Genomic DNA, 57,671 nt, shown 5'->3' on the forward strand with positions numbered 1-57,671 from the left:
TCTTCGTTACCTACTCGGTGGCGGCCGGCGCCACCGTCGGCGCAACCCTCGGGGCGCAGCTCTCCTTTACCGGGCTCGGCGTTAAGGCCCCGGATATCGTAAGCACGCAGAACCTGCCGGCAACGACCGGCTTGCATATAATTGAGAATTCTGTAGATACAATATCGGTCTCCCATACGCCACCGGCAGATTTCACCATGCTACAGGGCACATCCGGCATACTTGATGTAATTACCTTAACCGCTCCAACCAATGGCGACGGTGCTGAATTGGGCGGCATTAAGGTCGACCTTGTGGGCACAGCCGTACCGTCTGATGTTGCGTTCTTGCGCCTCTATGATGATGTGGATGGATCCGGTACCTTAAATGCTGGCGATACCTTGCTTGATACAAAAGTACCCTCGACGGGTACGGTTGGATTTACCCTACCGCCGGGCTTCAAGATCAATCCCGGACCCAGCGGAGCACGGCACCTGCTTATCGAGGCTGAAGCAAGCCCTTTAGCAAAGGTCAGGGCAACAATAAAAGCAAATCTAGTTAATAGTTCATATGTCGTTCTTGCTGCGCCCGACACGGTCGATCCGAGCACCTTCCCGCTCACATCCGCGACAACTACAATAGGCGATGCACCGGACAAGGTAACTGTAAGCCAGACAGCCGTAGATGGCGGTAATGTGGTAATCGGAACTGCCAATCACGTTATGCAGGTAATCGATCTTACTATCAATGCCGATTCGGCGGTTATAAACTCCCTTACCGTTGAGCGAACCGGAACGGCAACTGACAGTGATATCGCGTTAAACAGTGTAAAGCTTTGGTATGACGCCGATAACAGTAATTCCTTGACGCCGGCCGACTGGCAGCTCTCCTCGTCGAAGACATTCATGAATGGTAAAGTGACGTTCGACAATATTAAACTAGCTGCGATTACACCTACATCGCCGGTGAAGTTACTCGTAACATACTCGGTAACACAAGATGCGGTTATGGATATCGGTAAAACTATCGGTGCATCAATTGAAACTAGCGCAAGTGTAGGCATCGTCCCTCCAGACTATGCAGAACTCAGCACGACGCCGCTCGTAAGCGCGCTACATACAATTGCTCCGATGCCGCCAACGGCGCCGACCGGTTTGAAAGTTACCGCGGGTGCGAATAACCGGTTCACGCTTCAATGGAATAATAACCCGGCCAGCGAGCAAGTAACGATATATAAAATATACCGGGCAAATCCTGGTTCGGAGACGTTTGTGCCGCTCCCGGCGACAGCGGCAACAAGTACCTTTGTGGATACCGTCCCTTCACCCGGTGATTATTCATATAAGGTATCGGCGGTCAACTCAACCGGAGAGAGCGTTCTCAGTGCGGCCGCCATAGCAGAGTCGGTTGATCTGAGCGTCACAATTAGTTCAGCGAGCGCAACTACGACAATCGAGAGTGCAAATGAAACGGTTAAGCTGCTTGTGCCCCCGAGCCCAGGATATCTAAACAAGAAATTCACAATAAAAAGCGCAGTGCGGCCGCCCGGCGTGCGAATGGTCAGCAGGTTCTATTATGAACTCTCAACAGATGCGACACAGCCGCTCAATCCGGCATTGACGCTGATTTTAAGATGTAACGGGCCGATTGACCCGGCTGAGAAGAAAGTCAGCATATACCACTACACGAGCGATCATAAGTGGGAACGAGTCGCCGGCAGTAATGGCCAATACATCTATGACGGCTATAGCGGTAACAATAGTATTGGATACACAGGGATTACGACCTTCTCAGGGTACGCGGCTGCTGAAAATAGCTTTGGTGGATACGGTTACCCGTTGCGATTTACCGACGCCGCAACAAAGGGCCCGCACGGTGGCTATACAAGCACAACCAACAAGTGCAAAGAATGCCATGCGGTTCACCTTGCAACCGGCGCATATGATTTAACGCGGGCCAACACTCGAAACGAGACCTGCGAGTTCTGCCACGGTATTGGCGGGGCGGCAGCCACCCAGATTGTCCTCGACGAAGGCGGTCACGGCTTGAGTCAAGCTCAAAAAGGTCAAGATATGGTAACCGCTCCCGATGACACCGAGATGGCTTACACGAAACGTCCATCTGATTGGGGTTGTCTCGAGTGCCATTCGGTACATGATAATAAGACGGTAAAACTTGCCGGTTTCACAAGCAATAAGCTGCTCAAGGCAAATCCGAATCCGCAGAAGAACGGCTATTACCTGTACTATACGCCAACAACCGGTGAGACATCGCAGACGATAAGCCAGTGGTGCTCGACGTGCCACAACGCCAACTTCGGTATCGGTACAGACGGCTTGAAAAAGACGGTTCAAAATGGTGGAGCACCTGCGAATGTTTACGGGCACCCATCATCATCAGAAGGCGCCACAACGACACCCGACGGCTTCGCGGTCGTTAACCTGAATGACGGCATCAACAACGGTCCGGCCTGTCAGCAATGCCACGTAGCCGACGGCAGAACCGGCGTGAGCGAATTCCCGCACTCCTCTGGTTCAGAGCCATCGATGCTTAAAACAGGAACCGGCTCAGGTATAGATAATGTCTGTAGCGGCTGCCACAATACCGCATCACTACCGTAAAAACTTAGCTTATTTATGCGTGGGCTTGTGGGGCTTAAGGGCACCACCACGTGAATCGGTGTGACATTGCGTGCAGAAGTTCGGGTTATGGCAATTTGAACACGTACCACCTTGGCTACTGGCTGACATCCCGTGTTGCGCAACCCAATCGGAGGTATGCGGAAACCCACCGGCGTGACACGTGCGACAGTCGTTGCTCGTATGGCATTCCCAACAGAGCGTTTTGTCGATAAACCCTTCTAACGCGTGCCCGCCATTACGCCAGGCAGGTAAATGCGGCAGTTGTAAGTTATGGCAATTCAAGCAGACCGTTATACCATGACATGATTTGCACAAGATTTCCCCCGGTCCCTCGGCTCTTGGGTAATTCTGCAAATGCGCACGTGTTTGCCCGACCAACACGAACGCATGGCATGCATCGCATTCGGCTGATGCCTGTTTCTGATTATGGCAATCTATACATGTACTCATCCCAAAAGAATCGAGTCGCTTTACGGTACTATGCAAAACCGGTTTCTGGTAATGACAATCAACGCATCGGTATCCGGCGTCTAGCGGCTCTTTGTGTTGCATTACGATCGCGCCGGATTGTCTCTTGCCGTGCAACACGCTTTTATGACACCGTAGGCACACTTCGTTGGTAACCTGTGCAGAGGTCACGTTCCCTAAGATTTTCGACTTGGAAGATACCATCTCGACCAAACGCAGTTTATCGATAAATACGCCGGTTAGGCCAGGCTCCTGGTGGCACGCTTCGCAGGGAACTTTACTATGTATCGACCGCTTGGAATCGTCAAATGCAGCCTTCATTTCGTGGCAACTCGCGCAAAACGAAGCCTTTGATGCGAACTCTACGGCAGTCCCAAGCGAAACAATCGCTAGTGTGCCGGTTATTAAAATGGCAAAATAGGTCCGCCTTAGCTTACGCCTAAGCTGTTTTTCCTCAATCTGATTCCCCGCTTTTTTAACCGGCCGGACAAAGAGAATTGCGATCAGTACGAGTATAATAAATACCAGCAAAATACCTATGCCGACCAGGATAGGGATCTCCCGCATATGTAGCTCGGGCTGCTGTATGACTTTCATGATGTGTTGGAAGAAGGCACGGGCGCTTAGCATATTACGGGTTTGCCCCCCCTTGCATTAGCGACCTATTGTGTGCGTGGTCATCATGGCATTTTTTACAGTCTCTGACCGGATGACACGTCTTGCAGATTTCCTGTCCGGTTACTTCAACCGACATATTATGAAGCGCTAGCCAGCCGGTCGGGTGCGGCATCTGAATATTATGACAGTTCTTGCAGAACATTCCATTTACATGGCATATATTACAATCATCAGGGCTCTTCTTGGCCTCCTGGCCATGGATATACGGCCATCCTTCCGGGTGCGGCACGGTTGTTGCATGGCAGCGAGTACAATCTTTGTCGCTGTGACAGTTTTTGCACATATAAAGGTTTCGCGAGCCGTGTGTCTTAGGCCAACTGCTATCGTGAACAATGCTGCTGCGCTCAGCCGGTTTCATACCGAGCCACACGTTGCTTAAGTGGCATGTCTGGCAGCGAGATGACGCAATCTCATCGTTATGACAGCTGCTGCATTTCTCCATCATAGAGATACCTATTCGCTCCCCCGTTGTATGCGAGATGTTATCATGGCACTCAAGGCAAGATATCCCCGCTTGCATAACCTCGGCATGACTCATCATTGTTTGGAATTTGGTTTGAACACCATGTTTGATATCGCTATGGCAACCTAAGCATGCCTCATTATCAACTGCGGATGATATCGGCAACTGGTACTTGCCCGTGAGACTGTTTGCCGTCATACGTGTCTCTTCAAGGTTTAAGATGGGTATGGCAAGCACTGCGGTTTTCTTGTGACAGCTGAGACACGTCACGTCAAAATGAGTGGAGGAAGCCCAGCCGTCGACCGCTTGGCGCATTACATGGCACGATCCGCATACAGCCGGCCGTGACGCCGTATAAGAAGCAGCCCCCGCTATAACAAGAATAATTGCAAGAATCATGGGAATCGGCAGCTTGAAGATCGTATTAATATTAAGTCTTGAAAGAAGTCCTCGGGTATAGATAAAAAGGAGCGCGAGGAAGACAAACGCAATACAAAGCGCCGCGATAACTATATCAGTTGCGCTGACTTTCTCAACTAATGCTATTAGTGATTTCGGCAATACCAACTCTTAGATACCACCAATATTCTAGATTATCTACTGTGTCCCCTGGCTCCCTTTGCATGAACTGTGCGGGATTACCATACGTGCGAGCGTTGATAGTTGCCATAAAACCAGCGGCCCTTTACTGAATAAATTATAGCATAATTGAATACAAGCTTCAGTTTTTGATGTATTATTAGTGCAGGCAGAGATAAGGAGTGAAATACTATTAACAGACGCCTCTTCATAGCGATTATTGTACTCATCGCATTGATTGGCACGACGGGTATTTTATATTACTCACTGTCAAACACATCGCACAACAACACACCCAATCAACAAGATGCATCACCTGCAAGCCATCCAAAATATATTGGATCAATCAAGGGCGAAGGCGATGACCGTCTGAAAGCACCGATGGCTGTTACCGTTGCCGATACGGGGCTTTTCGTCGCGGATTCCGGCAACAGCAAGCTCGATATCTTTACGCAGACAGGAACGTTAGAGCAGTCTGTGAAGATAGCACTAAAATCCGGGTCCAATTACCCGGTCGGTGTCGCGGTTGATATGGGGCGGCGCATTTACGTAAGCACCATCGGTACAACAGGACGAATCGTCGTATATAACGCTCACGGCACCTACTTGTACACGTTCCCCGATGGTGCGTCAAATGATGCATCGGTCTACGCCGCGCCGGTCAAGCCGATCGCTATCTATGCTGCAAACCGGAAGCTTTATACAACCGACGTCATCGATCAGGATGTTAAGGTCTATGACTATAGCGGAAAGCTTGTCACACGCTTCGGCCGCCCGGGCTCTGAAAAGGGCGAGTTCTTGTACCCGAACGGTATTGCCGCCGATAAAGACGGCACTATCTTCGTCAGCGATTCGAATAACGCTCGCATTCAGGTATTTAGCAGTAAGGGCGAATTCTTATACCAGTTTAGCGGTACGGAGAAAAATTCGTTATCGCTGCCGCGAGGTATTGCATTTGACAACACCGGCCGCATCCATGTCGTCGATACCTTCAAGCACAAGGTATTCGTCTTTACTAAGAAAGGTAATCTCTTGTTTACCTACGGCGGCTTCGGTTCAGACGACGGTAAGTTAGCTTACCCTAACGGTATTGCGATCGACGCCAAAACCGGCACTATCTTCATCGCGGATAAACTCAATAACCGGATCACGATGTGGCGATAACCTACGCTAATTTAGTCGCATACCGGTGATATAAGTTGAGTAAACCAGCGATTGTTGCTATAGTTAAGGTGGGAATTTATAGGTACGCAGTATTGCTTAGGTAAGCGCACCTATGCCGGTATCGACTTATTACAAGGAGCCCGATACGTGACAGCCCGGTTTCAGCGCACGAGTAGCATAAGCAACCGATTAGTAATATATATTGCGGTAGTATTCACCTTATCGGTACTCTTCACCTTGTCACTTTTCAGTGTTGCGCTGGCAGCGGCCACCGTATCGGTTACATCGCGTCCGGAAACGCGCGGCAGTATTACGCCGGGGCTTGATGGGGTTGTCACCCAAAGTATTACGCTTAAGACAAATAGTGGCGAAGCCCAACTTACCGGCATTATCCTTAACGAATTCGGAACCGGCGATGCTTCCACAACAGTTGATGCGGTTAAGATTTATAAAGAAACGAACGGCATGGGCAGGCTGCAAACCACCGGTGCGCCTGCAGATACTTTGATGAGTACAACCCCCGGCACATATAGTGGCGGTGATACCACGCAATTCAATTTTAGTGTAGCCGAAACGCTCTCGACTTCCTCGACCAGCTATTATATTGTCTACAACATTAAGCCCGCCGCGCCGACCAACGTCACTGTCGGATCGCAGCTGGTCGACAAGAACTCGGTGCTTGTTACAGCACCGGCAACGGTAGCGGCGTTCTCAAATTTGCGATCACGCGAACTCGCAATCGTCGCTATCCCCCATGGAAGCGTACGGTCAAATAATCCGAGCCCGTTTTCCTCAACGAGTAATCTGTGCGAAACGTGCCATGCGGTGCACCTCGCCCCGGATTTCTCGAATTTCGGGTTGACCGGCGATAACGCAACGCGCCGCCTGCTTATCCAACCGTACTTCGAGAGCCCTGATGTTGTAAACGATCCGACTAAGGGTTCTGATATCTATAATGCATTATGCTTGAGCTGTCATGACGGTACGGGCGCGTCAACAGTTGCCAACATAAAACAGCAGTATAGTGACATAACGGCAAATCGCGCCGGACACCTGACGAATGCAGACTCAACGATCACTGCGGATATGGCCAATGCGGGCTATAAAGCCCCGAAAGCCGGTAAGAAATATAACACGAACGTTAAAATACCGTGCATGATCTGCCATGACGTGCATACTTCGACCAAGAATAATTATGCAATGCTCGCCGACCAACTCTACGATTATTCCACAAGCAATGGGTGGAACGACCCGAATGCCAACGGGCGCATTGATAGCGGCGATGAGGCGTGCGAGGTATGCCACCGCTACACAACTGAAACTACGAGAACAGCGATAGTGATGGGGTACGATCTCACCATGCCGCAAACCCATGAAGAGACGAGCACCGCCTGCTTAGCCTGCCACTCCAGCTCGCACGCGCTTACAGTTCCATAATGCCGGCTACATCCCAAAACTTCTTACAAGAAATACTTCTTACAAGAAATTGCGCCCACTAAGAATTTCATCTATCACGGCTTCGCTTGAATGGTTAGAATAAGTAAAGAGATAGGTTTAGCTGTCTAACGCATCCTATAGCGCCCATATTCTGCTATAATATGAGCGCTATCGAATAAACAAGCATGTATCGGAGGAATAGTAGTGGGAAGACATGCTGCAAATAGAAAACCATCGTCCGACAAAAAGATCCCTACCAAGAAGAAAATACCGAGCGAACAAAAGCAAGGCACCGCAAAACCAACCCAACAAGACGGCAAGGTAACTCGACCGGCAGTGCAAAAAACTCCCGAGAAAAAGCCGGTTGAAACCGGATCACAGAAACCGGATGATATCATGCTCAGTGGGCACAACAGAACGAGAAAGCCGGAACCTCCTGAGCCAATGAGCCTCGATATTTCCGAAGAGCGAAGCACCGGTAAGATTATCGCGATCATGGCGGTTGTTGCTATTGTCGTCCTGGCGATAGGCGCAGGAATCATATATTTAATCACGGCACCGGCTCCCTCTAAAAAACAGATAGCAGCCGTATCCAAGCAAGACCAAATTACGGAAACACAGCTGATCGAAACATACAATAAGGGCGACTATAAAGCGGTAATCCCGCGCATGGAGATGTTTACCGCAGCACACAAGGATAATATAAAAATTCGCGATATGCTGGCATCGGCCTACTTACTGACCGGGCAGATCAAACAAGCCCTCGATGAGTATGAAGCCATACTAAAAGCAAAGCCGAATGATGCAGAAACCCTGTATAAGATGGGCGTGCTGCTTGAGCAAACAGGTCGCCGGAATGAGGCGATCACCACACTCGACCAAGCTACAAAAGCCGCGCCCAACGTTGCGCTCTTTCACGCCGCGCTTGCGCGCGTCGATACCAAGGCCAAGTTTTACTCCCAGGCGCTCGATCAGTGGCGGGCAGTGCTCAATCTGCTGCCGTCAAACGATACGTCGCGTGCCGACGTCTTTGCCGAAATGGCCAATATTTATATTCTACAAAACGACGTAACGCAAGCGCGGGGTGTAATCGTCACCGGCTTAAGCCTCGATCCCAACAATTCAACCCTCAAAACGCTAAAAGCAACCGTTGACAACCAGAACACTTCTACTCCTGCACCTGTACAACCGGGGGTATCACAGAGTGGGCGCTAAAAAGGTTTTTCTTGTCCTTATTGCCCTATTCATGTGCTTAGTTGTATTCCCCGGCATCGCCATCGCGGATCAGCTCACGGTAAATGGAGCCTTTGACGACAACGCTACCGGCTGGAAAGTTACCGCACCAACCAAAGGCATCGAAGCGGTATGGGATAAAGCAGGCTATTATCATACCGGAAGCCTGCGATTTAGCCTCCCCGGACGCCGTAGTAAAGGCGAGATATGGACAACGCAACGCATCAATACTCGGTTGCAAAGCGGCAGTAAGGGCAATATTGAATTTGCCTGGAAGAAGAACTGGTCGGCGATTCTGCCAATGTCGCAACGCATCTACATCGAGCTTATCAAACCGGATAATTCCGCGGTCACAGTATGGGCGGATGCAACCAAGCTTAACGACAACACGTGGGTAACAGCATCCGTCAATATATCCTCTTACCTCGATCAAAGCGGCATCTATGGCGTGCGTCTCGGCGCGATACTCGAAAACGGCAATGCGCGTGATGCCACGGCATTTGCCTGGTTTGACGATGTGCGTTTCAATATTACTTCAGGTGTAAACAGCCGGCCGGTAACGGCAGTGCTAAACCCGACCGGCAAAGAAATGCTCACCGGGCACGAGTATGCAATTAACGGTATGGCTAGTGACGATACCGGCATTACAAAAGTCGAGGTCGCAATATACCGTATCTACGATAACTCGTGGTGGAATGGCAATAGCTGGGTTAAATACGAGTACTGGGATACCGCCAGTGTGACAGCCAACTTAAGCGTCCGCTCCGTTGCCTGGAGTTATTCTTGGCCGCTGCCCACAAGTGATGGCGCTACATATAAAATATTGGCGCGAGCTCACGATACCACCGGCAACCAGGAATTGTTGCCCGCTAGAAGCGTAGTAAGCGTTGATAATGTAGGCCCTGTAGGCAGTATCTTCATCGAAGATGCCGCCAGCTATACGAATCACCGCAATGTCCATGTCTCAATGGATATCCTAGGTGCTCTGCAAATGCGCTTCAGCCAAGATAACGGGCATACTTGGACGAACTGGGAGCGGTTTGCCCAAGACAAAACCCTAGCCCTTTCTCAGGGTGACGGTGCAAAAATCATTACGGCTCAATTCGTGGATGGTTGTGAGAATTTATACCAGATTTCCGATAGCATTGTGCTTGACACGACGCCCCCGGTTACACGCCATCTTTACCCCGCATCGAACGCCACCAACATTGCAGCAGATTCAACGATCGGTATCGTCTTCTATGAAGACATGGATCCGCTCAGCTTTAAAAACGATGGCACCGAGCCGGGTTCGACATTTTACCTTAAGCAAGAATCACGCTGGGTAGCAGCTACTGTGGCATACGATAGTAAAGGAAAATCCGCCAAACTAATGCCCAAGGGCAAACTCGAGCCGGGCGCCACTTATGAGGTCTATATAAACGGCGGCATCAGAGATGCCTCAGGCAACCCGTTGGCGGCGAATTTTTCTTGGAAGTTTTCTACCTCGGGCACGTTTGCCGCATCGCTCAAAGGCACTGTCGGTAAAGATGGCGGAATTGTTGAGGATGGCGGGCACATGCTGTCGCTTGAAATCCCAAAAGGTGCGCTAGCGGCAGACGTCGCGATTACGATTGATGAGCTTCGGGGGAGCGCTATCCCGAGGCTAAACGGCGTCACCAGGTACAGCCCGGCATATCGGCTCATGCCCGAGAAACTACCGTTTAGCCAAACGGCAACAATTAAGATCAAATACCGGGCGGATGAAATACCCGATCCGACGAACTTGCGCCTGATCGCCTATGATGATCAGCGAAAAACTTGGGAAGTTGTGCCGAATGCTCGCATCGACCTTGTAAATAACCAGATTATTGCACCGCTTCTACAGCTTACGACTATCACTCTCGCAGGAAGCGGTGACGCAGAACCGCCGCAGAGCACATTTATAGCACCGACCGGCGCCACCGAGATCGGCGGCGGCATGGCTTACCTCATGTATGGATTGGCAAACGACAATATGAACGTTGCTAAAATCGAGGTTATGATTCGTAAGGAATCCGAGAACGCTTACTGGAACGGTAAAGACTGGCAAAATAGTGAGACGTGGCTTGGCGCTAATATCACATCCGGTAAGAATCAAAAAGATGCAAGTTGGGCATATCTATGGACACTGCCGGATGATCGATACGCGACCTATCAGATTCGAGTCCGGGCAACCGATGGTAACGGAAACAAAGAGGTAAACCCCGCAACTATAACAGCTAAACTTACCGGCAACTAGTGCGAAAGGCCTTGCGCCACCCGGGCGTTAACACTCATTGCTGACTCAGCCGGCCTTCGCTTTACTTGGACGGGCAGTTTCCGAATACGTCTTGATAGGCGTATCGGTACTTTCCTTCGCCTCATAGAGCGCTTCGATGGCACTTTGCGTCAAACTGTTTACATCGGATGCATCTACCGGGAACACCGCTATTCCGATTGCAACCGTAAGATTTGCCGATGAGCCGTCTTTTTTGGCAAAAGCGGCCGTTTCAATCTTCTTTCGCAAGTTCTCCGCATATTCGACGGCATCGAGTTCATCAGTATCGGTTAGCAAAAGCGAGATTTCATCACCGCCGTAACGGTAACCGGAATCCGTCTCGCGGAGGTCATCACTCACAATTGCCGCAATTTGCTTAAGCGCGGAATTGCCGTATTGATAGCCATTTAGCTCATTGAAGCGTTTAAACTCCTGGATATCAAGGATTAATAAAGCGAGCGAGCGCATATGACGTTTAGCAAGCGCAATATCTTTAGTAAGGTCTTGGTTGAACTTGAAAAAGCTCCCAAGCCCGGTGAGCGAATCGGCCAGACCTAACCGGCGCGCGGTTTTATACAGGCCATCGACATCGCGTCCGATCCAGAGCCAGCCAAGCACTGCTACAAGCAACAACGGCAGAATAAACCAAAGTTGTTGGAGTATTACATTGAGGGCCTGCTTTTGAAGTGTCGATTGCTCAAAACATACGGCTACAAGCCATGGGGCTCGTTTCGTGTTATAAAGACTCGAATACCTGACAATGCCATCAGGCCCGGGCATAGTTATACTCATACCGGATGTGATAGTTCCGCCGGGTATTTTCGGTTGAAACCGCTTCCCTATCCAGTGTTTCGGGTCAAGCGTGCGTGCAATTATAGTGGCGTTTTGGCCGAGAACTGTGATTTCAGATCCTTTAGCGACATTCATAGTTACAATGCGTTCCTGCAATCGCGCAAGATCGAACGATATTCCAACGAAACCGACCCGCTTCCCTGTTTTCGTAAACACGGGGTATGTAATATGGATTACCGGCTTTTTGCTCAGCATGCCTATCATATAATCGCCGTAAGCGAACCCGTCCGCATCTATCGATCGTTTGTAATACGCGGTTTCTTTAACGGTAACGATTATTTTACCGTCGGGTTTAGTGTACGTACGCGCAGCCGCGCGCATGTTTCCATCGAGGTCGACAAAGATGATGTTCTTGTAGTATGGATACTTGGCCGCTATTCCGCTAAACCACTTCTTAAGCGCGGGGTAATCTTGGTTTTGGGCGGCATCGCTATGTGAGATGGCAACCAGGAGGTCCCCTGTTGCCTGGACAAGCTCATCAACGTTACCCGCGACTTCACGTGCGTCGCGGACATTTTTAGTAGTTTTGTCGTGCAAAAGCTGTATATACCCGCTATACCCCTGATGTGCTGAGAAAATAATGAATGGAAGGAGCATGACGACGAGTAAGAGCAGCAGGCGTGAGCGCAAGCCATAGTCAAACGATTTTAATCGAGTTCCACCGTTATTTACCATGTGGCACCTTACCTATGCAAGTAATACCCTATATGGGTATTATACTATAACTCCAGGTTAATAGCCATATTTACATCGCTTGTGTTGGTTCATGGTCCCTAGCGCTGAATTAGAGCGCTACTACAGTTATATTCACCATTGGCTGCATAACATTGTTTAAGCGAGGGGCGCGGGGGTATGAGAAATGCTGAAAAGCAGCACCCATCTGTTAAGAGGAGAAAACAACTATGACGCGAGGATTCGGGGGTCACGGCCCGGCCGAGATTCTCGAAGAATACAGTAAAGTCGCTTAGGCGGCGCTGCGCGTGAGATACCGCGTGCGCGGGTAATGACGTAATAAGGAGGCGAGATTCATGCCCGAAGAAAAAGAACATAAAGGCGAAATGACGGTAAGCGAAGCCGGTCATCTCGGCGGCGAGAAGGGCGGTCATAAAGGCGGCGAAACCACAAAACAGAAATATGGTCACGAATTCTATGAAGAGATCGGACACAAGGGTGGGCAAAAAGTAAAAGAGCTCATCGAGAAGGGCGAAGAAGCCGAAGGCGAGAAATAGCTACCAGCACACCGGGTAAAAACGGCGGATCTAAAAGATCCGCCGTTTTTTGTCTTGGGAAGGGACTCCTTCAAAATCAGCATATCGCCAATTTTAAGGTGGCACAATTTTCGGGAGGACAGGTCACCACCGCGTTACCACGAGGAGCTTACACAACAAAAAACCCCGGCAATATCACTACTGCCAGGGCATAAATGGTGGCCGGGGACGGACTTGAACCGCCGACACGGGGATTTTCAGTCCCCTGCTCTACCAACTGAGCTACCCGGCCATGTAACGTGCACCTATTCGGTTTAAAGGTACCATAATAGATTACGTAAATATCTAGAAAAAATCAAGCCCACAGGCCCTATCCTGTGAAAAACGATGATCCGTGGTATTATACAAAAAATATCGTTACAGTGGGTACCATGGATATAGCAACCGCATTTATTTGTACAAACTATAATAAATACAGCGTAAACGCGCTTGCCGGCGCGGTCGAGAGCACACCGGCGACCCAGAATGCGCACCTCTACTTTATTACCGAGCACTCGCCGGTAAAAATCTTGGAAGCTCTTACCGAGCTGCAACGCTCACACGAGATGTTGCTTATCGGATTTTCATTCGCGACAACGAACGCTGTTGCCGTCTACGAGCTCTTAAGCATGCTTAAAGCGGATTTAGCGGGCGGTCGGGCTCTTTATATTGCCGGCGGCCCCCACGCCTCGGGTGACCCTTCCGGAGCGCTTGCTATGGGCTTTGATATTACGGTGATCGGTGAAGGGGAGGAGACGTTCCCTGAACTCATCAATGCGCTCACGGATGATTTGGATTGGCGCGCTATACGGGGTATCGCCTACCATGACGGCGAAAGCGTGGTGACCACGGGCAGGCGGCGCCCGGTCGACCTTAATCGTTTTGCGCCGTTTTCACCCAGCCACGAGAGGCTCTCACCGATTGAGGTCAGTCGCGGCTGCCCGCACGCATGCCGGTTTTGCCAGACATCGTTTCTCTTCGGCGCCAGAATGCGCCACCGTGCCTTGGATGAAGTGCTCGGATATATCTCGCTTAGCAAAGTTAAAGGGACAAAAGACTTTCGCTTTATCTCGCCAAACGCGCTCGCTTACGGTTCCGAAGACGGTATATCCGTCAACCTGGAGGCAATTGAGGGGCTGCTGCGCGGGGCATCTGCTATCGTCGGCACCGATCACCTATTCTTCGGCTCGTTCCCGTCCGAGGTGCGCCCTGAGGCTGTCTCGCCTGAAGCCATAGAGCTTATCACTAGATTTACCGCCACAAGACAGATCGTTATCGGCGCCCAAACCGGGAGCCAGCGGATGCTCGACAGCTTACACCGCGAGCATAACGTCGAAGACGTAGATCGAGCCATCGAATGCATCCTCGCCGCCGGGCTCGAGGTTTGCGTCGATTTTATTTTTGGCTTACCCGGTGAAACCAACGACGACCGTCTGCACTCAATCGCCATGATGGATTCGCTGGCGGCACGCGGCGCCAAGATTCACAGCCACACGTTTATCCCGTTGCCCGGAACACCCCTTGCCAAGGAAGATGTAGGCGTTATCGACAAAGAACTTGCCGCATATTTGAGCAGGCTGGCCAACAAAGGGCTGCAATTCGGCCAGTGGAAAAAGCAGCAACGCCTCGCACGCGAGGCGTCACATTTCTTGCTCCATCTGCATCACCCGCTTATCTAGCCGAGCCCTCTGTCCTGCCGGTACGTTGGGGCTCCTTCATCGTAAAGCGCTTCTCGTTCGCCTTTGCTGCCCGGCGTTCTTTGCCCTCCAGCGCTGCTTCACCGGCTTTATTGCCCTGTATCTCTTGCTCAACGTCCATGATCGACTTCTGTTCAGAACGTTCCTTTAGCGCCCGCCCTATGGCTTCTTTTAAATCCCACGGTCTTCCCTGTTGTCTGGTCCCTTCATCGGCATTATTGCGATCTTGCATATTCTCATTTTGCTGTGCCATCTGTATCATCTCCAAATTCCCGATTATAATTCACTCATACCCACTTTCGCGCTGTGAATGCAGTCAAACGCCGGGTCGTATATGATGAAAGAAAACGAGACGCGGAGACTTATATGAAAACACGACCGTCGATACTTCTCATCCAGAACGGAAAAATCATGCTGCTGCAATATCTTTACGGTGATACGGCTGTCTGCGGTATCCCTGGTGGTGGTGTTAACGATGGCGAGACGCTTATCGATGCTCTTGTACGCGAGCTTGCAGAGGAAGTCGGGGTCGAAATCGAGGTTGACGATCTCGCTTGTGTCGTTGAAACACCGAGCGCCGGTACGGTAAAGCACACGCTTCATTGCGTCTTTACCGGCGTGATTACACGTGGAAAGCCACAGGTTAACCCGGAGCATACTACCGCCCTGGGCATCGTGTGGGCCGATGCCTTACAGCTCGATGAGCTGGTCCTCTATCCACCGGTAAATGATGTCGTAAAAGCGGTGCTTGCAGGCAATTACGAGGCACGTTACTTGGGATTGCGCGAGCGTACGTGGTTTTAAGCGCAGGTTTACTCGGCGTGCTCGGCTTTGAGCTTTGCGGATTTTTCGTTGAGCTGATCGCGAGTCTGAGCGCGCTTTGCTTCCAGGCGCTGTGCGAGCTCCATATCGGTAACCGCAAGTATCTCGCACGCGAGGTAAGCGGCGTTTGCCGCCCCATCAATCGCTACCGTTGCCACCGGGACGCCCTGCGGCATCTGCACGGTTGCATACAGCGCATCAACGCCGGCGAGCGCACCGGATTTTATCGGTACGCCGATGACCGGAAGCGTTGTGTGTGAGGAGATCACGCCGGCCAGGTGCGCAGCCATACCGGCGCCGCAGATAATCGCACCTAAACCGCGTTCACGAGCGATCTTAGCATATTGCGCAGCCTTATCGGGCAAACGGTGGGCGGAAATAATATCTATCTCGTAAGGAACATCCAGTTCTTTAAAGACGTTTGCGGCCTTCTCCATGACGGAAAGGTCGCTATCGCTTCCCATTAGAATTCCAACACGCGGCGTAGCCATAGTATCCTCCGTACATTCCGTGAGACAACCGTTCCTTAAACAAAGCTTTTAGAAACTCTATAATACCATATCGGTTTTTGGCTGGTTTTACTGAGCGCTTCTCAGGGCTTCATTAAGCGCTGCTCGCACCATGTCTTTGCTTGGATAGTGCTGTGCGCCCTCCAGGGTATGATATATGCGGCATGAAAATGAATAAGTGGTTTGTCCCCAAGCGTTAGGGTCAACATCAAAACCATTTACCCTCACGGTCGGCGAACCTAAGAACTTATGCGAGATGGCTTCCGCTTCGCTCTGTATTTCTATTTCATTAATTTTTGCATTGATGCATAGCTCATCCATAGCCTCTTTGAGCGCCTCACGAGCGCTCGGGACTCCCGGTCATCCTGCAAAATAGAGAAATTCAATATTCATAGTTATATTTAACCACAAAAACAAAAAGACTCCATCAAAAGATGAAGCCTTAGACTCTGGCGGGAGCGACGGGATTCGAACCCGCGATCACCGGCGTGACAGGCCGGCATGTTAAACCGCTACACTACGCCCCCATGTTGAGCACTGGCAATTTTCACAGTCAAACAGCATTATACTGTTTTTACGACGAGATTTCAACGTCGCTATCTGGCAAAACGTTGATGGTGGGGGTTACAGGATTTGAACCTGTGACCCTCTGCTTGTAAGGCAGATGCTCTCCCGCTGAGCTAAACCCCCAATAAACCTAAAAAAACAAACTTTGTGCCCCCAGGGGAATTCGAATCCCCGCCGCAGCCTTGAAAGGGCTGTGTCCTAGGCCCCTAGACGATGGGGGCATGGTGAGCCGTGAAGGACTCGAACCTTCGACACCCGGATTAAAAGTCCGGTGCTCTACCAACTGAGCTAACGGCCCGACTAAAGAACCGTTGTTTACTATCCGTAAACAAAAAATAGCGTAGCGGTAGACATACATTACCGCTACAGCATTAGATATGATACTACAGCTAAACCCCAATGTCAATCGCTACCATGCATGCCAGCGCTCAACCGGCATGCCGTGCACATAAACCATACCAGCAATTATAGCGCGCCCACATACATTAGCAAGAGCGAATCATAAATATCGGGGTTTACCCGGATACGACTAATGGCGGAAGTGGCGCTTGCCGGTAAAGACAAGCGGAACACCGTATTCGTTTGCCGCAGCGATAACTTCATCATCATGGATTGAACCGCCCGGCTCGACGATGCACGATGCGCCGGCTTCAACCGCCGCGTCTAAACCGTCCCTGAACGGGAAGAAGGCATCGGATGCTACAACGGCCCCTTTTACCTTCTCGCCGCCTTTGCGCGCTCCAAGCCAGGTTGAGTCAACACGGCTCATCTGACCGGCGCCGACACCAACAGTCGCCTGGTCTTTAACGTAGATGATCGCATTCGACTTAACGTGTTTTGCGATCTTCCAGGCAAATACCATGTCTTTCCATTGTCCTTCGGATGGCCGCGCCTCGCTTACCACGCGCCAATCGGCGGCTGACTCTTCGATATTGTCGAAATCCTGCATGAGCACGCCGCCGTTCACACGGCGCACATCGTGGTCGAAGTAGCTCACGGTCGTAACGCCGCCGGTATCGATTAGACGAAGGTTCGCTTTCTTTGTAAGGATATCGAGCGCCTCTTCGGCGTAGCCCGGTGCGATGACCACCTCGGTAAAGATTTTTCCCATCTCTTCCGCAGCCGCTGCATCGACTACCTGGTTGAAGGCGACAATGCCGCCGTACGCCGATACGGGATCGCAGTCAAACGCTTTTTTGTATGCATCTGCCAGGTCTTGGCCGATAGCGCAGCCGCACGGATTATTGTGCTTGATAACGGCGCATGCCGGCTCCCGGTCTAAATCGCACACCAGCGCCCACGCGGCGTTCATATCCAAGATATTGTTATATGAGAGCTCTTTACCGTGGATCTGCTTGAAGTTGACGAGCGCGTCCGCCGGCGCTCCGGCCTGGCGGTAATACGCCGCTCTCTGGTGCGGGTTTTCACCGTAGCGTGTATCCATGATTTTCTCGAAGGTCATTACTCTGATTTTCGGGAATTCTTCCTTCTCGTCACGCGATGTGAGGTACTGGGCGATTGTCGAATCATACAGCGCGGTGTGCTTAAACGCCTCTTTGCAGAGCGTAAAACGGGTGTCGCGCGAGACCGCCCCATCGTTGGCGCGCATCTCAACAAGAATCTTCGGATACCAGCTCGCATCGACCACAACAGTAACGCCCTCAAAATTCTTTGCGGCGGCCCTGATCATTGTCGGACCACCGATATCGATATTTTCAATCGCCTCGTCGAGTGTGACGTTCGGCTTGGCGATTGTCGTCGCAAACGGGTAGAGATTCACACACACGAGATCGATCGGCTCGATCGCCGCGTCGGCGATCTGCCGCATGTGCTCTTCTTTCCTGCGGTCGGCAAGAATCCCGCCGGAGATTTTCGGATGCAGCGTTTTGAGCCGCCCCTCCATCATCTCAGGGAAGCCGGTATATTCAGATACTTCAGTAGCGATAATTCCCGCATCACGCAGCGCACGTGCCGTACCACCAGTCGAGAGAATCTCGACCCCCATATCTTTAAGCCCTTTGGCGAACTCGATAACTCCGGTTTTATCGGAAACACTGATTATTGCCCGCCTGATTTTAATCTTGTCGATCATCTACCCCTCCTTATTTCACAACCTTACATTGTTTCACTGATTATACTGTAAGCGATATAGATAGGCTATTATTTTGCGGTTAGTAGATGCAATTGTTACGTAGTTATATTGGTGTTAACCGAACACACTCAACCTTAAACGCTGCAGATGAAAAAGCCTTGTAATAACATAGGGCGATTTAGGCGCGAACGAGAGAGAATATATTGGCTGTTTGTAAGTAGCTTTTGGTGATTAAGAATACATTCCTGCTATTCTACGATATGGACTCTTCTGCCCTCTATGCGCAATCGCCCTTCACAGTAGAGTTTGATGGCTTTCGGGTAGATTACGTGCTCGACCGCATGTATCTTCGCGGCGAGCGTCTCTTCAGTGTCGTCCTCGTCCACGTACACGCACTCCTGGAGGATAATCGGACCTTCGTCGAAAACCTCGTTGGCGAAGTGCACGGTTATGCCTGTTACTTTGACGCCGTAGGCGAGCGCATCGGCAATGCCGTGCGCGCCGGGAAAGGACGGCAGAAGCGCCGGGTGAAGGTTCAACGCGCGGTTGGGATACACATCGAGTACCTCTTTCCCGAGGAGGCGCATGTAGCCGGCCATAACGACGAGCTCAACACCATACTGCCGCAATTGCTTTAAAAGCGCAACGTTGTATGCCGCCTCATCGGCGTACTCGCTTCGCTTAAGTATAGCGGTGGGGATATTATGGGTTGTCGCCCGAACCAGGCCGTAGGCATCCGACCTGCTGCTGATAACGACCGCGATATCGGCCGGCACTTCTCCAGATTCACACTTGTCGATTATCGCCTGCAAATTGCTGCCGCTTCCCGAAATCAGCACCCCGAGATTAACGCGACCGTTCGGCTGCCCGCCAAACCCGTTAGACATAGCGCACCACGCCTGTGCCGGGCGCAATCCTGCCGATCTCAAAGGTGGTCTCCCCCTCGCCTATGAGCAGCTTGAGCGCATCATACAAATCACTGCCATCGACAACGATTGCCATGCCAATACCCATGTTAAACGTCTGCAACATCTCGGCTTGGGCGATATTGCCCTCGCGCTCCATAAAGGCAAAGATAGGCGGCGCATCCCACGAGCCAAGCTTAAGCTCGGCATCGACCCCTGCGGGCAGGATTCTCGGGATATTATGCGTCAACCCTCCGCCCGTTATGTGAGCGAGCCCTTTTATCTTTATCTCTTGCATAAGTTTAAGGATCGGTTTCACGTATATCTTGGTCGGTTTTAAAAGCTCCAATCCGAGACTTTTGCCGCTATCCCAATAGACGGTATCAAGCAAAAGATTCTTGGTTTCGACGAGTTTTCGCGCAAGCGAATAGCCGTTGCTGTGAAGCCCGCTTGACGCAAGCCCGATGATGACATCGCCCTCCGTAATCGTCTCGCCGGTTATAACGTCCGGTTTATCAACGATACCGACCGCAAAACCGGCCAGGTCGTATTCACCCGGTGCATAAAAACCGGGCATCTCCGCAGTCTCGCCGCCAAGGAGTGCGCATCCCGCCTGCCGGCAGCCCTCGGCGATGCCTTCGATCACCGCTGCGGTCTTATGCGGCTCAAGCGCGCCGGTCGCGAAGTAATCGAGGTAAAACAGAGGTTCCGCCCCCTGTACCAAAATATCGTTTACGCACATAGCGACCAAGTCGATGCCAACCGTATCGTGTATATCGAGCGTTTGGGCGATTTTGAGCTTGGTGCCGACGCCGTCGGTACCCGATACCAGCACCGGTTCTTTATAGCGCTTGGTATCGATGCCGAAGAGGCCGCCGAAGCCGCCGATATCGGTTAACACTCCGGGGCGAAACGTCGATCGCACCGATTTCTTTATAAACTCAACCACCTGCTCGCCGGCTTTAATATCTACACCGGCGTCTTTATATGTTAAACCTTCGTTGTTTGCGTCAACCATTATGTGGCCTCTTCCTCCTCGAGCATGAGTTTTGAAACCCTGAAATCTTCTGGCACATTGATTGGGTATTGCCCGTCGAAACACGCCATGCAGAATTGTTCGCTTTGGCCTTCCGTTGATTTAACGAGCCCCTCTAAGCTTAAGTAACCGAGGCTGTCCGCCCCGATAAATTTGCACACATCATCGATGCTGTTATTCGCTGCGATAAGCTGCTCCTGGGTATCGGTATCGATTCCGTAAAAGCACGGCCATTGAACCGGCGGCGAGCTGATGCGCATGTGGATCTCGCGCGCCCCCGCTTCCCGTAGCATATCGATAAGTTTCTTGCTGGTATTGCCCCGCACGATAGAATCGTCGACGACGACTATCCGCTTGCCGTCGATAACTTCGCGAAGCGGATTAAGTTTGAGCTTGATTCCAACCTGCCGAATCGTCTGTGTCGGCTGAATAAACGTTCGCCCAACATAACGGTTCTTGACCAACCCTTCCCGATACGGGATGCCCGATGCTCGGGAGTAGCCGACCGCTGCCGGCACGCCGGAGTCCGGCACGCCCAATACCAGATCGGCATCGACCGGGTTCTCTTTTGCCAGCTCAGCGCCCATAGCTTCACGCGCGCTGTAGACCAGCCGGTTGCACAGCTTAGTGTCGGGCCGGGCGAAGTAGACGAACTCAAAAATGCAAAGGCTGGTTTTATTCGATTCCACCGCCTGGATGCTGCGCATGCCGACCTCGTCGATAATGATGAGCTCGCCGGGGTTCACGTCGCGCAGGTAGGTGGCGCCAACAATATCCAGCCCGCACGTCTCCGAGGCAATTACGTAATGCTCGCCCAGCCTTCCGAGAACCAGTGGCCGGATACCGTGCGGGTCGCGCATTGCAAAAAGCCTTGTCTCGGTCATAACCACGACCGAATACGCGCCGTGCAGCCGCTTCATCGTCTCTTTTATTGCATCTTCGATGCCTTCATCTGCATACGATGCGATAAGAGAGGCTATGACTTCACTATCGCTTGTCGAGCGAAATTTCTGCCCGTGCTCGCTCAGCTCGGTCCTGAGCTCCTGCGTATTGACCAGGTTGCCGTTATGCGCAAGCGCCAGACTCCCGCCTTTAAACGTTTTATAGATCGGTTGCGCGTTCTCCCAGTGCGTCGAACCGGTTGTCGAGTAACGCACGTGCCCGATGGCAATATTACCCTGCAGGCTGGCAAGATTACTATCCTTGAATACCTGGGTAAGTAGCCCCATGTCTTTATAGATAATGATCGAGCGGTCGTCCGATACTGCGATTCCGGCGCTCTCCTGGCCCCGGTGCTGCAGTGCGTACAGGCCGAAATAGGTCAGCCTGCTTACATCTTCGCCCGGTGCAAAAATGCCGAAGACACCGCATGCCTCTTCGGGCCGGTCCGGACGGTCATAATCGAAGTCATCAATATTGTGACTCAAAACAAAAAACTCCTTAGAACTCGCTTGCATCTTATGCGCGCTTGCTCTACGTAAGAATATATTGTAAGCATTAATAAGCTTAACGCACATTATGTATGGTTGTAAGCACCCGCGTGTGTACTCGCAATGTGTGCCTACAAATTACGCTTTACATAATCGACCGCGTTTTTAAATATCACAAGGCCGTCACCCTCATCGGGCAGGTTCTCGCGGGTCCAGCGCGGGTGCTGCGTGCGCCGGATATAGTTTTCCGGGTGCGGCATCATCCCGAAAATGCGCCCGGTCTCATCACATATTCCGGCAATGTGCTCGACCGACCCATTTGGATTAACCGGATAGTCGCCAAACTCGCCGTCCTTATCGACATAACGAACAACTACCTGGCCGTTATCGTTAAGACGTTTAAGCGCCGCGTCGTCACGCGGGATAAACTTGCCCTCGCCGTGACAAATCGGCACATAAACCGGTTTCTCGATCCCTTTGGTAAAGATGCACTTCGAAGTAGGATTAACCTTAAGATTTACCCAGCGATCCTCGAACTTGCCGGAGTCGTTGTTGGTAAGCGTGACGTCTTGCTGCATGTAATTGCCGTCAAATCCAGGCAAGATACCGAGCTTTACCATAACTTGAAAGCCGTTGCACACGCCGAGGATGAGCTTGCCGTCGGCAATAAATTCTAACAGTTCGTCTTTTAGCTTATATTTCAGCTTGTTTGCCAGCACTTTACCCGAGGCGATGTCGTCACCAAAGGAAAAGCCGCCGGGCAGCATCAGAATCTGATAATCTCTCAGGCGCTTTATACCGTCTGCGATATCATGTAGGTGCACGCGCTCGGCATCCGCACCGGCGAGCTCAAATGCATCCTGAGCGTCGCGGTCGCGGTTAATACCGGCGGCTAGCAGTACGATTACTCTTGGTTTTTCACTCATCATCCATCACCACCGAAGGGGCGCTTTCCACGCCTCTTTAAGTTCATCAATGCCTGCGTTGATCAGTGTGGTGGCGCCGTGTGCTACCGTAAAACGACCGATGGCCGTAACGTAGCCGATTTTTGCGCACGGCACACTACCCATCATCGCCTCAAACTCGGCCGCCATCGAAGGCGCAATCGTTACGATAAAGCGACTGTTCGATTCGGAGAAGAGCACCTTCTGCACATCCAAATCACCGTCGGCCGGCACCTGCTTCATATCCAGCGCCATTCCGAGCCCGCCGGCAAATGCGCTCTCAGCAGCGGCAACGGCAATTCCGCCCTCCGAGCAATCGTGAGCCGATGCTACGAGGCCGTTTTGAATAGCACTATGGAGCGCCCGGTACAGTCCAAGCGCGGCTTGTACATCGACCTGCGGCACGTTCGCGCCTTTAGCCCCATGCAGCACATAGTAGTGCGAACCGCCGAGCTCATCGTGCGTCGTGCCCAGCATGTAGACTAAATCGCCGGCACGCTTGGCATCCATCGTAACCGCACGCTCGACATCGGGCACAATGCCGATCGCCGAGATAAGCAGTGTCGGCGGAATTGCAATTGTATTATCTCCGAGCTTGTACTCGTTATGGAAACTATCTTTACCTGAAATAAACGGTGTCCCTAAGCCTACGGCTGTGTCGTAGCAGCCTTTAGCCGCGCGGACAAGCTGGGCGAGTTTGTGGTCGCCGTCCGGATTGGTATCTGAAAGAATCGGGTTACCCCAACAGAAATTATCTAAAATCGCGATGTGGTCGGGATCGCCACCCACCGCGACTATGTTTCTAATCGCCTCATCGATGGCGGAAGCCGCCATCCAGTAGGTATCGATTTCGCCGTATTTGGGATTGATGCCGTTTGACACCGCGATGCCGCGTTTTGAACTGCCGCGCGGGCGGATAACCGCGGCGTCGGCCGGCCCATCGTTATATGCGCCGGTCAGCGGCTTAACAACGCTCGCTCCCTGCACCTCATGGTCGTACTGGCGAATTACCCACTCCTTGCTGCACACGTTAAAAGCACCAAGAATACGTTTTAGATCACCGGTTGCGTCGGTGCCCGCGGCAGCTATATCCGGCTCCGCCTCAAATACCGGCCGCCACTCGGCTTTTAGCTGCAAGCCCGGCAGACCTTCATGGACGAATTCGCTCTCTAGATACAGAACCGTTTTCCCATCGTATTTGATGTGGACTTTCCCACTATCGGTAAACTTACCTATAACCGTCGCCTCAACATCGCGGCGCCGGCATAAATCCAAGAAACCTTCGATTGTTTCAGGCGCTACTGCTACCGTCATGCGCTCCTGCGATTCCGACACCCAGAGCTCCCACGGCGCAAGACCCGGATACTTGGTCGGCGCTTTTTCCAGGTCGACCTCGCAGCCGCCGGAAAACTCGCTCATCTCGCCAACGCTCGACGACAGGCCCCCGGCGCCGTTATCGGTTATCGCCCGGTAGAGGTTTGCCGCGCGTGCCTCAGCAAGCGCATCCTGCATCTTGCGCTGTACGATCGGCGCGCCGATCTGTACAGCCGAGCTCGACGTATCCTCATCGAGGGCAACGGATGAAAACGTCGCTCCGTGGATGCCGTCTTTGCCGATTCTTCCCCCCACCATCACGATCAAATCACCCGGTTTTACTTCCTTTTCATGCGACGGCTTGCCGTTTACCACCTTCGGCATAAACCCACCGGTACCGCAGTAAACGAGCGGATTATATACGTACGCCTCATCGAAGAGGATGGCGCCGTTTACTGTTGGAATACCGATTTTATTACCGCCGTCTTCCACGCCTTTGCGCACGCCTTTAAAGATGCGCTTGGGGTGAAGCACGGTTTGCGGAAGCTTCTCATAGGGGAAGTCGGGCGGCCCGAAACAGAACACATCGGTGTTAAAGATAAGGTCGGAGCCGATACCGGTTCCCATCGGGTCGCGGTTGACGCCCACAATACCGGTCACCGCACCGCCGTACGGGTCGAGCGCAGACGGGTGATTGTGCGTCTCCACCTTAAACACCATATTGTACTCATCGTCGAATTCGACGACGCCGGCATTATCGACAAAGACCGACACCAGCCAGCCTTTCTCTTTGCCGATTTCCTCGGTTGCTTTTCTGATATAGGTTTTAAAGAGGCTGGCGATGCGTTCCCGCTTGCCGTCCTCGGTGTAATCGATTAATGCGTTAAAAATCTTGTGCTTGCAGTGCTCCGACCAGGTTTGTGCGAGCATCTCAAGCTCGACGTCGGTCGGCCGGGGGCCTAAGCCCATCTTCGCGCGCTCTCCAAGCACACGCTCGTCCTTGAAGTAGTCGCGGATCAGGCGCATCTCTTCGAGGTTCAAGCTGAGCACGCCCTTGGTACTGATCTCGATGAGCTCATCATCGGAGACATCAAGGTCGACCTCAGCAACGTTGATGCGACTCGTCGGAGTCGTAGCACCTGTTGCCGCCGGCACGGGCTGTGTAGCCGCAGCCAACTGCATCACCGCGGTGTCGTCGGTCGTGGGTCCGCCATCGTGTAGCATGGCAGTACCGCCCTTCATGTTCAGACCAAGCCGAACACGTCCTTTGTACTCAACTCTGTTAAGGTCAATCTCGTATTCCTCAATCAGCGGATTGGCAAGAAGACCGATCGTTATATGTTGCGCTTGCTCGACCGAAATATCGCCTTCGAAGAGGTAGAGTCGCGAGGTATGCACCGATTCGCAGGAGGCAAATTTTACCCCGAGCATGTCTTCGATACCCTCAACGGTGGTCACACCGACGTTATCGGTAACGCCCGGTTTGTAGCCGACCTCGATCGCCGCATCAAACGGCGCATACGCGGCTATATCACGGCGAATCGTGTTGGTAACCGGGTTAACTTCACTAGTAACGCGATACTCTTGAATTATGGGATCGGTCAAAAGGTCGCACGCTATCCGATCGACCTGATCGGCGCTCAGCGCTTTATGAATGGTGTAGACATCGATAACGCGGACTGATCCAACGGGAATATGCAAATCCTCGATGACTTGTTTTTTCACCGAGTTGCCGCGCGCATCTACGATGCCGGGTTTTAAAACGACTTCAACACGCGACATCTACCAGTTGCCACCCTCTTTGGATGTTGTTCCCTGCACGCGTGCGAGAACCTCCTGGTAGGCTTCCTCGACCTTACCGAGGTCACGGCGGAAACGATCTTTGTCCATCTTTTCGCCGGTTTCTTTATCCCACAAGCGGCAGGTATCCGGCGAAATCTCGTCACCTAAATAGAGCAGACCGTCTTTTGCGCCGAACTCGAGCTTGTAATCGATCAGCGTTAAGCCGAGCTCACCAAAGAAACGCTTCAATGTTTTATTGATAGTTAATGCGGCCGAGCGCATCTCTTCAACCTGCGCTTTGGTAGCAATACCGAGCTCTTCAATATGATCTTCGTTGATAATCGGGTCACCTAAATCATCGCGTTTGTAGTAAAACTCGACGATGGTCTTCTTTAAGGGTGTGCCCTCCTCGTAGCCGATACGCTTAGCGAGACTCCCCGCGGCGACGTTGCGCACAACAACCTCGACCATGAGCATATCGAGCCGGTCGGTGAGCAGATTACGCTCGTCAAGAAGCTCGCGGTAGTGCGTGCGCACTCCCTCATTCTCAAGAAGCTGAAAAAGGGCTGCCGATATCTGTGCGTTAACCGAGCCCTTTCCACTGATTTGGCCTTTCTTTTTGCCGTCAAAGGCAGTCGCATCATCTTTAAACTGGTGGATGATCGCGCCGGCATCGTCGGTTGCAAAAACCTTCTTTGCCTTTCCCTCGTGAATCTGATCAAGCTTTTGTACCAATTGGTCACCTCTGGCTTAGCCCCTAAGGGTGTTTTATTCACAAATTCATATTACCTGTAAGTTGCACTGATTACAAATCTATTATAGCAACTACTGGATGTTTTTCACCTGTGCTTGCACGTGCCGCGAACCGGGGTATGACCTTAGTTAACAAAATGTTGCTACCGAGGCTTTTGCAGTTTCCTTGCCCCGCTCATGATACGCCACTAATACCGCTAAAATGGTAGACATAAAATACTACCAAGTCTATAGACTTGGTAGTATTAACCGGTTTTCTATAATAAATATCTAATATCGAATGATTTTATGCACAAATATTTAAAGGTGTGTCGGATTTTAGCAGATGTTTAGAGGGAGTTGAGTACCGGTTGCGCCGTGAACGATAAACGTTTCAATTTTACCTCACAGGGAACATACTCTCCATGGTAAATTCGGCAGCAGTTCTGGAACAATTCCGGCACTGGGACGATACTGCGTATATATCAATTATCATCCCGGCTTATAACGAGGAAGCGCGCTTGGAGCGCACATTACGGCACGTGCACGCATATTTCGCCTCCCGCCCCCAGCGCTTCGAGATTATCGTAGTCGATGATGGAAGCGCTGATGGAACACCGTTTTTAGCTAAACGCTTGGCGAAGGATCTGGGTAACATTGACCTCGTTACGTATTCGCCCAACCACGGCAAAGGATATGCCGTAAAACGGGGTGTTCTCGCATCGCACGGGCAGTTTGTGTTGATTTCAGATGCCGACCTCTCCACCCCTATCGAGGAAACCGAAAAGCTATTGGCCATGTGCCAGGGCGGTACCGATGTCGCGTTCGGCTCGCGAGCGTTGCCCGAATCCCAAATCGACGTGCCGCAAAGTTTTGCCCGCCGGACGATGGGCAGGATGTTTAATTTCATGGTGCGTGCAATCGCGCTACCCGGTATTTCCGACACGCAGTGCGGCTTTAAGTGCCTTCGCGGGGACACCGCCCGTTCGCTCTTCGCCAATCAGGAAACCGAGCGCTTTGCGTTCGATGTCGAGTTACTGTTGAGGGCTAGAAACCAGGGGTGCAAGATTCGCGAGGTACCGGTTCGCTGGCTCGATAGCGAAGCTTCGACCGTGCACCCGATCAGCGACGCACACGAGATGTTTGTCAGCCTGTTAAGAATTCACAGGCGCTTGCGAAAGTAAGTTCGGATGAACATAAAGTCTACTACATCAGGAAACACTAACAGGATTAAAGCATCGGTACCGTATGTTATTGCGGCAATCATCCTTACGCTTATGCTTGGTTCGATGCTGTATGCGGCAAGCCAGGACTCGGCAACGATGGACGAACCGGTACATGCAGTTGCAGCCTATACCTACGTGAAGACGCTCGATTATCGTCTCAACCCCGAGCATCCGCCTTTGGTTAAAGACCTGGTTGGGCTCGCTATTTCCACCTTGCCGGTGCATTACCCGTTTTCGTTTTTCTACCGGCATATCTCGTTAGAATACGATCAGGGCTACAAATTCCTCTTTGGCAGCGGTAATGATGCAGATGCGATTCTCTTCCGGGGACGTTTGGTAATAATTGCGATCACCATTCTTATGGGCGTTTTTGTATTTGTGTGGTCAAAGCATCTCAGCGGTGCATTTGCCGGATTATTCTCGCTCATTCTGTTTGCCTTTGATCCGAATATCCGGGCGCACGGGCACTTTATCACCCAGGATGCCGCTATCTCGGCGGCAATCCTTATCAATCTCTACTTCGTCTGGAAGTTCTTACTTAAGCCTTCGCCGATGCGCCTAGTAATTGCGGGCATTACGTGCGGCATCGCTTTCGTTACCAAGTTTTCCGCACCGCTCTTAATTCCCATATATATAGTGCTCGCGATCTATTCAGCAAAACGAGGTTATATGGAGCGCCCTGGGGTACCAATGTCTGTTGGAGCGGCAGCGGTCGACGACGTACCGGGCATCGGGGGGGCGGCCGGTCGCGCGTTTGTCCGGTCGCGGCTGCGATATTACACACTATCGTTCGTTAGTATCCTGCTTATCGCGTTTATCGTTTTTTACGGCGTCTATTCCATCAATATGCTGCATTTCTCGACCTATACCCAGCGATCGGTTATCGAACTTAAAACAGGCGGCAACAGCCCGCTTTCTGCGCACTGGCTTAACGATTCGGTACTCAGACCTATTCCGTACTATCTGCTGGGGATATCGATGGTGCAGCGCCATGTTACCGGCGGCCACGACGTTTTTATCCTTGGACAATTGCGGCCTACCTACCGCTGGTATTATCCGATTGCATTCACGCTGAAAAGTACGATCCCAACACTATTGTTAATACTCGGGCTGATTGTGTTCGGCAGGCGTATCAAAACTAAAAGCCCTACGGGTGAAGCAACTCTTGTTAGCGGTTTTGTTATCTTCGCTTTAGCGGCCTTAATCGGCAATTTGAATCTGGGCTCACGCTATCTCCTGCCCATCTACCCGCTGTTCTATGTGTATGCCGGAAAAATCGCCCTGTTGTTCAGAACCGATATAACGCACAACAGCGCGGTCGCGCCCGGCATCGGCAATACGAGCACCAGCTCGGTTAAGCGGAGTCTTGCCAACCTTGGTGCGTGGGCGACTAAGCCGGGCATTAACAACCTGAGCATCAAGGCGGTTCTCCTCAACACCGTCATAGTAGGGCTGGCGCTCTGGCAAATCGTGACGTGCATGCGAATCTCCCCATACTACGTTTCATACTTTAACGAGCTTGTCGGGCCGATAAAAGGCGGCACGCTGATTACCGACGCGAATGTGGACTGGGGGCAAGATTTACGACGCCTAAAGACCTACGTCGATCGTAATAATATCGAGCACTTTACACTGGATTACTTCGGCGGCTGCGTCCCGAGTTACTATTTCGGCGACAAGGTAACGTTATGGAAGCCCCAACAGAAAGGTCGGCCCCGCGGATGGTTTGCGGTATCGGTGACGGATTACTCGGTCGGGATCGCCCGGCATAAGTACCAGTGGCTTGAGCACTACAAACCGGTCGCTTATATCGGCTATTCCATCAAGGTGTATAAATTGCCATAAGCCGCAGTTGGTGCCTATTATTGAGGTATTAAGAAGCCCCGCCGCAGAAGCGGCAGGGCGTGAGTTCGTGTATCTTGTAAAGCTCCCGGCTTTACCGTTGTGCCTGTGCGGCAGTCTTACTTCAGGTGACCTGGGCTTTATCCCCGCTGATACTGACGATTGTGCCGAACGGCGCCGAGAGGCCCTGCAGTTTCGTGAGAATTTCTTTCGCCGTGCAGCCGGTCGCCGGTGTAGGTTTTCCGGATGGGTCCACGACAATCGGCATGACTTCGGCACCTGCAAGCCTGCCCTGTGCAAGCTTAAGCTTGATGATAAAGGCATCGCGGTATGATTTCTTCGCTGGGGCGTAGACAAAGTCGCCAGGGCTGTAGGCTATAAACTTGCCGTTGTAGAGCTCGATGCCTTGCATGGTGTGCGGGTGCCCGCCAATAATGATATCGGCCCCGGCATCGATGGCTCTCTTTGCGATAGTGCGCTGGTAATCCCGGACAGCACTATCATATTCGCCACCCCAGTCACAAAGCAGTACGAGATAGTCACTATGATTTGCAGCCGCTTGGATGATGGGCTTAAGGTAACGCCACTTTAGGTCGGCAGCTATACCGGTTGTTTTAAGCGTTGCGCCGCTTTCAGCTGGTGTAAGCGGTGAGAATGCCAGAAATGCAATTCTCTTGCCTTTTATCTCGAGCACTTTGCAGGTATATGCCTGGTTCAGGTTCGAACCGGCGCCCGCATGCGTAATGCCGTACTGCTCAAGAAGCTTGGTCGTACTAAAGAGACCTTGCTGGCCGAACGACATAATCTCGCTGTTGGCCAGAGATACTACGTTAATGCCGGCAGCCCTCATACCCTTAGCCGCCTCAGGCAGACCGTATAAGGAGTAGTTGCCGGTCGATGCTTGTGCCGACGCTGAAAACGGTGATTGCAGACTACCAGCGATGACATCGCCGGTTTGCAGTATCTGCTTTACGGCTGAGACGGGGGCTTCCGGACCGCTGCTTATCACCAGGTCGCCGACTTTGCCGCTCAGGGCCATATTGCCTAACCCGATAAGAATCACGGTATCTGCGTTGCTCTTATCGGCTGCGGCCTGATCGAGCGTCGTGATCGTTGTCGCGACGGGGGTCTTTACCGTACTCGTTGCTTCTATTGAAGAGACCCGCTTGCGTATCGCGTCTTGTTTTGGCGCAAGTTGGGCTGTTTTTTGTGCGGTCGATATTTTTACCTGGTTTGTCACCGGCCGGGTAGCAATGTACCAGGTGGTACAGGCCACAACCGGCACTATAAGAGCGACCAGCAAGAGCATCCTCAGGGTTACTTGCCTGACAATTTCACGCTCAATCTGTTGTTTGCCTGAATCGTAGTAATCGCTGTCAATAAGCTGCAGTTGCTGGTATTCGTTTTTATCTTTCTTACTCATATCAATCTAGCGTTAATAGTACAACAAACTGGTAAAATTTACAAGATTAATATGCAAGTTTTCTATGCGAGCAGCATGAGCTGTGGATATATTCGGCAAGCCAGGTTATATGCCGGGAGCATGGCAGCTCCTGGGTCAGCAATAGCGAACGCGGCCCTCATAAGAGGGCCGCGTTCGTAAACGTGCGTTAAGCCCAAACCGACCATTTTGGAGATTTTCGTTTGATGTGGGCGACTGCGGGTATGCTCTTAGTAACGGAATTATGAGCTAGTGGGGGTGAACGCTATGTCGTTCAAACGCTTCAGCTATATAGAGGCAGAGATGCGTGTTGCGCCGCAGATTGCCGATTTACGTGGCTACCAAGCATTCGACAGCGCCGGCAAGTTTATCGGTACGGTTGATGATCTTCTGGTAGACGCAAGTGATAATACAATGGCCGATTATATCCTCGTTAGCGGGGGCAATATCGCCACCATGTTCAGCGGCAAAAAGCTGATTGTTCCGCTTGGGCGGATGAATATCGACGCGAGCAATAAAACCGTGCACGTTAACGTGCTGTTAGACCAGCTTTGGGATTTTCCAACGTATGATTCGCTTGATGACCCGGACCTTAAAGACGAGGTCGAGGAATTTTGGAAGGCGAGCGAGACGCATGTGCTGGTGGAAGATGTGACGCTATCATATCCGGCGGCTATGGAATCGCCGCCGCCGGAGCCGCCGGAGGTTGAATCGTCCAAGCAGCCGGCGCATAACCCGCTTATAGCGGCGGGCTTAGAATTCCCGCTTCCGGAAAGCATCGTTAACCGTGCGGTTGCGCATATCGATGAAGAGCTCAAGGCGGAAGAGGAACCCGGCGCCGAGCGGTCGAAACAAGAGAATGAAGGAAAGCCGGGGGGGCAAGCCGCGTAGGATGGCCGGTTAATGTAACGTGTTCCAAAGTATTAAACTAATAGGCGGACATATGTCCGCCTATTAGAACCACCACCGATACCTAAGGCTATACTTCCAACTTCTCTAAGCGATCGTATATGATGCCGACATTTCGTAGGAAGTAGGCAACATCAAAGAGTTCATCGAGTTCTCTATCACTTAAGAGCTTCGTAGCTTCGGGGTCGTTCTTGAGGAGGATTTTTAAGTCGCCCTCACCGCGCCATGTAGCCATGGCGTTTCGCTGCACGATTGCATAGGCTTCTTCCCTGGCAAGCCCCTTCTCGACGAGCGCGAGAAGCACGCGCGATGAGAAGATCAACCCGCCGGTGCGGTCCATATTTTGCTGCATATTCTCCGGATAGACCAGGAGCCCTTCGAGCAGCCATTTGAGCTTGTTCAACATGTAATCAAGAAGCGTGGTGCTGTCCGGGATGATGACGCGCTCGACGGATGAATGGCTGATGTCGCGCTCGTGCCAAAGCGCTACGTCTTCAAGCGCGGCAACGCTGTTACCGCGAATAACGCGGGCTAAACCGGTCAGACGCTCGCCGATAATCGGGTTGCGTTTATGCGGCATCGCCGACGACCCTTTTTGCCCCACGGCAAACGGCTCTTCGACCTCACGTGTATCGGTCTTTTGCAAACCCCTCAGCTCAACCGCAATTTTTTCGATTGTCGCCGCGGTAATGGCAAACGCGCTCATGTATTCGGCGTGCCGGTCGCGCTGGAGCACCTGGGTGGACACCGGTGCGGGCGTCAAGCCGAGACGTTCGCACACGTACTCCTCGACAAACGGGTCGATGTTCGAATAGGTACCGACTGCCCCTGAGAGCTTGCCGACTGAAATTACCGCTTTGGCGCGCTCGAGACGGTTTAGGTTGCGATGCATCTCAAATGCCCAGTTGGCAAATTTGAGACCGAAGCTCATCGGCTCGGCATGGATGCCGTGCGTGCGCCCCACGCTGACTACGTCGCGATATTTAAACGCCTGCGTTTTCAGAACGCCAAGCACCTCGCGAACGTCGTCTATGAGGATATCGATAGCGTCGCGCATCAGTACCGAAAGACCGGTGTCGACAACATCAGAAGAGGTCAAGCCGTAATGCACATAGCGCGAGGCCGGGCCGATGTTTTCAGCTAAATTGGTCGTGAACGCGATGACGTCATGGTGCACCTCGGCCTCGATGGCTTCGATGCGGTCGACGGAAAACGCGGCTTTTACCCTAATCTCGTCGAGCGCCTCCTGCGGCACGATGCCCAGCTGCACATGCGCTTCGGTTGCGAGGATCTCGATCTGCAACCAGGTTTCAAATTTGTTCTGTAAACTCCAGATATCCCGCATGCGTGGAAACGAATACCGTTCTATCATGTCTTTAAGCCTTCTTCCTTGGAAATTTAGCCAGCCTTAAGCCTCGACAGCGCGAAGCGCAATGTCGTTTCGGTAGTGAATCCCGTCAAAGTGAATTTTTTCTACCGCAGCATATGCCCTGTCCCTCGCTTCTTTAAAATCAGCGCCGATTGCGCTCACATTCATCACACGACCGCCGCTGGTTACTATATCGCCGCTATCATTCAAGCGCGTGCCCGCATGAAATACCTGCACTCCCGGCACGGTAGCCGCTTCTTCAAGACCGTTGATTTCATATCCGGTGCTATAGTCACCGGGATAACCGCCGGATGCAAGAACAACCGACACGCACACATCTTTGGTCCAGGTTAACGTAACACCGGAGAGGTCGCTGTTCGCTACGGCGAGCATCGGCTCAAGCAAATCGCTCTTGAGGCGCGGTAGAATCGCCTGGGTTTCCGGATCACCGAAGCGCACGTTAAACTCGATAACTTTCGGGCCGGAATCGGTCAGCATTAAACCGGCATAAAGGATACCTTTATACTCGATACCTTCGGCAGCCATGCCCCGTATAGTCGGGCGAAGGATTGTTTCAACTATCTTTTTATAGAGCCCCGGTGTCACAACCGGCACCGGCGAATACGAACCCATACCGCCGGTATTGGGGCCTTCATCGTTATCGAACGCCCGCTTATAATCCTGCGCCGGCGCCATCGGAATTACATCCTTACCGTCGCTAAAGGCCAGCACTGAGAGCTCTTGACCCGAGAGATGCTCCTCGATGAGAACGGTTTGACCCGCCGGGCCAAACGCGCGCTCGACCAGGCAGCTGCGAACCGCAGCGCGCGCCGCGTCCATGTCCGGCGCTATGATGACGCCTTTGCCCGCGGCCAGACCGTCGGCTTTGATGACGTACGGAGCGGGAAACGTTTCAAGGTAAGCAACCGCACGGCCGTAATCGTTAAAGAGCATGGCGTCCCCGGTCGGGATGCCGTATTTTTTCATGATCTCTTTAGCAAACCCTTTGCTGCCCTCCAGCTGTGCCGCTTTCGCGCTTGGACCGAAGACCTTCAACCCCCGGCGCATAAATATATCGGCGATGCCGGCGACAAGCGGGGCTTCGGGGCCGACTACTGTTAGGCCGACCGCCTGGTCCTGGGCAAAACCGGCAAGTGCGTCGAGGTCATTGATATCGATTTTGACGCACTCGGCATCCTGGACGATACCACCGTTACCCGGTATGCAAAAAATTCGTTCGACCTGCGGGCTTTGTTTGAGTTTCCATACCAGGGCGTGTTCTCGCCCACCACTGCCGATAACCAGTATTTTCAACGTCTCACGTCTCCTTTGTTCGGTTTTTATGCATTGCTCGCTCACGCAAAAGATGCGACAATTTTGGCAATCAAATAAGGTGCCGATTTGTCTTCGGATGTGGTTCACACCCACTAATTGTACGAAAAACCGCTCCTAGCTGCAATAAAAGCAGGTTCGCGGGCTTAGCGAGAACATGCGGGCTTACTAAAAAAGCACTAGTTGAGCAGTTAAAAAAGCACTAAGAAGGGGTAGAATTCTTACGAAGCTGCTATAATAAGAGAAGTACTGTACATTCGTGAGGTTAAATGTGATAAAAACCGCGATATCGCTTATTGCAATTACGCTCTTTGGCATATGCCTGGCGTGTGCCCAAACCGCATATGCCGACACCGATACGGGCTCCGGTGTAAAACTGACTCCACCGGAGACAGTTTATAACATCCCGCAAAAACCCAAACCGACGACAACCACCGAGAAAACCGCGACTAACAATGGCGGCGCTGATCAGGTATATTCACCAGGGCATCAAGCAACAAAGCAGAACGGGGCAAACACGAGAGGCGGCGCTTCAGCGACAAGCAGCACAAGCACGACAACGACCGAGCGCACCAAAAAACGCACCGATGCAATGCCTGCGAGCGTGAGTTCAACTACAACGACAAGTGAAACAAAAAAGCAGGTTGCGGTGGCAGGCGAACAAGTTGAAAACCCGAATACAGCGAAGCCGTTTGATCTCGGTATAGATGTTAAACCCTATCTGGCAATGGCAATACTCTTGATGCTCTCGGTAACGACCGGGTACTCAAGAACTGCCGGGAGGCGCGGTGCAAAGGGGCGCGTTATTAAAAAAGGAACAACGCTATGAGAAATTACGCGGCGAAAGAAGAGGTTGCGCCTGTGCAGGGTAGCCTTGAACAGCCGATTATATCGATTGTGATACCGGTCTATAACGAAGAGGGATTTCTCCCAACTGCAATCCCCGATATTTGCGCTCAGCTGCACACCACCGATGTCGCATATGAACTCATCCTGTGCGAAAACGGCAGCACCGATAACACGATCGGTATCGCCCGGGCGCTCAAGGAAGAGTACGATGGTGTGCGCGTTCTCTCTATCGACCATGCGGATTACGGGCGGGCGATGCGGGCTGGGATGCTGGCCGCGCGGGCGCCGTACACCATCATCTTTGATGTAGATTACTACAGCATCGATTTCTTGCGGGAGGCGCTTCCGCTGCTCGAATCATATGATATCGTGATTGCTTCAAAGCTTGCGCCGGGGACGGACGACCGGCGAAGCATATTTCGCAAGCTTATCACGCGCAGCTTCAGTAAGGTAATAAGGATGGCCTTTAGCACGAAAACAACTGAAACGCACGGTATAAAAGCATTTCGAACGGATACGGTATTGCCTGTTATCGAGCGCACGCAACTTGCCAAGGATTTATTCGATACAGAACTCATTATTCGCGCAGAGAGGAGCGGCCTGGCCATAAAAGAGCTTCCAATCACTGTCGAAGAGAGGCGTCCGGCAAGATCGAGCATATTCAAGCGAATCCCGCGAACCGTTGTTGGGCTAGGATTACTACGTTACTACCTGTGGAAAGAACGCTAATACACACGATCCATACGGGAGGAGAACGAAATAAAGCAACCGGTTAACACGGCGCGGCGTGCTCTGTTCGAGCGCCTGGTAACAGCACTCGGATTTATCGCCATTTACGCCGTGCTTTTATCCTTTTTCAAGCCAGATCTCATGCTCTCTGCGACGACAACGGCCGGTGGGGATACCGGCGCACACCATTATGTCGCAAGCTATCTTATTCACAACCTGCTACCGCAGGGACGGATAACCGGATGGTCGCCCGGATGGTACGCGGGGTTTCCAATGCTCACCTTCTACTTCCCGCTCGGATTTCTATTCATCGCGCTTTTCAGCACGGTGGTCAAATATCAAATAGCGTTTAAGCTGGGAACGGTGCTTGGCATATTTTTACTACCACCGGCAACCTACGGTGCATTTCGAGCGCTTAAATTCAAGTTCCCGCTGCCGATTATCGCCGCCGCTTTTACGCTCCCGTTTCTGTTTATGGAAAGTTTTTCGATCTACGGCGCAAACATACTCTCAACGCTTGCAGGTGAATTCAACTTTTCACTCAGCTTCGCGCTGTCGATCCTGTTCATGGCGCTTCTTTACCGCGACGTCACCGATGAAAAATTCCGTGTGTCTACCGCGGTTACGCTCGGTCTGGTTGCGCTCTCGCACGTCGTTACCACCATGGTGGTAATAATTATCTCGTCATATTACCTGCTATATCGCTGGAATCTGAAACGGTATGCGATCCTCGCCGGTGTGTTTGCGCTGGGATTTGCTTTGAGTGCGCTCTGGGCGATTCCGTTTGCCGCGAACATCGGCTACACCGCGCACATGCAGTGGGATCAATTGAGCGGTATCAACGAGATATTGCCGCCCCCGATCCGGCCGTTTCTCATACTAACAATCATCGGTGTCATCGGCGCGCTGGCGCGGCACGATAAGCGCACGTTCTTGTTTGTATGGGCGCTAGCCGTTACCGGTGCGCTTTTTTTTATGCTACCGCCGGGGCGCCTGTGGAACGGAAGGGTGTTGCCGTATTTCTACTTTTTCGTCTTTGTGTGGGCGGCATACGGTGTATGGTTTTTACGGCGCGCGCTCGCCTATCTCTTCCACGATTTTACCGGCCTGCCCAGGCGTTATGCTGAGTACGTCGTGGCAATTGCGGCCATTGCACTGCTGGCCGCCAATATTTATAGTTCAACCGGCGTTGCGGCTACGTGGATAAAATGGAACTACTCGGGCTTTGAGGGCAAGGCGCACTGGTCGAGCTTTAACCGGATCAACCAGTACATTAAAAGCTTGCCGCCGGGCCGCGTCATGGTCGAGCATTCGCAGAAGATCGATGCGTTCGGCACGCCCCGTGCGTTCGAATTGCTGCCGTATTTCGCAAACCATCCCACCATGGAAGGTACGCTCATGGAGGCATCGTATACGGCGCCGTTTCACTTCGTTAACCAGGCCGAGCTTTCAAAGGAACCGAGCTATGCAATCCTTGGCGTTGACTATCCCCTGCTCGATGTCGATAAGGGCGTTCGGCACATGCAGCTCTTAAATATCGGCTACTTTCTCGCCATCTCGGATGTAGTTAAGAAAAGCGCCGATAAAAATCCGCACCTTACGTTGCTTAAGAAGTTTTCGGTGCCCGATACCGATATGAAGTACTCGCTCTATAAAGTACAAACCGACGGCTATGTGACGATTCCCCGGTTTAAACCGGTGCTCGTAAAGACGAACAACTGGCGCGACACCGCGCTTGCCTGGTACGCCCGCCCCGATCTACTCGATATGCCGTTAATCGACAAAACTCAGGCAGAATCGCTTGCTACAACATATAAAACAGTGCGGAGTAATTTAAAAGGGAGCCTTCCGCTGGAGGCGGAAGCTGTCGGCACAGTTTCCGGTGTCAAACTCACCGACAACACGCTCGAGTTCAACACCAATCGTATTGGTGTTCCGCATATAATAAAGATCTCGTATTTTCCGAATTGGAAAGTTGAAGGCGCCGACGGGCCGTACCTCGCTTCTCCGTCGGTTATGATGGTTGTCCCCCGGCAGCAGCATGTTCGCCTCTACTACGGCACAACGTTTGCCGATACCGCCGGGGCGCTGATTTCGGATGCTGCCTGGACATTTGTTGTGATCTACGGCTTTGTGTTTGCAAGCAGGCGCATTTTCGCATGGCGTACTCAGCGCAACGGCGCTGAAAGCGAAGTGCCGACCGATGTGGATGAAATGCCGTCGGATATCCCCGAGGATAGGTCGGAAGGGAGCTATGCGTAGATGACGTGGTTTACCGTTCGCAACGGCTCGCTTGAAAAATTGCCCGACATAGGATGGCCTGATAATATTGCCGCCGACTGGCTTGTTGACCAGCTGGCAATGCACGACGGAATTTTGCCGGAACGTCTGCTCGGCTTCGGCGAATGGGAAGACGGGGCACTGCACGGCCTGTACGCACTTGACCGTGAAGGTTCCCTCGTTGTGCTGGCGATAGCACAGCAAACATGTACGAAGGCTCATGCTATTGCCGCCGCAGAGCATGCATGGAACTTGCGGAATATGGACGCGGCCGAGCTCAATTCGATAGCCAAAGGATACTTTGCAGCAAAAGGAATAGACGCCCAAGAATTAGCCCTGATGCACCAGGAAACTTTTTCACTAAAACATGCATTGCAGCATTGGAAATTTAATTGCGACCAGCGGCTCATTATGCTCACGCCAGGCTATACGGAAGCGGCTCGAACATCACTTGCCTGGCGCAGGTTCGAGCTTTCGATTGAAGCGTACATGGTGCGCTTTTCCGACGTTGAGGGTAGGCAGCTGGCAGTAATCGATGCCGACACAACGCTTTCCGGGAACGCGTTGGTGTCACTGCCGTGGCTCCTCATCAACGCGCCCGTATCGAAACTGCGCCGCCTACGCAACCGCACCACTCGCGGGGGCCGGGGTACACACCGCGCTACTAATGCCGGCGAAAGCCGGACTGCGGATAACGGTGATAAGGCAACCGGTAGTGCTGACAGCAATGATGCAGCAGATGACAGTGACTGTGACCATGATGGCGGGGGCCGGGTTCAAGCAGCTATAACCAGACGACCGGTGGATATGGTGCTTGCTGCTACCGGTTGGTTTGACTCGCTTAACGAACGCTGGCTCTATGCGATACTCGGTAGTTTTATCGGCTTATATATAGTCGTATACTCATATCTTACTGTAATTAACCATCAAAACTTCGGTTCGTTTGGCTTTGACCTTGGTATCTTCGACCAGGGAGTGTGGCTCTTAAGCCAAGGGGCAGCGCCATTTATAACCGTCCGCGGGCTCCACCTCTTTGGCGATCATCTCTCGCTGATTCTGCTTCTTATCGCCCCTCTCTATAAGGTTTGGGCCGATGCCAGGTTGCTTCTAATTCTGCAGACAATTGCGCTCGCGTTGGGGGCGGTTCCCGTATTTCTACTAGCCCGAGCGAGGCTTAAAAATGCTGCGCTCGCACTCTCGATTGCAGTATCGTATTTGCTATACCCGGCACTTCAATGGGTTAATTTCGATCAGTTTCATCCGGAGAGCTTTGCTGCGCCGAGCTTGCTGTTTGCGTTGTACTTCGCCAACCAATCACGCTACCTGTGGTTCTCTATAGCTGCCGGTATCGCGTTGCTTACAAAAGAGGATATGGCGCTCGTCGTAGCGCTCATGGGTATTTATATCGCACTGCGCTATAATCGCAAAGCCGGTATCGCCACGTCGGCCGTTGCGGTTGTCTGGTTTGTCATCGGGTTGAAATTGATTTTACCGCTTTTTAACGGCGCCGGTTTTTTCTACATTGAAAACTTCTCGCGTTTCGGGCAAACACCAACCGAGGTTGTGATGAATTCGATCACCCATCCCGGGTTGCTCCTCTCCACGGTGACGCAAGGAAGCAAACTTACCTACCTTACGCAGCTTCTTGCACCGGTTCTCTTTCTACCATTGGTTGCAATCGGGCTCTTTGCAGTCTGTTCACCTACGCTATTTTCAAACTTGGTCAGCCAGCAAGGCTATATGGACTCGATTCAATATCACTACGCGGCAGCCATTATTCCGTTTGTATTTGCCGCCAGCATTGCCGCTTTTAAGAAACTCGACCTATCCGAAACGACCATGCGAATGAGCGCTATCGGCGTTTTGGCGGCAGCGCTGGTGGCAAATATTCTTGTCAGCCCATCCCCGCTTTCGCAAAACTTCGCAAAAGGCTACTGGAACCTTTCCAACGAGCGGCGAGCGACAATCGAAGCTGCGGTGGCAAAAATCCCAAGCAATGCGGTGGTAAGCGCCCAGTATTACCTCGTACCTCACCTCGCGCATCGGGAGCGCATTTATGAGTTTCCGAACCCGTTTGCCGTGCAGAACTGGGGCGTTCAAGGTGAGCACCCGGCATCGGTACAATCGATCGAATATGTAATAGTCGATAAGCGGAATCTGCCGGATCAACAGCAGCTTATCTTTGCGCGCTTAGCAGCGGCCGGGTTTAGCGAAAGGTTCAATAAGGAAGATATTGTAGTGCTTAGCAGAAAATAGAGCGCTGGGAGCTGCGATGGCGATTCAGAACAAAAATAGGGTAGTACTTCGCATATCGGGACTGTCGCTGATCGCGACGGGAGCGCTCATTCTTACGATGCTGTTTTCCACCGACCTCTCCTCGATCATCAGCCAAAAACGCCTCTCCGATGAGTGGAATACGATGGAGCGCCATTCCAAACAGCCGACCACCTCATCCACCATGCGCGTCGGTATCATCCCTCCATGTATCCTCGAAACACCGACGGCACATAAACGCACAGCAACTAAGCAGCTACCGGAGAGGATAGAAACACCGGACCTAGCACAAAAGCGGCTTAACCGTGAAAAGGCTCAGGGGTTGGGGTTGCGCACCACCGTGCATCACAAAGCCGTAGCGCACCTATCGCCGTTTGCCCGTATTGAAATTCCAAAGATTAATCTCGATGCTATCGTTGTTCAAGGTGTTGACGATGCAGCGCTCGCCCTTGGTCCTGGGCACATGGAAGAAACCGCATGGCCGGGCGATGTCGGCAACATGGTTATTTCGGGACACCGCGTGACCCACAGCCACCCGTTTTACTATATTAACGAGCTGAAGTCCGGTGATCCTATCCATGTCTACAATCGTGATAGAGAGCGTTTTACCTACTACGTGCAGGAACAGAAAGTGGTCGTGCCTACGGATCTAAGCGTTATCGAACCGGCCAGCGATAAAACTCTCACACTATCCACGTGCAACCCACGCTTTAGTGCGGCAACACGCCTGATTATCGTCGCCAAGATGCCGCTTGTAGATCTGCCGTAAGTACCCGGAGTATACCTCATAAATGCCAACAATTATTTTTGATAGGAAAAGCCCTGGCATCCCTGCCAGGGCAAAAGTGAATTGCTCTATGTAATAATTGTCTGTTAAGCAGCTGCCAATCGCTAACCTTTTACAAACGAGCCTTTTGCTAAAATCGTCTGGTTCCTATCGGGGCCGACTGAAATGAAGGTGATCGGCACGCCGATGATTTCTTGTAAACGGTTAACATAGTTCTGTGCCGCCTTCGGGAGCTGTTCAAACGACGTGGCTCCGGTGATATCGGTCTGCCACCCCTCATGCTCCTCGTAAATCGGTGTGCACTTATGAAACACCGTCTGGTGATATGGCATATGGTCGTATACCTCGCCCTCGAACTCATAGCCGACGCATACCTTAATCGTTGGAAAATGCGAGAGCACATCGAGTTTGGTCAGCGCAATATCGGTAAGGCCGCTAATTGCGGCAGAGTATTTAAGAACCATGCCGTCGAACCAGCCGCAACGGCGCGCCCGCCCCGTAGTCGTACCGTACTCGTAGCCCTCTTTGCGCATACACTCGCCGGTTTCATCCACGAGTTCCGTCGGAAATGGTCCAGATCCGACGCGCGTGGTGTAAGCTTTGGTGATGCCGATAATCCGCGTGATCTGCGTGGGGCTCACGCCCGCGCCGACACACGCGCCACCGGCTATGGGGGATGACGACGTCACAAACGGGTACGTACCGTAATCCAAATCAAGCATCGTGCCCTGCGCACCTTCAAACAATACGTTTTTGCCTTCTCCGAGAGCGGTATTGATCGCCCATACCGTGTCCCCGATCAAGCCTTGCAGCCGCTCGGCATAGGCATGGTATTCATCTGCAATTGCCTTTGCGTCCAGTGGCTCTAAGCCGTAGACCTTGGTGATTATCTGGTTCTTAAGCTCGAGCGCCATATCGAGTTTCGTGCGAAAGATCTTCATATCGAGTAGATCTTGCATGCGCAAACCAACCCGCGCCGCCTTATCGGAGTACGCCGGACCGATACCTAGGCCGGTTGTGCCGATCTTTGATTTACCGAGCACGAGCTCGGAGGCCTGGTCGAGCACCCGGTGATACGGCATGATCAGGTGCGCATTGCCGCTGATAATAAGGTTCGGTTCGCTTAGGCCGATACTTTTGAGTTGATCGAGCTCCGTAATCAGCGCTTTGGGGTCGATAACCAGCCCCGATGCGATCACCGATTGAATGTGCGGGAACAGGACACCCGATGGCAGGAGATGGAGCTTAAGCTCATGGCCATCGGCGATAATGGTATGCCCGGCGTTATGACCGCCCTGATAGCGAACGACCATATCCATGTCGCGGGCTAAGAGGTCGGTTACTTTACCTTTTCCCTCATCTCCCCATTGCGTCCCGATGATAACTGTTGCAGGCATTATTTCCTCCCGGCTAGTGAACGTATAATTGAACGAGCGGCGACTACTCCGCTGGCCGAGGACTGCATAAGCCCCCGTGTAATGCCGGCGCCGTCACCAATCGCGTAGAGATTATCTATTTCACTCTCAAGCGTGTGCGACAGCTTGAGGCGCGATGAATAAAACTTAACCTCGACACCATAGAGTAATGTGTTTCTCGAGTTAACCCCCGGCGCGAGCGTATCGAGTGCAGAGAGCATCTCAGTAATATCAGATATATACCGGTAAGGCAACACAAAACTCAGATCGCCCGGCGTCGCATCGACAAATGTGGGTACTGTGGTACCCCGTGCAATGCGTTCCGGTGTTGAACGGCGCCCGTCGAGCAGGTCGCCAAGCCGCTGCACAATAATACCGTCCCCGAGAAGATTTGCCAAGCGAGCGATGTACTTGCCGTAGCCAATCGGCTCATTAAACGGTTCGGTGAAAACTGTGCTTACCAGCAGCGCAAAATTCGTATTCTCGGTCTTTTTCTCGGCGTAGCTGTGACCGTTTACCGTGACGATGCCATCGGTTGACTCTGATGCCACAACGCCATAGGGGCACACGCAAAATGTGCGTACCTGATCCTGGAATCGCTTTGACGTGTAGATGAGCTTCGGCTCGTAGGTGTCGCGCGTTAGCGGCTCCATAATAACCTCCGGGAGCTCTACCCGAACACCGATGTCAACCGCATTATTAGCGGGCTGCAAACCCAGGCGGCGGGCTTCTTTGTTAAGCCAGTCCGCGCCTTCCCGGCCCGGAGCAACGATAACGTAATCGGCTAAAATCTGCGTTCCGTCATCGATTTGAACCCCGTTAACCCGCACATCATCCGTGAGTATGTGGGTGACTTTTGTGCCGGTCATGATATCGATGTGCGATTCAAGGCGATCCTTCATCAGCTTCAGGATATCGAGTGCACGGTCTGAACCGATGTGGCGCACCCGTTGCGGTATGAGTCGCATATCCGCTTGTACTGCGCGGCGCTGCAATTCGCGGATCTTCTCGTCATCGGTGCCGTACACCTCAGCCGGTGCGCCGAACTCACGGTAGACGCCATCCGCATACTCTATGAGATTTTCAAGCTCACCCACGCCAACGTACTCGCCAAGCCAACCGCCGACACCTGTTGAGAGCGTCAGTTTGCCATCGCTAAACGCACCGGCACCGCCCCAACCGGAGGTAATACGGCACGGCACACAGTGTGCGCATCTACCGGTTTTACGCTCCGGGCACTTACGTTTCTTAATGTCAGGCCCTTTTTCAATGATAAGCACGCGCGGCCCTCCGTCTTTGGAGAGCTCAAGTGCGGCAAAAATGCCGGCCGGGCCGCTGCCGATAATGATGACATCATAATCTGCCATCGAAAACTCACCTTTTACGCACACAACGACTCAGGCAGATGAGCATCTTGTTGCATCCCACCCACTAGAGTCGTGCGCCGCATTAATTAAAATTGCCCGCACATCGTGTGCAGGCTGGCTTGCATGCGTTCACATAAACCCATAAAAAAACACCGGCTAATGTGAACATGTGCGTCTTTAGCATAGCTAAATACCCAGCTAAAGTCAAGAAAAGCGGTGTCGCCCGGCATGGTATACTGCAAACTACAAAAATAAGGTGGTGCAGGTGAAATGGCCGAGACATTGCGTGAGAAAATCGAAACTTGGGCTTTGCAAGCGACGAGCAAACCCGGTTCAGGGGTAGCATTACGGCAAAAAGCTATCGATATAGCCAACATAGGTTCGAATACGCGTGTGCTCAATATAGCAACCGGCGTCGGAGGCATGGCGTTTGCCTTGCGCGAGAAAACCCCGCACGTCACTGCAATCGATGTATCGGAAGAACGCATCGCACTCGCGCAGCAAAACCCGCGAGCGGACGTCATCGACAAAGCTACCGTGCGGCAATCGACCGACCCTGATGGAACGACGCATGTCGACGTCAATGTGCCGACGGCTGCTGTTGAAAAAGCCCTTGCCGATAGTTCGGTCAATGAAGTCGTTTTACGGATTAAAACTGCGGCCGATGAGCAAATCGCATCACTTCCTGCGGACGCATTCTCAAAGATGGCTGAAAAGCAGGCTGAACTAGTCGTACAAATCGATAAAGTTGCTCTACATATCCCGGCGGAAATCGTGCATGTTGACGAGCTGGCTAAAGCGCTCGACATCCTTCGGCACGAATACTGTGACCGGCGAGTTCTCGTATACCGATAGCGACATCCAGGATGTAAGTGATGTGCAAAAGCTGAACGTATACAAGTTTGACGAGGCGACACAACACTGGGTCTACTGCCCAAGCAAAGTTGATAGTCAAACAAAAACAATTACGTTCGCGACGCACACATTCAGTAATTATACGATCATGGAACACGCGATATCATTTAACGATATCAAGAAGCATTGGGCTCAAGATGCAATCGAGCTTATGGCATCAAAATATGTAGCAAACGGGATGCCTTCCGGCAAATTCATTCCCGAGGGCAATATAACACGGGCGGAATTTGCCGCTATGCTGGTACGCGGGCAGTGTTGAGGCTGCCGCCCAAGCCGGGATCATCAACGGAAGAAACGGGTACTTCTTCCCGAATAGTATGATTATCCGTGAGGAGTTTGCCGCCATGATCATGCGCGCGCTCGCCAAAACCGGCACAAGCACCTCAATCACCGCTGCCGGGCAAGAGCGACTCTTATGCCCGTTTAAAGATGTATAAGACATTCATAGCTGGGGGCCGCTGCCGATACTGCAAAAGCCCTTAAAACCGGCATCATGACGGGAATGCGCGGCAATGAGTTCGGCCCGACGCAAAACGCGACGAGAGCACAGTCTGCGACCATGCTGAAACGGCTTATGGCTAAGGGTTCCCTGTTGTAAGCAGATAATACAAGAGAACAAGAGATAAAATAAGGCCGCCTAATGGCGGCCTTATTTTATAGCTATATCTTTGTGCTAATCAAGAGATCATAATCACAGCTCGTGAACTCACGGCTGCACTTAGCCTCACGATGGTCGTTCTACCTTCGCTTCGGGCATGAGCACAACCCCCACAACCATTACCTTAATCAGGTCGATCACATCGGTAATGGCAGCTTCCACTTTTGGCGAGAGCTGATCGCTATGATCTAACGAATCCGCACCGACCGTTATCAATACGGCTTCCGGGTGCGCATCGTAGAGGGTGTTTGCAAGCGCCAGGATCCCCTGCGGGCTCAAGCTATGGGATTCGAGGGTATCGGGCGACGCCGGCAAAATCGCGTTTATCGACACCTCGCCGGGCGCATCCTCAATGCTTGCATCGATGAATATTACGCGGTGGGCTCGGCTAACAGCTTCAGCAATCTCCGGCGTGAGCTGGTGCAACATCATGACAGTCGTATCATGCTCATCCAGTTTGCCCGCAAGACGCTCGGCGACTTGCCAGCCGATTCCGTCATCGCCACGGAGCGGATTTCCGTACCCTATAATCACGGTCTGCTTCATTAGTTTCGCTCTACTCCTCCGACGCGCTCACCCGTCGAATCGACTACATCGAGTACCATCGGCATTTGCCCGACTGCGTGAGTTGAACAACTCAAGCACGGGTCGAATGCCCTGATTACAGCCTCAATTCGGTTGAGCACTCCCTCTGAGACATTTGGACCTTGAATGTAATGCCGGGCCGCCTGTAGGATTCCCTGATTCATGGCCGTATTGTTATGCCCGGTAGCGACAATCATGTTCGCCCAAGTAATAAGGCCCTCATCGTCGATCTTGTAATGATGCACCAGGATACCGCGCGGCGCCTCGATAACGCCTACGCCCTCCAGGTTATTCGGACCGGCAAACGCCCGTACGCGCGGGCTTAAGATGTCCGGATCTGAGAGCAGCTCCTCGATCTTCTCGAGCGCGAACAAAATCTCAATCAACCGAGCGTAGTGATAGTAAAACGAGCTCAAAACCGCTCCACGTTCGAGATCGCGAAACTCCGCCCATTCCTGCCCGGCCGCCGGTGTGTCCATGGCGCTTGCCACATTAAGACGAGCCAGCGGACCGACGCGGTAAGGCGCATCCGGATGCCCGGCCAGCTTATACGCCGGGAACTTCGTGTACGACCACGTTTCCGTAGCTTCGGAAATATAATCATCGTATTTAACCGGGTCAAGCTCATCAGCGATAATCATGCCGGTCGAATCAATAATACGCAAACGCCCGCTATAGTGATCGGGCGAGCCGTGCTCGTCGACAAGGCCGGCAAAGAGTGTCGGGAAGTTGGCAAATACCCGAATTTCTTCACGGTGCGCTTCAAGCGTCGGCTTAAACCAATCAAGCGTGCGCTGCATAACCAGTTTTGCCTCCGGCATCATCGCTAAGATCTCTTCGCGATTCTCTTTATCGAGCGGTGCATTTACGCCGCCCGGAACAACCCACGACGGGTGGATTCGCTTTCCAGCAAGGCGCTCAATAATATCCTGCCCGAGCTTTCTTAAATGCACGCCGTCTTTTGCACGCTCCGGGTGCTGCTGTATAACGCCAAAGACGTTTCGCTTAGCCGGATCGGCATCCATACCGAGCAGCAGATCGGGCGATGAGAGATAAAAGAAGCTCAACGCATGCGACTGCACGATCTGCGCATAGTTTAGAAGCTGGCGGAGTTTTACCGCAGTCTCCGGTATCGTAACAGCAAGAATCTGGTCGCACGCCTTGGCGGATGCCAATAAGTGGCTGACCGGGCAAATACCACAGATACGCGCCATCAGTGAGGGCATCTCGGTAAACGGGCGCCCCTCGCAGAACTTTTCGAAACCCCGTAGCTGCGTTATGTGAAAATGCGCGTTGGTTGCGCGCCCCTCATCATCAAGCTGTATCGTAACTCTGGCGTGCCCCTCTATTCGGGTTACCGGATCAATAATAATAGGATCCATATCTATCCCCCTAACCGAACTTTACGCTGGCGCCAACATTAGGAATGCGGCCTGCGCAAAGCTCCTGAATTACTGAATAAATGAGGTCGGCCTGCGGCGGACAGCCCGGAACGAAGACATCGACCTCGACGATCTCGTGCACCGGTACCGCTGTCGGCAGTAGCGCGGGCACGCTGTCGGTCGTGTTCGACAGCTCTTCGATGCACGGGGCGGTATCGCCAAACGCTCTCTCGAGTACGTCGGTTACGGTAAAGCGATTGCGCATCGCAACGACATTACCGGTTACGGCGCAATCGCCCAGCGCAACCAGCGTTTTTGTGCGCTCGCGAATAAGCTCTATCAAGTGCCGGTTCTCCTCATTGCCGACCGCCCCTTCCACAAAAGTGACATCGACATTTTTAGGGAACTCTTTTGCATCGACCAACGGGCTGTAGACCAGCTCAATCGATTTACTAAGCTCGATGATTCGCTCATCGATATCCAAAAGCGACATGTGACAGCCGGAACAGCCGTCGAGCCACACGGTCGCAATACGTGGTTTACTCATTATGATTCCTCCCGTGTGTGCAATAGGTACGGCAAGCTCTTTGGTTTCTTGACCATCTCGGCGACCGATTTGCCCTTTTCAAAGAGCGCCCCGGTCGGACAGATATTGACGCATTTACCGCAGCTCGTACAGGTCTCCGTCTCGCCCCACGGCTGGTTCAAATCGGTAATCATCCGGTTGTTGATACCGCGACCCATTGTGCTCCAGGTATGCGCCCCTTCGATGTCGTGACATATGCGCGAACAGCGCGTACACAGCGTGCAGCGGTTATGATCTATCGCAAACTTGTTGTGCGACGCATCGACTTGTAACTTTGGATAGCGATACGGGTAGCGTACGTGCGTCATTCCCAAGCGCCTAGCAAGACTTTGAAGCTCGCAGTTGCGGTTGGAAACACAGACCGAACAGACGTGGTTGCGCTCGGAGAAGATCAGCTCAAGCATCATCATGCGATACTTGCGCAGCCGCTCCGTATCGGTGAAGACTTCCATGCCTTCCTCAACACGCGTGGTACATGACGGCACGAGCTTCGGGATACCGGTAATCTCAACGAGGCACAAGCGGCAGCCCCCAGAGACCGATAACCCCTCGATGTAGCACAGGGTCGGAATGAAAATATTGTGTTCGCGGGCGACATCGAGGATTACCTGATTCTCACCGCCGGCAACATCGCGACCGTCAATTTTAAGCGTTTTTATGCGCCCTGGTTTTTGTGCAACTTGTTTCATGACTTCACCTCCACCGGTTCTTTGGCCGGTGAGCAAATTTTACATACGCCTGCCGGGCACGTTTTATCAACGATATGTGCCATATACTCGTCCTTAAAGTAGCGAAGCGTGGAGAGCACCGGGTTCGGCGCCGATTGGCCAAGCCCGCACAGACTGGTGTTTTTCACCAGGTCGGAGAGTTCAATAAGCATATCCATATCCTCGAGTGTCGCATGCCCCTCGGTTATCTTGCATAAGATGTCATACATCTGCGCGGTACCGACCCTACACGGGGTACACTTGCCGCATGACTCAGACATGCAAAACTCCATGAAGTAGCGGGCGACATCGACCATGCAGGACGTCTCGTCCATAACGATCATACCACCCGAACCCATAATCGAGCCCACCTGCTGGAGCGACTCGTAATCGACCGGCATGTTTAAGAACTGCTCGGGGATACAGCCACCCGACGGTCCGCCGGTTTGCACCGCTTTATAGCGGCGCCCTTCCGGTATGCCGCCGCCGATATCAAAGATGATATCGCGAAGCCGTGTTCCCATCGGCACTTCGATAAGACCGGTGTTTACAATACTTCCGGCCAGCGCGAACACCTTCGTTCCCTTGCTTTTTTCCGTGCCGATTGCAGCGAACCACACGCCGCCTTCGCGGATAACCGCCGGGATATTAGCAAACGTCTCGACGTTATTGATAAGCGTCGGGCAATCCCATAAGCCCCGCTCTGCCGGATACGGCGGACGTGGGCGCGGCATGCCGCGTCGTCCCTCAACCGAGGCGATCAGCGCGGTTTCCTCACCGGTAACGAACGCTCCCGCCCCGAGACGCAGGTGCAGTTCGAAGCTAAACGTCGTACCGCAAATATTTTTGCCGAGCAAGCCCATCTTTTCAGCTTGCCGAATGGCGTTCTTTAAAGTCTTAATTGCCAGCGGATACTCCGCCCGCACATAGATAAATCCCTGATGAGCGCCGATGGCATACGCGGCAATCGCCATGCCCTCGATTACCCGGTGCGGATCGCCCTCAAGAACGCTGCGGTCCATGAACGCACCCGGGTCGCCCTCATCGGCGTTACAAATGACGTACTTAGTCGCACCGCCGTTAGCTTTTGCGACGGTGCTCCACTTCAAACCGGTCGGATACCCGCCGCCGCCACGGCCCCTCAGACCGCTCTTGGTAACCTCGCCGATAACATCGGTCGGGCTCATCTCGGTCAGAGCCTTATACAACGTCTGGTAACCACCAACGGCGATGTAATCCTCAATGTGCTCGGGGTCGATTTTGCCCATATTCTCGAGAACAACTTTTACCTGACTGGCAAAAAACGGCTCGTCCATTGAGCGTTCAAGCCCCGCAGCCGCAGCACCCTTAGTTTCCGTGGCCTCGAGTGTTTGCACGATTGCCGGCACATCCTCGAGTGTTACGCCCTCATACAGCTTATCTTTTTTGCCATGTGACTCGACCGCAACCAGCGGTCCTTTTGCGCATAACCCGAGACAGCCGACTCCTTTAACGGAGCACTTCTTGTCTTTGCCCTGCCTGGCTATCTCGCCTGTTAGCGCATCTTTTACTTTATCGCCACCAGCAGACAAGCATCCTGCCGCCGTACATACGCATACCTCGTGCTCGAACCGCTCTTTCGATTCCTGCTCGGCTTTGGCGATTGCATTCAGTTCTTCATTAGTCATTGCCGACCCACCTCCGAAGCCGCTCGATGACGCGCGGCGCATCTAAATTGCCGACGATTTCACCGTCGAACACTGCTACCGGTGCGAGTCCACACGAGCCCAAACACCGTGCTGAAAGAAGCGAGACCTTACCATCATCGGTTGTCTCGCCGGGAGTTATGCCAAACTCATTTTTGATCGCCTCTAAGATGGCATTTGCCCCCTTGATATAGCACGCGGTTCCGGTGCAAACAACGCACGTGTGCTCGCCTTGGGGTTTTAGCGTAAAAAAGTGATAAAACGTTGCGACGCCATAGGCGCGAGCAAGCGGCACCTGAAGCGAAGCTGAAACGAACTTAAGCGCATCTTCGTCGATGTAGCCGAAAGATTCCTGCACTGTGTGAAGCGTTTCGATGAGCGCATGGGGCTCATAACCGTTGCGTCGCATCGTGCCTTCCACCAACCGCCAGCGTTTGTCCTCTGACGGCGGGGCGGGCTTAGTAAGATTCATACTGTAATCATCCCCTCTTGGAGCTTTAAAGCGCAAAAACATAACTATGCTATATATATCGTGTTAAGTTGGATATTGATGAGAAGTAAATGGTTGCTAAGGCACCCAAAATGTTACGTACTGCAAGGTGTCGTAGTAGCATAAAGTTACATGGCGCAATGTGCTCCCTGGATTTTGCGCATAAAAACATCATAGTGCTGTTACGAAGTCACGTAAAGGGGCTGTTGCAAATTAATGATTTGGGTTGGATGTACCCAGCAAATCTGAAGCCAGCTTTCGCATGTAGGCAACATCCGGGCCCATCTCTTGGCCGTATTCGTGAAGCAGCGTGCCCTCATAGATAAGCTCTTGTGCTTCTTCACCAAGGATATCGCCGGGGTAATTGTCGATGAGGTATACGTTAAGCAAGAAGTATGCGTTTCGGGCCTTCCACGGCTCCAGCTCACCTTTCTCGATCTGATCGAGAAACCACAGCGTTAAACGCGCCAGCATATGGCGGGCGTCCTCTATGTCGCCCTGCTCGATTTTTAAAGCGATGGGCTCGATCACGATATAGACGTCGCGAGTCGCCTGCTTTTCGTATTCGGTAAACGGGATATCCGGCTGCATCATTACATCAATCCTAAAATTGGTAATACCACCATAGACGATTAATAATCTTGTCTGTAAATCATATACTCTAACACTTTTCGATTCAATACTCATTAGGATGGCAGTGATAAGATAAAGAATGACCTCTGACCCATACCACCAGAAACGAGGCGTTCCAAGCATGTAGAAACCAAAAGGAAGAGCTACGAGAAAAGCCAGATACATAGGCAAAGAAATTCCCAAGGATAGCGATGCTAGCGCGAGGCTTGCCGGTAAGAGAACCATTACTATATAGAGTAAAAAGTTGGCTACCAAAGGCCGTACCGTTACCGATTAAGCCCTTAAACTCCTGTAAAAAGGCATAAGTTGAAAACGAGCCATCGTTCCTCAAGAATAGGAAGTGCCCAAACCAACTAGTCAATATTAGCACTGACTTTAATGAACGATGTTCTCTCTTATCATCACCTAGCATGGTTTTTGCTAAGATTTTTAGCGTTAAGTCTAATGTAACTGCCGATTTTTACCGATATTTTGCAGCAGATAACACATTCGTGCGGATATGAGCCCAAGGACCGCTATATCTAAAAAGGGAAGTGAAAATATGTCGAGTATGTGTCCACCTTCGTTCGAAAAAGCAGATGGATCAAACGTACAGCTTAAAGCCATAAAAGGCAGCAAGAAAATTTCCGGGGCCTGCCCAACGTCGACGGAAAAAGTCAGTGAAACAGGTGTGCGGCTTATAGCCACTATGGCTGTAATCGCCCTGCTGGTTTCACTATTTGTTTTGCAGCCGTACAAAGCATATAACGTTGCTTTAATGGCGTTTATGACAGTTGATTTCGGATTACGGGGCTTCGGTTATAAAAAGTACAGCCCGCTGGCTAAGCTTTCTAGCGCCATAATCTCAGTGTTCAAGCTGGGGAGCAAGCCTATAAACGCTGGGCCGAAAATCTTTGCCGCCAAGATCGGCTTCTTCTGTTCATTAGCGACAGCAGCGTTTCTCGCGCTGAACTGGACGACTGCGGCAATTGCAGTAGCTGCAATGTTCTTATCCTGCGCGGCGCTTGAGAGCTTCTTTAACTACTGAGTTGCCTGTACTATGTATTCGGGAATACATAAGGTTAAACTTCGTGTAGTGCCGGAGAAGTCGCAGGAAACGACCGATACGAAGGAAGTTGCATAAAGTTTTACAAAATAAAAATGGCGGAATGTAAAAGTTTCGCCATTAAACTTAAGAGGATGGTTCAGTTAGAACCATCCTCTTTTAATTACTGATTTATTACCGATTCACCGGATACTTAAGATCTGCTTCTCTATTATTCAACGCCGGCGAGTTTCTTTAATTTCTCCCAGCTCTTCGTTACTTCAGACTGGAAAGTTTCGAGCAGCTGCTCGTTGCCCGGCTTAAAGAGGTGTTTGAAGCGGCCTTGCGGCTTCAAGAAATCAACAACCGGCTTTAGCTCTTTTGGCTTAAAGCTGATCTTGTACTCGCCGTCGACAATCTCGTAGAGCGGCCAGAAGCCGGTCTGCACACCGAGCTTGGCGATCTCGATCGTCATATCGTTCGGTACACGCCAGCCGCGCGGGCACGGTGCGAGCACGTTTAAGAACGCTGGGCCTTCGACTGCAAACGCCTTTTCGGCTTTGTCGACGAGATCTTTCCAGTGGCTAACGCTCGCTTGCGCCACATACGGAATGTGGTGCGCCGCCATGATCTGCGTGAGATCTTTCCTCCACTGCGGCTTGCCCTGCCCTGCTTTGCCGGCCGGCGACGTTGTTGTCGATGCGCCGAACGGGGTTGCGCCCGAGCGCTGGATACCGGTGTTCATGTAGGCACCGTTATCGTAGCAGACGTAAACCATGTCGTGGCCGCGCTCCATTGCACCGGAGAGCGACTGAAGACCGATATCGTACGTACCGCCGTCGCCGCCGAACGCGACGAATTTTATCCTTTTATCCGCCGGGATTTTCCCTTTTCTCTTAAGCACCTGGTATGCTGCTTCAACGCCCGACATAGTTGCCGCCGAGTTCTCGAACGCGTTGTGGATGAACGAGGTCTTCCATGCGGTCATCGGGAACGAGGTTGTTGAAACCTCAAGACAGCCTGTCGCTGAGCCGCACACAACCGGCCCCCGTACGCCAAGTAACACCTGGCGTACTGCAATGGAGGCACCGCAACCAGCGCATAGGCTATGTCCGCCGCTTAAGAGATCTTCTCTTTTGCTGAGCTCTTTAATCGTTGCCATGTGCCTCTACTCCTTTACTCCAAGATATTTCGCCGCTGTCGTAGGCTTGTCGCCGGCAGCGATCTTCTGCAAATCTTCAACTACTGACCCGATAAGATCCGGGCCGACCTCACGACCGCCGAGACCGTACACGTAGCCCTGAACCTCTGGCCGATTTGCGACGCCGTAGAGCGCGCTTGCAACCTCGAGACTGACCGGGCCACCGGCTGCACCAAGAGAGTCGGCGCGATCCATAACCGCAACCGCTTTAAGGTGCGAAAGCGCACCGGCGATCTCTTCTGCCGGGAACGGCCTGAAGAGCCTCGGTTTTAGTACGCCGACTTTGATGCCTTTAGCGCGCATCTCATCGACAACGTACTTCGCCGTACCGGCGGTTGAGCCGATTACGACAATGCCTATCTCGGCGTCGTCGAGCTTGTACTCCTCGAAGAGGCCGTACGTACGCCCGGTGAGCGCACCGTATTCTTTGCTTACCTCGAGCACGACGTCTTTGGCTTTCATGAGTGCGTTCCGCATCGCATAACGGTGCTCGGTATAGTACGCGGGCATAACGAACGGGCCGAACGTCATCGGGTTATCGGTATCGAGCAACGCTCGCTCGGGAATGCGCTCGCCGACGAACGCTTTTACATCAGCGTCCTCGAGCACCTCGAAACGATCGATCGCGTGGCTGATGATAAAGCCGTCGTAGAGCACCATTACCGGCAGTAAGATGTCGGCATGCTCGGCGATACGAATCGACATGATCGTGTTGTCGTATGCTTCCTGCGCATTCTCACCAAAGAGGTGAATCCAACCCATATCACGTGCACCCATCGAATCGGATTGGTCGCAGTGAATGTTGAGCGGACCGGACAGCGCGCGGTTGACGTTGTGCATGACGATCGGCAATCTCATCGCTGCCGCAATTGAAAGAAGCTCCCACATATACGCCAAGCCCTGTGAACTTGTCGCCGTCATAACGCGGGCGCCGGCAGCGGATGCGCCCATTGATGCGCTCATCGCACTGTGCTCGCTCTCCACGTTGATGTACTCGGTATCAACCGCACCGTTTGCTACGTAGCTGGCAAACTCTTCAACAATTGTCGTCTGGGGCGTAATCGGATACGCCGCAACGACATCGGGATTAATCTGTTTCATGGCGAGCGCACAGCCGCCGTTACCGGTCATCGCAACAGGTTTTTGCGTCGCTATTGTGGTAGCCATTACTCCTCGCCCCTTTCGTTTATCATAGTAATTGCGCCGACATTGCAGACTTTGGCACAGATACCGCAGCCTTTGCAATGCTCGTAATCAAAGCCGTCCCACTTCTCATCCTTTACGCGAACGGACGAATCGGGGCAGTTAATCCAGCAGAGGAGGCAGTTCGTGCACTTCTCTGCATCTTGTACCGGCCGCTCTGTTCTCCAGCCACCGGTCTTATTATCAACGGCATTTCCTGCGGTCGGAATTGTTGCGCCAAGCGGCTGCTTTTTCCATCCCCAGTTCTCAATGCCAGTCGTATCCCACTTCTTCATTATTCGCCTTTCACCTCCGCGTAGGCGCGCTTGACGGCTTTCACGTTGCCCTCGATAATCTCCTCCGAGAATTTCTTGCCAAACGATTTGCGGACATAACCCGCCACATCATCGATTGACATCGTCCCAAGGATTTTGACTAACGCACCCATCATCGGCGTATTTGGAATTGCTCTGCCGATAGTCTCTTTTGCGATTTTACTCGCATCGACTGTGTAAATCTTATGACCTGTTAAACCCATCTGCTCGCGGATCTCGGCCGGCGTCTTGTTCGTGTTAACGATTAACGCGCCATCCGCGTCCAAACCTGCGGCCACATCGACTACGCCCAAAAGGGTCGGGTCGAGAACCGTCACGATACCGGGATTAGTGATACTGCTGCGTATATAGATTGGATTCTTGCTAATTCTTGTATACGCTCGAATCGGAGCACCCATTCTCTCCGGGCCGTATTCAGGGAATGCCTGGAAATACTGCCCTTGCGACAGGGCGGTCTCTGCGAGTAGTTTCGCAGCGGTAACCGCGCCCTGGCCGCCCCGTGCGTGCCAGCGTATCTCGGTAAGTTTCTCCTCTGCCATGTAGTCACCTCCAAAATACTAAAAACATAATGCTCCCAAGTGGCCGGTAGAAGGCCAATAGAAGCATTTTACGCGTGTTACATACACCTGTAAATAAAATCACCGCGAACGGCAATATTTGACGGTAAACGGTTAATTATGCAAATCAACGGGATGCCTGAATGTATACCTAATCACCGCGATAATTTTTGCTACAATCTGCTACCAATACGAGTAAACTACATTTCTCGTCGGCCTTCAAGGGCGCGACCGAGCGTAATCTCATCGGCGTATTCAAGATCGCCGCCAACCGGCAGGCCGCTTGCTATGCGCGACACCTTAATGCCGAGCGGTTTTACGAGCTTGGCCAGATACATCGCTGTCGCCTCACCCTCGATATTGGGGTTTGTTGCGATAATGATCTCGTCCACATCCCGCTCGCCGAGACGCTTTAAAAGTTCTTTGACACGGATATCATCGGGCCCGACCCCGTCAATCGGCGAAATGGCGCCTTGCAGCACGTGGTAGAGCCCCTTAAACTCGCCGGTTTTTTCAAGGGCTACGATATCGCGCGGCTCTTCCACAACACAGATAACGTTCTGTTCACGGCTGGTGTTGCGGCAAAACTCACAGGTAACCTGGTCGGTAACGTTAAAACACTCATCGCAAAAACGGATTTTATCCTTGACCTCATCGATTGCCTTACTCAGTTTCTTCGCCTCATTCGACGAGCTTTTCAGGATATAAAATGCGAGGCGTTGTGCGGTTTTCGGTCCGATACCGGGTAATTTTGAGAGTTCTTCAATAAGGCTCGCGACCGGCCCAGCATAATAAGCCATATATAGTTCCACCTTTATGATTAATCTTGAAGTGCGGCATACCCATTATACCGTATTCTGGAAGATTATTCTTGGACAAGCGAGGGGTGGATAGACAGACTGTAGCAGCTGCGAAAGCGCGGTGCCGCTAAAACCCCGGTAGACCCATTCCGCCTAAGCCGCCGGCAAGCGGTCCGGCTACTGCCGCCATCTTCTGCTGGGCAAGCTCCTGCGATTGCCTGATTGCCTCGTTTACCGCGGCGACGATCATGTCCTGAAGTA

50 protein-coding genes, 5 tRNA genes and 1 pseudogene (1 of these 56 running past the window's edge) are annotated in these 57,671 nt (G+C 52.2%); 20 read left to right on the plus strand and 36 right to left on the minus strand.

Features of this window, described 5'->3' with window-relative positions:
- Window positions 1-2,600, plus strand: a 2,600-nt coding sequence (locus VGK02_10230; protein ID HEY3375428.1) for a fibronectin type III domain-containing protein, incomplete at its 5' end; no start/stop codon positions are given.
- A 9-nt stretch (window positions 2,601-2,609) separates the two neighbouring features.
- Here VGK02_10230 and VGK02_10235 read toward each other — a convergent pair.
- Together VGK02_10235 and VGK02_10240 are read right to left on the minus strand one after the other, a co-directional pair.
- Entirely contained in the window at window positions 2,610-3,719 is a 1,110-nt protein-coding gene (locus tag VGK02_10235; GenBank protein HEY3375429.1) for a cytochrome c3 family protein, read from the minus strand.
- Window position 3,720: 1 nt separating this feature from the next.
- Entirely contained in the window at window positions 3,721-4,791 is a 1,071-nt protein-coding gene (locus VGK02_10240) for a NapC/NirT family cytochrome c (GenBank protein ID HEY3375430.1), read from the minus strand.
- Between the two features lie 252 nt (window positions 4,792-5,043).
- On the opposite strand from VGK02_10240, the gene VGK02_10245 reads away from it, so the two are divergent.
- From VGK02_10245 to VGK02_10260, 4 genes are all read left to right on the plus strand, one after another.
- Window positions 5,044-5,973, plus strand: coding sequence for a 6-bladed beta-propeller (locus tag VGK02_10245; GenBank protein ID HEY3375431.1), 930 nt, complete (start codon window positions 5,044-5,046; stop codon window positions 5,971-5,973).
- 237 nt (window positions 5,974-6,210) lie between these two features.
- Complete coding sequence (locus VGK02_10250) at window positions 6,211-7,410, plus strand: hypothetical protein (GenBank protein HEY3375432.1); 1,200 nt, start codon at window positions 6,211-6,213, stop codon at window positions 7,408-7,410.
- A gap of 204 nt (window positions 7,411-7,614) precedes the next feature.
- A complete protein-coding gene (locus VGK02_10255) occupies window positions 7,615-8,625 on the plus strand; it encodes a tetratricopeptide repeat protein (GenBank protein HEY3375433.1) in 1,011 nt (336 codons plus the stop codon).
- On the plus strand, window positions 8,615-10,903 hold the full coding sequence (locus tag VGK02_10260; protein ID HEY3375434.1) for an Ig-like domain-containing protein: 2,289 nt from the start codon (window positions 8,615-8,617) through the stop codon (window positions 10,901-10,903). The genes VGK02_10255 and VGK02_10260 overlap by 11 nt, the downstream gene beginning before the upstream one ends.
- 45 nt (window positions 10,904-10,948) lie before the next feature.
- Here VGK02_10260 and VGK02_10265 read toward each other — a convergent pair whose 3' ends face one another.
- Window positions 10,949-12,448 (minus strand): sensor domain-containing diguanylate cyclase, encoded by a 1,500-nt coding sequence (locus tag VGK02_10265; protein HEY3375435.1) that lies wholly within the window; start codon window positions 12,446-12,448, stop codon window positions 10,949-10,951.
- A gap of 353 nt (window positions 12,449-12,801) precedes the next feature.
- Here VGK02_10265 and VGK02_10270 point away from each other — a divergent pair, with 353 nt between their 5' ends.
- The gene (locus tag VGK02_10270; GenBank protein ID HEY3375436.1) at window positions 12,802-13,002 is read left to right on the plus strand and encodes a hypothetical protein; all 201 of its coding nucleotides are present in this window, start codon (window positions 12,802-12,804) and stop codon (window positions 13,000-13,002) included.
- Between the two features lie 195 nt (window positions 13,003-13,197).
- Here VGK02_10270 and VGK02_10275 read toward each other — a convergent pair.
- A tRNA-Phe gene (locus VGK02_10275) sits at window positions 13,198-13,273 on the minus strand.
- A gap of 139 nt (window positions 13,274-13,412) precedes the next feature.
- Here VGK02_10275 and VGK02_10280 point away from each other — a divergent pair.
- Window positions 13,413-14,699, plus strand: a complete 1,287-nt coding sequence (locus VGK02_10280; protein ID HEY3375437.1) for a TIGR04013 family B12-binding domain/radical SAM domain-containing protein — start codon at window positions 13,413-13,415, stop codon at window positions 14,697-14,699.
- Here the strand turns inward: VGK02_10280 and VGK02_10285 are convergent.
- Complete coding sequence (locus VGK02_10285; GenBank protein HEY3375438.1) at window positions 14,692-14,970, minus strand: hypothetical protein; 279 nt, start codon at window positions 14,968-14,970, stop codon at window positions 14,692-14,694. The two genes, VGK02_10280 and VGK02_10285, sit on opposite strands and share 8 nt — an antisense overlap.
- Window positions 14,971-15,083: 113 nt before the next feature.
- On the opposite strand from VGK02_10285, the gene VGK02_10290 reads away from it, so the two are divergent.
- Window positions 15,084-15,521 carry an NUDIX domain-containing protein gene (locus VGK02_10290; protein ID HEY3375439.1) on the plus strand — a complete coding sequence of 146 codons (438 nt, stop codon included), beginning with the start codon at window positions 15,084-15,086 and terminating at the stop codon, window positions 15,519-15,521.
- Window positions 15,522-15,529: 8 nt separating this feature from the next.
- Here the strand turns inward: VGK02_10290 and purE are convergent, their stop codons facing one another.
- The 13 genes and pseudogenes from purE to purC form a co-directional block, all read right to left on the minus strand.
- Window positions 15,530-16,030: a 5-(carboxyamino)imidazole ribonucleotide mutase gene (gene purE / locus VGK02_10295; protein ID HEY3375440.1), complete on the minus strand. Its 501-nt coding sequence runs from the start codon at window positions 16,028-16,030 to the stop codon at window positions 15,530-15,532.
- A gap of 87 nt (window positions 16,031-16,117) precedes the next feature.
- A pseudogene (locus VGK02_10300) lies at window positions 16,118-16,384 on the minus strand (hypothetical protein).
- A 114-nt stretch (window positions 16,385-16,498) separates the two neighbouring features.
- A tRNA-Asp gene (locus tag VGK02_10305) sits at window positions 16,499-16,575 on the minus strand.
- 88 nt (window positions 16,576-16,663) lie between these two features.
- Window positions 16,664-16,738 (minus strand) — tRNA-Val (locus tag VGK02_10310).
- Window positions 16,739-16,763: 25 nt separating this feature from the next.
- Window positions 16,764-16,836 (minus strand) — tRNA-Glu (locus VGK02_10315).
- A 1-nt stretch (window position 16,837) separates the two neighbouring features.
- Window positions 16,838-16,913, minus strand: a tRNA-Lys gene (locus tag VGK02_10320).
- A 231-nt stretch (window positions 16,914-17,144) separates the two neighbouring features.
- A complete protein-coding gene (purH, locus tag VGK02_10325) occupies window positions 17,145-18,707 on the minus strand; it encodes a bifunctional phosphoribosylaminoimidazolecarboxamide formyltransferase/IMP cyclohydrolase (GenBank protein HEY3375441.1) in 1,563 nt (520 codons plus the stop codon).
- 248 nt (window positions 18,708-18,955) lie between these two features.
- Window positions 18,956-19,594 (minus strand): phosphoribosylglycinamide formyltransferase, encoded by a 639-nt coding sequence (purN, locus tag VGK02_10330; protein HEY3375442.1) that lies wholly within the window; start codon window positions 19,592-19,594, stop codon window positions 18,956-18,958.
- Entirely contained in the window at window positions 19,587-20,630 is a 1,044-nt protein-coding gene (gene purM, locus VGK02_10335) for a phosphoribosylformylglycinamidine cyclo-ligase (GenBank protein ID HEY3375443.1), read from the minus strand. Before purM ends, purN begins: the two co-directional genes overlap by 8 nt.
- Window positions 20,630-22,075 (minus strand): amidophosphoribosyltransferase, encoded by a 1,446-nt coding sequence (purF, locus tag VGK02_10340; protein HEY3375444.1) that lies wholly within the window; start codon window positions 22,073-22,075, stop codon window positions 20,630-20,632. The genes purM and purF overlap by 1 nt, the downstream gene beginning before the upstream one ends.
- Before the next feature lie 134 nt (window positions 22,076-22,209).
- Entirely contained in the window at window positions 22,210-23,007 is a 798-nt protein-coding gene (gene purQ, locus VGK02_10345; protein HEY3375445.1) for a phosphoribosylformylglycinamidine synthase I, read from the minus strand.
- Between the two features lie 3 nt (window positions 23,008-23,010).
- Window positions 23,011-26,118, minus strand: coding sequence for a phosphoribosylformylglycinamidine synthase subunit PurL (gene purL / locus VGK02_10350; protein HEY3375446.1), 3,108 nt, complete (start codon window positions 26,116-26,118; stop codon window positions 23,011-23,013).
- Complete coding sequence (gene purC / locus VGK02_10355) at window positions 26,119-26,853, minus strand: phosphoribosylaminoimidazolesuccinocarboxamide synthase (protein HEY3375447.1); 735 nt, start codon at window positions 26,851-26,853, stop codon at window positions 26,119-26,121. It lies immediately after the preceding gene.
- A gap of 422 nt (window positions 26,854-27,275) precedes the next feature.
- Here purC and VGK02_10360 point away from each other — a divergent pair, with 422 nt between their 5' ends.
- The gene (locus tag VGK02_10360) at window positions 27,276-28,034 is read left to right on the plus strand and encodes a dolichyl-phosphate beta-glucosyltransferase (GenBank protein ID HEY3375448.1); all 759 of its coding nucleotides are present in this window, start codon (window positions 27,276-27,278) and stop codon (window positions 28,032-28,034) included.
- A 6-nt stretch (window positions 28,035-28,040) separates the two neighbouring features.
- Window positions 28,041-29,921, plus strand: coding sequence for a glycosyltransferase family 39 protein (locus tag VGK02_10365; GenBank protein HEY3375449.1), 1,881 nt, complete (start codon window positions 28,041-28,043; stop codon window positions 29,919-29,921).
- A gap of 121 nt (window positions 29,922-30,042) precedes the next feature.
- Here VGK02_10365 and VGK02_10370 read toward each other — a convergent pair whose 3' ends face one another.
- A complete protein-coding gene (locus tag VGK02_10370) occupies window positions 30,043-31,341 on the minus strand; it encodes a CapA family protein (protein ID HEY3375450.1) in 1,299 nt (432 codons plus the stop codon).
- 285 nt (window positions 31,342-31,626) lie between these two features.
- Here VGK02_10370 and VGK02_10375 point away from each other — a divergent pair, with 285 nt between their 5' ends.
- On the plus strand, window positions 31,627-32,250 hold the full coding sequence (locus VGK02_10375; protein HEY3375451.1) for a PRC-barrel domain-containing protein: 624 nt from the start codon (window positions 31,627-31,629) through the stop codon (window positions 32,248-32,250).
- A gap of 88 nt (window positions 32,251-32,338) precedes the next feature.
- Here the strand turns inward: VGK02_10375 and purB are convergent, their stop codons facing one another.
- Both purB and purD read right to left on the minus strand, forming a co-directional pair.
- Window positions 32,339-33,640: an adenylosuccinate lyase gene (purB, locus tag VGK02_10380; GenBank protein HEY3375452.1), complete on the minus strand. Its 1,302-nt coding sequence runs from the start codon at window positions 33,638-33,640 to the stop codon at window positions 32,339-32,341.
- Between the two features lie 36 nt (window positions 33,641-33,676).
- The gene (purD, locus tag VGK02_10385; protein HEY3375453.1) at window positions 33,677-34,951 is read right to left on the minus strand and encodes a phosphoribosylamine--glycine ligase; all 1,275 of its coding nucleotides are present in this window, start codon (window positions 34,949-34,951) and stop codon (window positions 33,677-33,679) included.
- A gap of 289 nt (window positions 34,952-35,240) precedes the next feature.
- On the opposite strand from purD, the gene VGK02_10390 reads away from it, so the two are divergent.
- The 5 genes from VGK02_10390 to VGK02_10410 all read left to right on the plus strand — a co-directional run bounded on the left by VGK02_10390 (window position 35,241) and on the right by VGK02_10410 (window position 41,870).
- Entirely contained in the window at window positions 35,241-35,798 is a 558-nt protein-coding gene (locus VGK02_10390) for a hypothetical protein (GenBank protein HEY3375454.1), read from the plus strand.
- Window positions 35,795-36,547, plus strand: a complete 753-nt coding sequence (locus VGK02_10395) for a glycosyltransferase family 2 protein (GenBank protein ID HEY3375455.1) — start codon at window positions 35,795-35,797, stop codon at window positions 36,545-36,547. The genes VGK02_10390 and VGK02_10395 overlap by 4 nt, the downstream gene beginning before the upstream one ends.
- 141 nt (window positions 36,548-36,688) lie before the next feature.
- Entirely contained in the window at window positions 36,689-38,809 is a 2,121-nt protein-coding gene (locus VGK02_10400; protein HEY3375456.1) for a 6-pyruvoyl-tetrahydropterin synthase-related protein, read from the plus strand.
- The gene (locus VGK02_10405) at window positions 38,810-41,083 is read left to right on the plus strand and encodes a DUF2079 domain-containing protein (GenBank protein HEY3375457.1); all 2,274 of its coding nucleotides are present in this window, start codon (window positions 38,810-38,812) and stop codon (window positions 41,081-41,083) included.
- 16 nt (window positions 41,084-41,099) lie between these two features.
- Entirely contained in the window at window positions 41,100-41,870 is a 771-nt protein-coding gene (locus tag VGK02_10410; protein ID HEY3375458.1) for a class E sortase, read from the plus strand.
- Window positions 41,871-41,992: 122 nt separating this feature from the next.
- Here VGK02_10410 and VGK02_10415 read toward each other — a convergent pair whose 3' ends face one another.
- Both VGK02_10415 and VGK02_10420 read right to left on the minus strand, forming a co-directional pair.
- Entirely contained in the window at window positions 41,993-43,285 is a 1,293-nt protein-coding gene (locus VGK02_10415; protein ID HEY3375459.1) for an adenylosuccinate synthase, read from the minus strand.
- Window positions 43,285-44,670 carry an NAD(P)/FAD-dependent oxidoreductase gene (locus tag VGK02_10420; protein ID HEY3375460.1) on the minus strand — a complete coding sequence of 462 codons (1,386 nt, stop codon included), beginning with the start codon at window positions 44,668-44,670 and terminating at the stop codon, window positions 43,285-43,287. Before VGK02_10420 ends, VGK02_10415 begins: the two co-directional genes overlap by 1 nt.
- A 270-nt stretch (window positions 44,671-44,940) precedes the next feature.
- Here VGK02_10420 and VGK02_10425 point away from each other — a divergent pair, with 270 nt between their 5' ends.
- Genes VGK02_10425 through VGK02_10435 form a run of 3 tightly spaced genes read left to right on the plus strand, consistent with a single transcriptional unit; the run spans window position 44,941 to window position 46,022 of the window.
- Window positions 44,941-45,525: a hypothetical protein gene (locus VGK02_10425; GenBank protein HEY3375461.1), complete on the plus strand. Its 585-nt coding sequence runs from the start codon at window positions 44,941-44,943 to the stop codon at window positions 45,523-45,525.
- Between the two features lie 22 nt (window positions 45,526-45,547).
- Window positions 45,548-45,844 carry an S-layer homology domain-containing protein gene (locus tag VGK02_10430; GenBank protein ID HEY3375462.1) on the plus strand — a complete coding sequence of 99 codons (297 nt, stop codon included), beginning with the start codon at window positions 45,548-45,550 and terminating at the stop codon, window positions 45,842-45,844.
- A complete protein-coding gene (locus VGK02_10435) occupies window positions 45,813-46,022 on the plus strand; it encodes an S-layer homology domain-containing protein (GenBank protein ID HEY3375463.1) in 210 nt (69 codons plus the stop codon). The genes VGK02_10430 and VGK02_10435 overlap by 32 nt, the downstream gene beginning before the upstream one ends.
- A gap of 287 nt (window positions 46,023-46,309) precedes the next feature.
- Here the strand turns inward: VGK02_10435 and VGK02_10440 are convergent, their stop codons facing one another.
- The 7 genes from VGK02_10440 to VGK02_10470 form a co-directional block, all read right to left on the minus strand.
- Window positions 46,310-46,789, minus strand: coding sequence for a hydrogenase maturation protease (locus VGK02_10440; GenBank protein HEY3375464.1), 480 nt, complete (start codon window positions 46,787-46,789; stop codon window positions 46,310-46,312).
- Complete coding sequence (locus tag VGK02_10445; protein ID HEY3375465.1) at window positions 46,789-48,210, minus strand: Ni/Fe hydrogenase subunit alpha; 1,422 nt, start codon at window positions 48,208-48,210, stop codon at window positions 46,789-46,791. The genes VGK02_10440 and VGK02_10445 overlap by 1 nt, the downstream gene beginning before the upstream one ends.
- 10 nt (window positions 48,211-48,220) lie before the next feature.
- The gene (locus VGK02_10450) at window positions 48,221-48,757 is read right to left on the minus strand and encodes a hypothetical protein (GenBank protein HEY3375466.1); all 537 of its coding nucleotides are present in this window, start codon (window positions 48,755-48,757) and stop codon (window positions 48,221-48,223) included.
- On the minus strand, window positions 48,757-49,485 hold the full coding sequence (hoxU, locus tag VGK02_10455) for a bidirectional hydrogenase complex protein HoxU (protein HEY3375467.1): 729 nt from the start codon (window positions 49,483-49,485) through the stop codon (window positions 48,757-48,759). Before hoxU ends, VGK02_10450 begins: the two co-directional genes overlap by 1 nt.
- Window positions 49,482-51,170 carry an NADH-quinone oxidoreductase subunit NuoF gene (gene nuoF, locus VGK02_10460; GenBank protein ID HEY3375468.1) on the minus strand — a complete coding sequence of 563 codons (1,689 nt, stop codon included), beginning with the start codon at window positions 51,168-51,170 and terminating at the stop codon, window positions 49,482-49,484. Before nuoF ends, hoxU begins: the two co-directional genes overlap by 4 nt.
- Window positions 51,163-51,660, minus strand: coding sequence for a bidirectional hydrogenase complex protein HoxE (hoxE, locus tag VGK02_10465; GenBank protein ID HEY3375469.1), 498 nt, complete (start codon window positions 51,658-51,660; stop codon window positions 51,163-51,165). Before hoxE ends, nuoF begins: the two co-directional genes overlap by 8 nt.
- A gap of 231 nt (window positions 51,661-51,891) precedes the next feature.
- Window positions 51,892-52,482, minus strand: coding sequence for a hypothetical protein (locus VGK02_10470; protein HEY3375470.1), 591 nt, complete (start codon window positions 52,480-52,482; stop codon window positions 51,892-51,894).
- Window positions 52,483-52,852: 370 nt separating this feature from the next.
- Between VGK02_10470 and VGK02_10475 the strand changes: the two genes are divergently transcribed.
- Complete coding sequence (locus VGK02_10475) at window positions 52,853-53,338, plus strand: DUF4395 domain-containing protein (GenBank protein HEY3375471.1); 486 nt, start codon at window positions 52,853-52,855, stop codon at window positions 53,336-53,338.
- 229 nt (window positions 53,339-53,567) lie between these two features.
- Here the strand turns inward: VGK02_10475 and VGK02_10480 are convergent, their stop codons facing one another.
- The 6 genes from VGK02_10480 to VGK02_10505 all read right to left on the minus strand — a co-directional run.
- Complete coding sequence (locus tag VGK02_10480) at window positions 53,568-54,497, minus strand: thiamine pyrophosphate-dependent enzyme (GenBank protein HEY3375472.1); 930 nt, start codon at window positions 54,495-54,497, stop codon at window positions 53,568-53,570.
- A 6-nt stretch (window positions 54,498-54,503) separates the two neighbouring features.
- On the minus strand, window positions 54,504-55,703 hold the full coding sequence (locus tag VGK02_10485) for a hypothetical protein (GenBank protein ID HEY3375473.1): 1,200 nt from the start codon (window positions 55,701-55,703) through the stop codon (window positions 54,504-54,506).
- On the minus strand, window positions 55,703-56,014 hold the full coding sequence (locus VGK02_10490; protein ID HEY3375474.1) for a 4Fe-4S binding protein: 312 nt from the start codon (window positions 56,012-56,014) through the stop codon (window positions 55,703-55,705). Before VGK02_10490 ends, VGK02_10485 begins: the two co-directional genes overlap by 1 nt.
- A complete protein-coding gene (locus VGK02_10495) occupies window positions 56,014-56,592 on the minus strand; it encodes a 2-oxoacid:acceptor oxidoreductase family protein (protein ID HEY3375475.1) in 579 nt (192 codons plus the stop codon). The genes VGK02_10490 and VGK02_10495 overlap by 1 nt, the downstream gene beginning before the upstream one ends.
- Window positions 56,593-56,810: 218 nt before the next feature.
- Window positions 56,811-57,410 (minus strand): recombination mediator RecR, encoded by a 600-nt coding sequence (gene recR / locus VGK02_10500; GenBank protein HEY3375476.1) that lies wholly within the window; start codon window positions 57,408-57,410, stop codon window positions 56,811-56,813.
- A gap of 127 nt (window positions 57,411-57,537) precedes the next feature.
- Window positions 57,538-57,671, minus strand: partial view of a YbaB/EbfC family nucleoid-associated protein gene (locus tag VGK02_10505; GenBank protein HEY3375477.1) — the final stretch only. 205 nt of this gene lie beyond the right edge of the window; 134 of the gene's 339 nt are visible here — the last part of the coding sequence; the start codon falls outside the window, past its right edge; the stop codon is at window positions 57,538-57,540.

This window comes from Candidatus Aquicultor sp. (assembly GCA_036504445.1).
Taxonomy (GTDB): domain Bacteria; phylum Actinomycetota; class Aquicultoria; order Aquicultorales; family Aquicultoraceae; genus DASXVE01.

Coding starts and splice junctions, on each gene's coding strand:
- VGK02_10235 (HEY3375429.1), bottom strand. CDS start 3,719: ATGCTAAGCGCCCGTGCCTTCTTCCAACACATCATGAAAGTCATACAG.
- VGK02_10265 (HEY3375435.1), bottom strand. CDS start 12,448: ATGGTAAATAACGGTGGAACTCGATTAAAATCGTTTGACTATGGCTTG.
- VGK02_10270 (HEY3375436.1), top strand. CDS start 12,802: ATGCCCGAAGAAAAAGAACATAAAGGCGAAATGACGGTAAGCGAAGCC.
- VGK02_10280 (HEY3375437.1), top strand. CDS start 13,413: ATGGATATAGCAACCGCATTTATTTGTACAAACTATAATAAATACAGC.
- VGK02_10285 (HEY3375438.1), bottom strand. CDS start 14,970: ATGGCACAGCAAAATGAGAATATGCAAGATCGCAATAATGCCGATGAA.
- VGK02_10290 (HEY3375439.1), top strand. CDS start 15,084: ATGAAAACACGACCGTCGATACTTCTCATCCAGAACGGAAAAATCATG.
- purE (HEY3375440.1), bottom strand. CDS start 16,030: ATGGCTACGCCGCGTGTTGGAATTCTAATGGGAAGCGATAGCGACCTT.
- purH (HEY3375441.1), bottom strand. CDS start 18,707: ATGATCGACAAGATTAAAATCAGGCGGGCAATAATCAGTGTTTCCGAT.
- purN (HEY3375442.1), bottom strand. CDS start 19,594: ATGTCTAACGGGTTTGGCGGGCAGCCGAACGGTCGCGTTAATCTCGGG.
- purM (HEY3375443.1), bottom strand. CDS start 20,630: ATGGTTGACGCAAACAACGAAGGTTTAACATATAAAGACGCCGGTGTA.
- purQ (HEY3375445.1), bottom strand. CDS start 23,007: ATGATGAGTGAAAAACCAAGAGTAATCGTACTGCTAGCCGCCGGTATT.
- purL (HEY3375446.1), bottom strand. CDS start 26,118: ATGTCGCGTGTTGAAGTCGTTTTAAAACCCGGCATCGTAGATGCGCGC.
- VGK02_10360 (HEY3375448.1), top strand. CDS start 27,276: ATGGTAAATTCGGCAGCAGTTCTGGAACAATTCCGGCACTGGGACGAT.
- VGK02_10365 (HEY3375449.1), top strand. CDS start 28,041: ATGAACATAAAGTCTACTACATCAGGAAACACTAACAGGATTAAAGCA.
- VGK02_10370 (HEY3375450.1), bottom strand. CDS start 31,341: ATGAGTAAGAAAGATAAAAACGAATACCAGCAACTGCAGCTTATTGAC.
- VGK02_10375 (HEY3375451.1), top strand. CDS start 31,627: ATGTCGTTCAAACGCTTCAGCTATATAGAGGCAGAGATGCGTGTTGCG.
- purB (HEY3375452.1), bottom strand. CDS start 33,640: ATGATAGAACGGTATTCGTTTCCACGCATGCGGGATATCTGGAGTTTA.
- VGK02_10395 (HEY3375455.1), top strand. CDS start 35,795: ATGAGAAATTACGCGGCGAAAGAAGAGGTTGCGCCTGTGCAGGGTAGC.
- VGK02_10400 (HEY3375456.1), top strand. CDS start 36,689: ATGCTCTCTGCGACGACAACGGCCGGTGGGGATACCGGCGCACACCAT.
- VGK02_10405 (HEY3375457.1), top strand. CDS start 38,810: ATGACGTGGTTTACCGTTCGCAACGGCTCGCTTGAAAAATTGCCCGAC.
- VGK02_10410 (HEY3375458.1), top strand. CDS start 41,100: ATGGCGATTCAGAACAAAAATAGGGTAGTACTTCGCATATCGGGACTG.
- VGK02_10415 (HEY3375459.1), bottom strand. CDS start 43,285: ATGCCTGCAACAGTTATCATCGGGACGCAATGGGGAGATGAGGGAAAA.
- VGK02_10420 (HEY3375460.1), bottom strand. CDS start 44,670: ATGGCAGATTATGATGTCATCATTATCGGCAGCGGCCCGGCCGGCATT.
- VGK02_10425 (HEY3375461.1), top strand. CDS start 44,941: ATGGCCGAGACATTGCGTGAGAAAATCGAAACTTGGGCTTTGCAAGCG.
- VGK02_10440 (HEY3375464.1), bottom strand. CDS start 46,789: ATGAAGCAGACCGTGATTATAGGGTACGGAAATCCGCTCCGTGGCGAT.
- VGK02_10445 (HEY3375465.1), bottom strand. CDS start 48,210: ATGGATCCTATTATTATTGATCCGGTAACCCGAATAGAGGGGCACGCC.
- VGK02_10450 (HEY3375466.1), bottom strand. CDS start 48,757: ATGAGTAAACCACGTATTGCGACCGTGTGGCTCGACGGCTGTTCCGGC.
- hoxU (HEY3375467.1), bottom strand. CDS start 49,485: ATGAAACAAGTTGCACAAAAACCAGGGCGCATAAAAACGCTTAAAATT.
- nuoF (HEY3375468.1), bottom strand. CDS start 51,170: ATGACTAATGAAGAACTGAATGCAATCGCCAAAGCCGAGCAGGAATCG.
- hoxE (HEY3375469.1), bottom strand. CDS start 51,660: ATGAATCTTACTAAGCCCGCCCCGCCGTCAGAGGACAAACGCTGGCGG.
- VGK02_10475 (HEY3375471.1), top strand. CDS start 52,853: ATGTCGAGTATGTGTCCACCTTCGTTCGAAAAAGCAGATGGATCAAAC.
- VGK02_10480 (HEY3375472.1), bottom strand. CDS start 54,497: ATGGCAACGATTAAAGAGCTCAGCAAAAGAGAAGATCTCTTAAGCGGC.
- VGK02_10485 (HEY3375473.1), bottom strand. CDS start 55,703: ATGGCTACCACAATAGCGACGCAAAAACCTGTTGCGATGACCGGTAAC.
- VGK02_10490 (HEY3375474.1), bottom strand. CDS start 56,014: ATGAAGAAGTGGGATACGACTGGCATTGAGAACTGGGGATGGAAAAAG.
- VGK02_10495 (HEY3375475.1), bottom strand. CDS start 56,592: ATGGCAGAGGAGAAACTTACCGAGATACGCTGGCACGCACGGGGCGGC.
- recR (HEY3375476.1), bottom strand. CDS start 57,410: ATGGCTTATTATGCTGGGCCGGTCGCGAGCCTTATTGAAGAACTCTCA.